This is a genomic window from Kitasatospora sp. NPDC059408 (assembly GCF_042751525.1).
In the GTDB taxonomy this organism is placed as follows: Bacteria; Actinomycetota; Actinomycetes; order Streptomycetales; family Streptomycetaceae; genus Kitasatospora.
On the sequence record NZ_JBHYWI010000052.1, the window covers coordinates 1 to 55348 of the forward strand.

General features: G+C 73.6%; 57 protein-coding genes, 1 tRNA gene and 1 riboswitch (1 of these 59 cut by a window edge). Of the genes, 18 read left to right on the forward strand and 40 right to left on the reverse strand.

Annotation, left to right across the window (positions count from 1 at the left end; genetic code table 11):
* Positions 1-48: 48 nt before the first annotated feature.
* From ACFXDE_RS29120 to ACFXDE_RS29180, 13 genes are all read right to left on the reverse strand, one after another.
* Positions 49-1332: an MFS transporter gene (locus ACFXDE_RS29120; protein ID WP_380497659.1), complete on the reverse strand. Its 1284-nt coding sequence runs from the start codon at positions 1330-1332 to the stop codon at positions 49-51.
* A gap of 34 nt (positions 1333-1366) precedes the next feature.
* A complete protein-coding gene (locus tag ACFXDE_RS29125) occupies positions 1367-2416 on the reverse strand; it encodes a polysaccharide deacetylase family protein (protein WP_380497660.1) in 1050 nt (349 codons plus the stop codon).
* A complete protein-coding gene (locus ACFXDE_RS29130) occupies positions 2413-3786 on the reverse strand; it encodes a condensation domain-containing protein (protein ID WP_380497661.1) in 1374 nt (457 codons plus the stop codon). Before ACFXDE_RS29130 ends, ACFXDE_RS29125 begins: the two co-directional genes overlap by 4 nt.
* Before the next feature lie 96 nt (positions 3787-3882).
* On the reverse strand, positions 3883-4692 hold the full coding sequence (locus ACFXDE_RS29135; protein ID WP_380497662.1) for a hypothetical protein: 810 nt from the start codon (positions 4690-4692) through the stop codon (positions 3883-3885).
* Positions 4689-4955, reverse strand: coding sequence for an acyl carrier protein (locus ACFXDE_RS29140; protein WP_359970354.1), 267 nt, complete (start codon positions 4953-4955; stop codon positions 4689-4691). The genes ACFXDE_RS29135 and ACFXDE_RS29140 overlap by 4 nt, the downstream gene beginning before the upstream one ends.
* Positions 4952-5929, reverse strand: coding sequence for a 3-oxoacyl-[acyl-carrier-protein] synthase III C-terminal domain-containing protein (locus tag ACFXDE_RS29145; RefSeq protein WP_380442742.1), 978 nt, complete (start codon positions 5927-5929; stop codon positions 4952-4954). The genes ACFXDE_RS29140 and ACFXDE_RS29145 overlap by 4 nt, the downstream gene beginning before the upstream one ends.
* Entirely contained in the window at positions 5929-6753 is an 825-nt protein-coding gene (locus ACFXDE_RS29150; protein ID WP_380497663.1) for a class I SAM-dependent methyltransferase, read from the reverse strand. The genes ACFXDE_RS29145 and ACFXDE_RS29150 overlap by 1 nt, the downstream gene beginning before the upstream one ends.
* 19 nt (positions 6754-6772) lie before the next feature.
* Entirely contained in the window at positions 6773-7024 is a 252-nt protein-coding gene (locus ACFXDE_RS29155) for an acyl carrier protein (RefSeq protein ID WP_380442747.1), read from the reverse strand.
* 40 nt (positions 7025-7064) lie between these two features.
* Complete coding sequence (locus ACFXDE_RS29160; RefSeq protein ID WP_380442749.1) at positions 7065-7436, reverse strand: holo-ACP synthase; 372 nt, start codon at positions 7434-7436, stop codon at positions 7065-7067.
* Positions 7433-7579 (reverse strand): hypothetical protein, encoded by a 147-nt coding sequence (locus ACFXDE_RS29165; RefSeq protein WP_380442751.1) that lies wholly within the window; start codon positions 7577-7579, stop codon positions 7433-7435. Before ACFXDE_RS29165 ends, ACFXDE_RS29160 begins: the two co-directional genes overlap by 4 nt.
* Before the next feature lie 166 nt (positions 7580-7745).
* Positions 7746-8378 (reverse strand): pyridoxamine 5'-phosphate oxidase family protein, encoded by a 633-nt coding sequence (locus ACFXDE_RS29170; RefSeq protein ID WP_380497664.1) that lies wholly within the window; start codon positions 8376-8378, stop codon positions 7746-7748.
* Between the two features lie 339 nt (positions 8379-8717).
* Positions 8718-9836, reverse strand: coding sequence for a nucleotide disphospho-sugar-binding domain-containing protein (locus tag ACFXDE_RS29175; protein ID WP_380497666.1), 1119 nt, complete (start codon positions 9834-9836; stop codon positions 8718-8720).
* A 275-nt stretch (positions 9837-10111) separates the two neighbouring features.
* Entirely contained in the window at positions 10112-10753 is a 642-nt protein-coding gene (locus tag ACFXDE_RS29180; protein WP_380497715.1) for an alpha/beta fold hydrolase, read from the reverse strand.
* Here ACFXDE_RS29180 and ACFXDE_RS29185 point away from each other — a divergent pair.
* Positions 10720-11292, forward strand: coding sequence for a hypothetical protein (locus ACFXDE_RS29185; RefSeq protein WP_380497668.1), 573 nt, complete (start codon positions 10720-10722; stop codon positions 11290-11292). The two genes, ACFXDE_RS29180 and ACFXDE_RS29185, sit on opposite strands and share 34 nt — an antisense overlap.
* Before the next feature lie 459 nt (positions 11293-11751).
* On the opposite strand, the gene ACFXDE_RS29190 is transcribed toward ACFXDE_RS29185, so the two are convergent.
* Positions 11752-12384, reverse strand: a complete 633-nt coding sequence (locus tag ACFXDE_RS29190) for a response regulator (RefSeq protein ID WP_380497669.1) — start codon at positions 12382-12384, stop codon at positions 11752-11754.
* Positions 12381-13694, reverse strand: a complete 1314-nt coding sequence (locus ACFXDE_RS29195) for a sensor histidine kinase (protein ID WP_380497670.1) — start codon at positions 13692-13694, stop codon at positions 12381-12383. The genes ACFXDE_RS29190 and ACFXDE_RS29195 overlap by 4 nt, the downstream gene beginning before the upstream one ends.
* 296 nt (positions 13695-13990) lie before the next feature.
* On the opposite strand from ACFXDE_RS29195, the gene ACFXDE_RS29200 reads away from it, so the two are divergent.
* From ACFXDE_RS29200 to ACFXDE_RS29235, 8 genes are all read left to right on the forward strand, one after another.
* Positions 13991-14551, forward strand: coding sequence for a heme-binding protein (locus ACFXDE_RS29200; protein ID WP_380442763.1), 561 nt, complete (start codon positions 13991-13993; stop codon positions 14549-14551).
* A gap of 185 nt (positions 14552-14736) precedes the next feature.
* The gene (locus ACFXDE_RS29205; protein ID WP_329927198.1) at positions 14737-15153 is read left to right on the forward strand and encodes a hypothetical protein; all 417 of its coding nucleotides are present in this window, start codon (positions 14737-14739) and stop codon (positions 15151-15153) included.
* Between the two features lie 76 nt (positions 15154-15229).
* On the forward strand, positions 15230-16147 hold the full coding sequence (locus ACFXDE_RS29210; RefSeq protein WP_380497671.1) for an NAD(P)-dependent oxidoreductase: 918 nt from the start codon (positions 15230-15232) through the stop codon (positions 16145-16147).
* Between the two features lie 40 nt (positions 16148-16187).
* Positions 16188-16769 carry a GNAT family N-acetyltransferase gene (locus ACFXDE_RS29215; RefSeq protein ID WP_380497673.1) on the forward strand — a complete coding sequence of 194 codons (582 nt, stop codon included), beginning with the start codon at positions 16188-16190 and terminating at the stop codon, positions 16767-16769.
* Positions 16770-16868: 99 nt separating this feature from the next.
* A complete protein-coding gene (locus ACFXDE_RS29220; protein WP_380497674.1) occupies positions 16869-17447 on the forward strand; it encodes a flavodoxin family protein in 579 nt (192 codons plus the stop codon).
* A 320-nt stretch (positions 17448-17767) separates the two neighbouring features.
* Positions 17768-18928: an LPXTG cell wall anchor domain-containing protein gene (locus ACFXDE_RS29225; protein WP_380497675.1), complete on the forward strand. Its 1161-nt coding sequence runs from the start codon at positions 17768-17770 to the stop codon at positions 18926-18928.
* Positions 18929-19114: 186 nt separating this feature from the next.
* Positions 19115-20365 carry a hypothetical protein gene (locus ACFXDE_RS29230; RefSeq protein WP_380497676.1) on the forward strand — a complete coding sequence of 417 codons (1251 nt, stop codon included), beginning with the start codon at positions 19115-19117 and terminating at the stop codon, positions 20363-20365.
* 105 nt (positions 20366-20470) lie between these two features.
* Positions 20471-21241, forward strand: coding sequence for a MerR family transcriptional regulator (locus ACFXDE_RS29235; protein WP_380497677.1), 771 nt, complete (start codon positions 20471-20473; stop codon positions 21239-21241).
* A 34-nt stretch (positions 21242-21275) separates the two neighbouring features.
* On the opposite strand, the gene ACFXDE_RS29240 is transcribed toward ACFXDE_RS29235, so the two are convergent.
* Entirely contained in the window at positions 21276-22355 is a 1080-nt protein-coding gene (locus ACFXDE_RS29240; protein ID WP_380497678.1) for a helix-turn-helix domain-containing protein, read from the reverse strand.
* Positions 22356-22590: 235 nt separating this feature from the next.
* Here ACFXDE_RS29240 and ACFXDE_RS29245 point away from each other — a divergent pair, with 235 nt between their 5' ends.
* Positions 22591-23268: an RNA polymerase sigma factor gene (locus ACFXDE_RS29245; protein WP_380442778.1), complete on the forward strand. Its 678-nt coding sequence runs from the start codon at positions 22591-22593 to the stop codon at positions 23266-23268.
* Complete coding sequence (locus ACFXDE_RS29250) at positions 23265-24683, forward strand: hypothetical protein (protein ID WP_380497679.1); 1419 nt, start codon at positions 23265-23267, stop codon at positions 24681-24683. Before ACFXDE_RS29245 ends, ACFXDE_RS29250 begins: the two co-directional genes overlap by 4 nt.
* Before the next feature lie 61 nt (positions 24684-24744).
* Here ACFXDE_RS29250 and ACFXDE_RS29255 read toward each other — a convergent pair whose 3' ends face one another.
* Together ACFXDE_RS29255 and ACFXDE_RS29260 are read right to left on the reverse strand one after the other, a co-directional pair.
* Positions 24745-26244, reverse strand: coding sequence for an aminopeptidase P family protein (locus ACFXDE_RS29255; protein WP_380497680.1), 1500 nt, complete (start codon positions 26242-26244; stop codon positions 24745-24747).
* 124 nt (positions 26245-26368) lie between these two features.
* The gene (locus tag ACFXDE_RS29260) at positions 26369-27826 is read right to left on the reverse strand and encodes a PP2C family protein-serine/threonine phosphatase (protein WP_380497681.1); all 1458 of its coding nucleotides are present in this window, start codon (positions 27824-27826) and stop codon (positions 26369-26371) included.
* 630 nt (positions 27827-28456) lie between these two features.
* Between ACFXDE_RS29260 and ACFXDE_RS29265 the strand changes: the two genes are divergently transcribed.
* Entirely contained in the window at positions 28457-29092 is a 636-nt protein-coding gene (locus ACFXDE_RS29265; RefSeq protein WP_380442786.1) for a bifunctional DNA primase/polymerase, read from the forward strand.
* 226 nt (positions 29093-29318) lie between these two features.
* Here the strand turns inward: ACFXDE_RS29265 and ACFXDE_RS29270 are convergent, their stop codons facing one another.
* The 4 genes from ACFXDE_RS29270 to ACFXDE_RS29285 form a co-directional block, all read right to left on the reverse strand.
* The gene (locus ACFXDE_RS29270; protein ID WP_380497683.1) at positions 29319-30302 is read right to left on the reverse strand and encodes a DUF5926 family protein; all 984 of its coding nucleotides are present in this window, start codon (positions 30300-30302) and stop codon (positions 29319-29321) included.
* Between the two features lie 126 nt (positions 30303-30428).
* Complete coding sequence (locus ACFXDE_RS29275; protein WP_380442790.1) at positions 30429-30845, reverse strand: ATP-binding protein; 417 nt, start codon at positions 30843-30845, stop codon at positions 30429-30431.
* Positions 30846-31292: 447 nt separating this feature from the next.
* Positions 31293-32117 carry a glycerophosphodiester phosphodiesterase family protein gene (locus ACFXDE_RS29280; protein ID WP_380497685.1) on the reverse strand — a complete coding sequence of 275 codons (825 nt, stop codon included), beginning with the start codon at positions 32115-32117 and terminating at the stop codon, positions 31293-31295.
* Between the two features lie 79 nt (positions 32118-32196).
* Entirely contained in the window at positions 32197-33648 is a 1452-nt protein-coding gene (locus ACFXDE_RS29285; RefSeq protein WP_380497686.1) for a purine-cytosine permease family protein, read from the reverse strand.
* Positions 33641-33788, reverse strand: a riboswitch (TPP riboswitch). (Overlaps the previous gene by 8 nt.)
* 233 nt (positions 33789-34021) lie before the next feature.
* Between ACFXDE_RS29285 and ACFXDE_RS29290 the strand changes: the two genes are divergently transcribed.
* Both ACFXDE_RS29290 and ACFXDE_RS29295 read left to right on the forward strand, forming a co-directional pair.
* On the forward strand, positions 34022-35920 hold the full coding sequence (locus ACFXDE_RS29290) for a S1C family serine protease (RefSeq protein ID WP_380497687.1): 1899 nt from the start codon (positions 34022-34024) through the stop codon (positions 35918-35920).
* Between the two features lie 61 nt (positions 35921-35981).
* A tRNA-Ser gene (locus ACFXDE_RS29295) sits at positions 35982-36069 on the forward strand.
* A 974-nt stretch (positions 36070-37043) separates the two neighbouring features.
* Here ACFXDE_RS29295 and ACFXDE_RS29300 read toward each other — a convergent pair.
* From ACFXDE_RS29300 to ACFXDE_RS29385, 18 genes are all read right to left on the reverse strand, one after another.
* A complete protein-coding gene (locus ACFXDE_RS29300) occupies positions 37044-38450 on the reverse strand; it encodes a tyrosine-type recombinase/integrase (protein WP_380497688.1) in 1407 nt (468 codons plus the stop codon).
* A gap of 59 nt (positions 38451-38509) precedes the next feature.
* The gene (locus ACFXDE_RS29305) at positions 38510-38701 is read right to left on the reverse strand and encodes a helix-turn-helix domain-containing protein (RefSeq protein ID WP_359963873.1); all 192 of its coding nucleotides are present in this window, start codon (positions 38699-38701) and stop codon (positions 38510-38512) included.
* Positions 38702-38847: 146 nt separating this feature from the next.
* Positions 38848-40122 carry a DUF3631 domain-containing protein gene (locus ACFXDE_RS29310; protein WP_380497690.1) on the reverse strand — a complete coding sequence of 425 codons (1275 nt, stop codon included), beginning with the start codon at positions 40120-40122 and terminating at the stop codon, positions 38848-38850.
* Between the two features lie 180 nt (positions 40123-40302).
* The gene (locus tag ACFXDE_RS29315) at positions 40303-41439 is read right to left on the reverse strand and encodes a bifunctional DNA primase/polymerase (protein ID WP_380497691.1); all 1137 of its coding nucleotides are present in this window, start codon (positions 41437-41439) and stop codon (positions 40303-40305) included.
* A 7-nt stretch (positions 41440-41446) separates the two neighbouring features.
* Positions 41447-42442 (reverse strand): DNA cytosine methyltransferase, encoded by a 996-nt coding sequence (locus ACFXDE_RS29320; protein WP_380497692.1) that lies wholly within the window; start codon positions 42440-42442, stop codon positions 41447-41449.
* Between the two features lie 165 nt (positions 42443-42607).
* A complete protein-coding gene (locus ACFXDE_RS29325; RefSeq protein ID WP_380497693.1) occupies positions 42608-42883 on the reverse strand; it encodes a hypothetical protein in 276 nt (91 codons plus the stop codon).
* A gap of 11 nt (positions 42884-42894) precedes the next feature.
* Entirely contained in the window at positions 42895-43083 is a 189-nt protein-coding gene (locus tag ACFXDE_RS29330) for a hypothetical protein (RefSeq protein ID WP_380497694.1), read from the reverse strand.
* 10 nt (positions 43084-43093) lie between these two features.
* Positions 43094-43537 carry a hypothetical protein gene (locus ACFXDE_RS29335; protein WP_380497695.1) on the reverse strand — a complete coding sequence of 148 codons (444 nt, stop codon included), beginning with the start codon at positions 43535-43537 and terminating at the stop codon, positions 43094-43096.
* A 39-nt stretch (positions 43538-43576) separates the two neighbouring features.
* Positions 43577-43765, reverse strand: a complete 189-nt coding sequence (locus tag ACFXDE_RS29340; protein WP_380497696.1) for a hypothetical protein — start codon at positions 43763-43765, stop codon at positions 43577-43579.
* A gap of 233 nt (positions 43766-43998) precedes the next feature.
* Positions 43999-46092, reverse strand: a complete 2094-nt coding sequence (locus ACFXDE_RS29345) for a hypothetical protein (RefSeq protein WP_380497697.1) — start codon at positions 46090-46092, stop codon at positions 43999-44001.
* Positions 46093-46189: 97 nt separating this feature from the next.
* Positions 46190-47926, reverse strand: a complete 1737-nt coding sequence (locus ACFXDE_RS29350) for a hypothetical protein (RefSeq protein WP_380497698.1) — start codon at positions 47924-47926, stop codon at positions 46190-46192.
* 89 nt (positions 47927-48015) lie between these two features.
* Entirely contained in the window at positions 48016-48264 is a 249-nt protein-coding gene (locus ACFXDE_RS29355) for a hypothetical protein (protein WP_380497699.1), read from the reverse strand.
* A 14-nt stretch (positions 48265-48278) separates the two neighbouring features.
* A complete protein-coding gene (locus ACFXDE_RS29360) occupies positions 48279-48665 on the reverse strand; it encodes an ATPase (protein ID WP_380497700.1) in 387 nt (128 codons plus the stop codon).
* 51 nt (positions 48666-48716) lie between these two features.
* Positions 48717-49091: an RRQRL motif-containing zinc-binding protein gene (locus ACFXDE_RS29365; protein ID WP_380497701.1), complete on the reverse strand. Its 375-nt coding sequence runs from the start codon at positions 49089-49091 to the stop codon at positions 48717-48719.
* Positions 49088-49432, reverse strand: a complete 345-nt coding sequence (locus tag ACFXDE_RS29370) for a hypothetical protein (RefSeq protein ID WP_380497702.1) — start codon at positions 49430-49432, stop codon at positions 49088-49090. The genes ACFXDE_RS29365 and ACFXDE_RS29370 overlap by 4 nt, the downstream gene beginning before the upstream one ends.
* On the reverse strand, positions 49429-50940 hold the full coding sequence (locus ACFXDE_RS29375; RefSeq protein WP_380497703.1) for a DUF2637 domain-containing protein: 1512 nt from the start codon (positions 50938-50940) through the stop codon (positions 49429-49431). The genes ACFXDE_RS29370 and ACFXDE_RS29375 overlap by 4 nt, the downstream gene beginning before the upstream one ends.
* Before the next feature lie 95 nt (positions 50941-51035).
* Positions 51036-51437, reverse strand: coding sequence for a WhiB family transcriptional regulator (locus tag ACFXDE_RS29380; RefSeq protein WP_380497704.1), 402 nt, complete (start codon positions 51435-51437; stop codon positions 51036-51038).
* Complete coding sequence (locus ACFXDE_RS29385; protein ID WP_380497705.1) at positions 51437-51685, reverse strand: hypothetical protein; 249 nt, start codon at positions 51683-51685, stop codon at positions 51437-51439. Before ACFXDE_RS29385 ends, ACFXDE_RS29380 begins: the two co-directional genes overlap by 1 nt.
* 593 nt (positions 51686-52278) lie before the next feature.
* Here ACFXDE_RS29385 and ACFXDE_RS29390 point away from each other — a divergent pair.
* From ACFXDE_RS29390 to ACFXDE_RS29405, 4 genes are all read left to right on the forward strand, one after another.
* A complete protein-coding gene (locus ACFXDE_RS29390) occupies positions 52279-53067 on the forward strand; it encodes a GntR family transcriptional regulator (protein ID WP_380497707.1) in 789 nt (262 codons plus the stop codon).
* A 2-nt stretch (positions 53068-53069) separates the two neighbouring features.
* Complete coding sequence (locus ACFXDE_RS29395; protein WP_380497708.1) at positions 53070-53822, forward strand: glycosyltransferase; 753 nt, start codon at positions 53070-53072, stop codon at positions 53820-53822.
* A 277-nt stretch (positions 53823-54099) separates the two neighbouring features.
* Entirely contained in the window at positions 54100-54927 is an 828-nt protein-coding gene (locus ACFXDE_RS29400) for a MerR family transcriptional regulator (protein ID WP_380442798.1), read from the forward strand.
* A 322-nt stretch (positions 54928-55249) separates the two neighbouring features.
* A protein-coding gene (locus ACFXDE_RS29405; RefSeq protein WP_380497709.1) for an FAD-binding oxidoreductase crosses the window boundary here: on the forward strand, positions 55250-55348 show its 5' portion. The gene runs 1266 nt beyond the window's last position; 99 of the gene's 1365 nt are visible here — the first part of the coding sequence; the start codon lies at positions 55250-55252; its stop codon lies off the right edge, out of view.

Sequence of the window (55348 nt, forward strand, 5' to 3'; positions counted from 1 at the left end):
GGTCGGCGACCTGGGACTTTGCCGCCGGCGGGGGTTGTTCCGGCGGAGTCAGGCCTGGGTGGGGACTCGGCGCAGGTTGCGGATGGGGCGGGTGAGGAAGAGGGCGGCGGCGGTGCAGAGGGCCACCACGACGCCGACCTGGAGGACCCGGTCGGTGCCGAAGGCGCCGACGGCGGGGCCGGCGAGGGCGCTGCCGATGGGGTACATGCCGACGGAGCCGGCGACCTCGTAGGCGTGGACGCGGTTGAGGACCTCGCCGGGGACCTGGGTCTGGACGCTGGTGGCCCACATGACGCCCCACACGCCGATGCCGACGCCGACCGCGAACTGGGCGGCGGCGAGCAGCCAGACGGGCCAGTCCAGGACGATGCCGAGCGGGTAGAGCGGGTAGGCGAGCATTGCCACCGCGCCGGCGGCCAGGGGGCGTTCGGGCTTGTAGCGGATCGCGAGCAGGCCGCCCGCCACGGTGCCCGCACCGAGGGCGCAGTTGATCAGGCCGAAGGCGGTGGCGCCGTGCTCGGGGACGATGACGCCGGCGGCGACGGACAGCTGCGGACCCCAGGAGAGCACCGCGAAGACCATCCAGATGACGATGACGCCCCACAGCCAGCTGCGGGAGCGGAACTCCCGCCAGCCGACGGCCAGGTTGTGCCACAGGCTCTCGCCGGCCGGCGGGGCGGGCACCACGCCGAGGCGCAGGGTGAGCAGACAGACCGCGCTGGTCCCGTAGGCGAGGGCGGAGATCACCATCACCCAGCCGGTGGCGCCGAGGCCGACCATGGCGCCGGCCAGGGCCGGGCCGCCGAGGCCGGTGAGCGCCTCGGAGGTGCGCAGGACGCCGTTGGCGCCCTGGACGTCGCGGGAGACGAGGGGGACGGTCGAGGAAGCGCCGGGCTGGAACATGGCGTTGGCCGTGCCGGCCACCACGAGCAGGGTGTACAGCTGCCACAGGTGGTCGATGCCGTGGATGAACAGGAAGGCGAGCAGCACGTGGGCGACGAGGTTCGTCAGGTCGGCGGCGATCATCATGCGGCGGGCGGTGAACCGGTCGGCGAGGACGCCGCCGAACAGCACCAGGCCGGCGAACGGGCCCACCAGGAAGGCCATCGAGTAGCCGGCGGCGTTCAGGCCGTAGCCGCCGCTGAGCAGGCCGGCCGAGACGGCGACCGGGAGCATCGCCCAGCTGAGCAGGCCCGCGCTGCGGGCGGTGAAGTAGTACCGGAAGTTACGGGACCAGATCGCCGGTTCGGTGCTCGCCGGCGCCTCGGCGGGCCGGTCCTCCACCCGCGCGGACGCGGCCGCGGGGGCGTGTTCGGTCAAGCGTTCTTCCATGACTGTTCAGTCCTCCGCTGGTGGATCGTGGTGTTCAGGGTCGGGTGACGGGCGGCGGGTCGAGCTCCCCGACGGTGACCGGTTCCAGGCCGCGGTCGAGCAGGCCCTCGACGATCGACGGGAGGGCCTGGACGGTCTGGCCGCGGTCGCCGGCGCCCTCGTGCATCAGCACCACCGATCCGGGGCCGGCGGACTCCAGGACGGTCGCCGCGATGCGCTCCGGCCCCGGCCGCGTCCAGTCGCGGGAGTCCACGTCGAACATGGTCAGGGTGGCCGGGTGGTCCTCCAGGACGGCCGGCACCTCGGGGCTCAGCGCGCCGTACGGCGGGCGGAACCGGGTCGGGGCCGTGCCGGTGGCCCGGGCCACCGCCTCCGCCGTGCGGTCGAGCTGCTCGCGCAACTGGTCCGCCGTCAGATCGGCCAGGAAGGGGTGGGACCAGGAGTGGTTGCCGACCTCGTGGCCGGCGTCGGCGATCCGGCGCACCTCGTCGGGCAGCGCCGCGGCGTGGTGGCCGACGCAGAAGAACGTCGCCCGCACCCCGTAGCGGTCCAGGATCTCCAGCACCCGCCGGGTGTGCACCGGGTCGGGGCCGTCGTCGAAGGTGAGCGCGACCCGCGGGACGTCCCGCGGGCCGTGCTCGAACCAGCGGCCGGCGGCCACCAGGGCGGCCCGGGTGGGCTCGCTGCGCCGGACGACCTCGTGGAACTCGTCGGCCCGGCCGGTCAGGCTGCCGCCCTCGGCGGTCACCCGTGCCAGCGTGCCGGGCGCGGTCCTGGCCTGCTCCGCCAGGCGTGCGGCCGGGACGGAGCCGAACCGCGGCCGGGGCGGCAGCACCCAGGGGTCCGCGCGGTACACCTCCAGGCCGGCCGCCGTCATCGGGCCGTCGAGCAGTCCGTTGGTGCTGTCGAGCACCACGGCCACCGGTTCGTCGTCCGAGCTCAAATCCCGTATCAGGGAGATGAGTTCGGTGACGGCCGCAGCTCCCCAGCGGCTCGGCCCGGTCGCCCGGCGGCCGGCGCCGTCGAGCACCTCGACCTCGTAGCCCGCGCCCGTCCAGGCGATTCCCGCGTAGCGCGCGCTCACTCGTCCCCCAGCGCGAGCGCCTCGGCGACGATCAACTGCTCGACGCCCCGGAGGAACTGCTCCATCCCGGCGCGGCCGAGCACCGCCGGGTCGGCCGTCATCGCGAGGTCCAGGGCGCCCGGGGCGGTCAGCACGTCCACCGCCATCGAGACGTTCACCCGGGCCGGGAAGTCCGTCGGCCAGCTCAGCTCGGTGCGGCCGGCCAGCTCGCCCAGCGCGTCCTCCGGCCGCTCGACGGTGTCGAACGGCCCGCTGCCCGGGTCCCGGGTGTCGTTCCACCAGTACGAGTGGTCGGCCGCCTCCCCCCGTTCGACCAGTCGTGCCACCTCCCGCTCCAGCGCCCACTTGTCGTACGCGGCGTGCCGGAACGCGCTGAACGAGACGGACCGCGTCCGCCGTACCGCGTCCACGAAGTCCCGGCCCGCGTCCGGGAGCCGGAACAGCGCCTCCTGCGCCACCGTGCTGACCGCCGCGGTGGCGGCCGGCTGGAAGCGGTTGCCCACGACCACCTGGAACAGCACGTCGTCGCTGCCGGACATCCGGGCCAGCTGGTGCGAGGCCGCGCCCAGCAGCACCGCGGCGTCGCTCACCTCCAGGTGCTCGGCCACCCGCTCGACGGCCACGGCCAGCGCGGGCGAGCGCAGCAGCGCGTTGGGGAACAGCCGGTCCGGATCGGCGGCGAGCTCCGGCGCGGCGGGCTCCCGGAAGATCCGCCGGGGGCCGGCGGCCAGTTGCTCGCACCAGTAGCGGCGGGCGGCCTCGTCCCGGCGGCGGCCGAGCGGCGAGGCCTGGACCGCCGCGGCGTCCAGCGGCTGGAGGGCGGGGCGGGACCGGCGCAGCGACTCGGCCGACTCGCCCGCCTCGATCGACCGGAGGTCGCGCAGCAGCCGGACGAGGCCCCAGTAGTCCATGCCGGCGTGCGAACCGGTCAGGACCAGCCGGTGGACCAGCCCCTCGCACTCGACGAGGCCGACCCTCAGCGGCCATTCCCGGGTGTGGTCGAAGGGGCGTCCGGCCAGCTCCTCGAGCAGCGCGGCACCGGCCTCCGGCGCCTCGGCCGCGGCGCACCGCCGGACCTCGACGGGGAGTTCGCCGCTGCCGTCCACGACCTGCTCCAGCCCGTCCTCACCGGCCGGCAGCAGCCTGGTGTGCAGGCTGTCGTGGAGGTGGAGCAGCTCCGTCAGGTCCGCGAGGACGCGGGTGGCGGGGCGGGGCGGGGTGACGGGGAGCTCGGTGGGCAGGTTGTACCGGGGGGCGTCCTCGCCGAGCCGGGTGACGACCCCCCAGATCGCCCGCTGCCCCCAGGTGGCCGGGCCCGTCCCGGCTCGTGCGGAATCCAGCCTGATGCTCTGCTCGTTGACCGTGGTCATCCTGTTCCTGCCGTCCCTTCGGTTGCCTCGTCCGTTGTCTGCCGGAGCCGGGCCCTCCACGGGTGGCGGCGCCGGGCGGGTGCGGGTGGACCCGGGTCACTCCTCGCCGTCGGCGAACACGGCCAGGTGGGTGCGGCCGGTGCGGGGGTCGGTGTCGCAGAGGACGACGCGGTGGTGGGCGTGCTGCCAGTCCTGCCAGTGGCGGGCGAGTTCGAGCCAGACGCCGGTGCAGTAGCTGCCGGGTTCGGCGCGGTGGACGGCGGGGTGGTCGGGGATGTCGTCGGTGACGTGGGGGCCGAGGACGAGGAGGGTGCCGTCCGCGTCCGGACCGCCGAGTCGGGCGGCCAGGGCCGGGCCGGCGTGGTCGGCGGCGTGGGCGCCGGCGAACCGCGGGCCGGGGCCGGCGTCCGCGCGGAGGACCAGGAGCGCGGCGGAGTCGACCAGCGGCGTCAGGGGGTGGGGCGTGGGCAGGGTGGTCTGTTCGAGGACGGCGACGGCGACCTCGGTGGCCCGGCCGGCCTCCTGGTAGGCGGCGGCGATGCGCAGGGCCGTGAAGGGCGCGGCGAGGCCCTGTTCGGTGAGGGCGAAGTTGGTGGCCCGGCCGCCGAGCCGGGCGGTGAGGTAGGGGGCGGTGGCGGTGAAGGGGGCGAGGTCGGGCAGGGCGTGGGTGACGATCGCGAGGTCGGGCCGGGCGGCCGCGACGGCCTCGTCGGCGGCCAGGAGGAGGTCGACGAGGTCCCGGTGGTGGAGGTGGGCGCCGCCGCGGTGGAGGTCCTGGTCGGGTTTCTGCCCGAAGGGGGCGAGGAGGTCGGTGAAGTAGGCGAGCAGGGCGGGGTCGTCCTCGCCCGGGCCGGGACCGGCCGGGGCGCGTACGGCGGTGGCTGCGCGCAGGGCCAGCGCGGTCATGAGGTCCCCTCTTCCCGCCGCAGCGCGGCCTCGACGTAGTCGGCGAACGAGCGCATGGTGCGCAGGTGGTCGATGTCGAGGTCGTCCGGGTCCACCGCGATCCCGGTGGCCTCCTCGACGGTCATCAGCAGCCCGAGGACGGACGAGGAGTCGAGCCGCAGGTCGTCGAAGAGCGCGGTGTCCTCGGTCAGCCCGGTGATCGGTCGCTCCAGGACCTCGCTCAGCGCCTTCTCGATGGTGATCAGCACGTCCTGACGGTTCACCGGCTGCCTCCCGGGGTGCGGTGGGTGATGACCATGGCGCCGAAGGTGGCGCCGAGGCCGACGGAGACCAGGAGGTAGTGCGCGCCGTCGGTGAGCCGGCCGGTGTCGCGCAGGGTGGTGTAGTTGAGGAAGACGTCGGCGGCGAAGGTGTGGCTGTAGACGGGGACGTTGTCGAGGAAGACCTTGTCCTGGTCGATGCCGAGTTCCTTGACGGTCTGGCGCCAGGCGAGCTTGTTGACGTTGTGGGGGATGACGAGGTCGACGTCGTCGAAGGTCAACCCGGCTTCCGCCAGCGCCTGGTGGATGACCTCGGCGATCCTGGCGGCGTACTGCTCGCCGTACTCGGTGCTCTGCTCGGGGGTGAGCTCAAGCCAGCGGGCGTACTCGCCGAGGGTGCGGGTGGTGAAGGAGCGGACGATGTCGCCGTCGCCGTCCAGGGTGAGCAGGCAGGAGGCCGCGGCGTCGGCCATGATCGCCGTGTTGGGGACCAGTTGCACGATGGGGGAGTAGGCCTGTTCACCGGTGACCATGAGGGCGTGGGCGCCTTCGCGGCCTTCGGCGCGCAGCAGGTTGCCGAGGATCTCGATCGCGCCGAGGCTGCTGACGCAGGCCTGGTGGCTCAGTCCGAAGGCCTCGGCGCCGGTGAGTCCGAGGTCGTCGCGCACGACCTGGGCCATGTCGGTGTCGGCCGGGGCGACGGCCTGGGTGACGTGGGCGTAGGCGAGGTAGTCGACGTGTCCGTCGTCGGGCAGGGCGGCCAGTGCCGCGCGCGCCGCCGGCCGCAACAGGTCCAGCAGCGGCAGCTGCGGGTCGTACCGCAGCCGGTCGAGACCGTAGAACTTGCGGAACACCCCCAGATCACCGCGGCGCAGACCGAGGTGCTCCCCGAGCTCCTCGATCCGCACGCTGCGCTCGGGCGCGTACGACTCGATCCGTTCCAGCGTGATCCGGCGCTCCGCCGTCCGCTCGCTCATCACGCGGCCGCGATCTCGGCGCGGACGAGCCAGAGCCGGTTGGCGCCGCGGCGGTCGCGCGGCTGGACGTCGTAGGGCCAGCGGCCCTCGCCGGCGCCGGGCTGGCCGGGCTCGCTGACGTCGACGGCCTTCCAGCCGTTGGCGCTCAGGAACTCCTCGGGCTCGTCGGTCCCGAAGACCCACGGGGTGCCGTCGGCGGCCAGGGCGTCGAGGAAGGTCTTGGCGAACGGGCTGCGCAGCTGGGCCCGGCCGAGCATGTCGAACGCGAGGCGGCTGCCGGGGGCGGAGGCCGAGGCGAGCAGGGTGAGCAGGCCGGAGACCTGGTCCTCGGTGAGGAAGAAGGTCAGCCCCTCGGCGATCCACAGGGTGGGGCGGGTGCGGTCGAAGCCGGCGGCTTCGAGGGTGGGCAGCCAGTCCTGGGTGAGGTCGGCGGAGACCTCGCGGCGGTCGGTGCGGGGTTCGGCGCCGAGGGCGTCGAGGCGGCGGCGCTTCTCGGTGATGAGGGGACCGTGGTCGACCTCGTAGAGCTCGGTGCCGTCGGGCCAGCCGAGACGGAAGGCGCGGGTGTCCATGCCGGCGGCGATGAGGACGACCTGCCGGATGCCGCCCTCGGCGAGGATGTCGCGGATGGCGTCGTCCAGGTAGCGGGTCCTGATCGAGATGAACGGCAGGACACCGCCTCCGACATAACGCTCGATCAGTTCGAAGCCCTTGGGGGCGGCGAGGTCGCGGGCGAGGGGGTCGGTGAAGAGGGCGTCCTCGCGTTCGGACTCCTGGGCGCGGGCGGCGGCCATCCACTGGGCGGTGTAGGAAACGGCGTGCATGGGTGGTCCCTCCTCGGGCTCAGGCGAAGAACGCCTTCTGGATGGTGGCGAGGGACTGGAAGTCCTCGATGTCGATGGTGTCGAAGTCGATCTCGATGCCGGCCGCGTCCTCGATGGTGTAGACGAGCTCGACGAAGGCGAGCGAGTCGACCAGGCGGCTCTCGATGATGTTGACGTCGGGGGCGAGTTCGGTGCGGCCGGGGTGGCGGCCGAGGATCCAGTCGCGGACCTTGTCGATGCCGGTGGCGGTGCCGGTGCCGGTGGCGCTCATGGCGGTTCCCTTCGAAGGGCGCGGACGGTGGTGGGCCCGCTCAGGGAGCGGTGGTGGCCGCGACGGCGATGGCGAAGCCGCCGTCGTGGCTGATGCTGATGTCGATCGGGCCGAGCCCGGCGTCGGCGGCGAGTTCGGCGGCCGAGCCGGCCAGCCGGACCTCGGGGCGGCCGCCGGGGCCGCGCAGGATCTCGATGCCCTGCCAGGGCACGGGCCGGCCGACGGTGCCGAACAGCTTGAAGACGGCCTCCTTGGCGGCCAGCCGTCCGGCGATCCCGGAGGGGTCGGGCGCGCCGTCCGGGGTCCGGGAGGCGGTCAGCTCGTCGGTGGAGAGGAACCGCCTGAGCACCGGCAGGAGTTCGTGGATCCGGGTGAGCGGCACGAGGTCGACGCCGATGCGGGGCCGGTTCACGACGGATCGGCGGCGCCGGCGGTGGCCCTGGCGGCGTCGCGGACGGGTCCGGGGGTGGCGAGGGCGGGTTGCCCGTCGTGGCCGGTGAGGCGGTCCGTGATTTCCTGGAGCCGGCCGTTCCGGTCGATCACATCGCTGACCATGGGCGATGTCTCCGTTCGCCTCGGTGTTCTTGGACGATTCGAGGCTAGGGATTGGTGCAGACCTTTCTCAACGCCCGGAACCGGCTGCCGAATTAGGTCAGCGGACAGCCGGGTGCGTCACCGGAACACCGGGCACCCGGGGCCGCTCCCTGGGGCCGCTCCCGTCCTACTGCGGCTTCCCCGCGGCGAGCTCGGCGCGCAGGGCGGCGTTCTCCTGCTCCAACTGCGCGAGGCGCTCGTGGATCGGCGCCAGGGCGTCGGAGACCTCGCGCTGACTGAACCGGGGCGTGATGTGGTTGGGGCAGTTCCAGGCGAACGCCTCGACCCGGATGGTGACGACGTGTTCGACCGCGCCCTCGGTGCGCGGCTCGCTCAGGCGCTCGACGAGCCCGGGGTCGTCGCCGATCGGCACGGCGGCGGCGCGGCCGAACAGCTTGAGGCGTGCCCGGCGCGCGTGGTCGATGAAGAAGAGCGCGACCCGGTCGTCGCCCCGCAGGTTGCCGGTGGTGATGTACTGCCGGTTGCCCCGGACGCCGAGGTAGCCGAGCGTGTGCTCGTCCAGCACGTGCACGAACCCGGTCGGGCCGCCCCGGAACTGGATGTACGGCCAGCCGGTCTGGCCCACGCTGGCGAACAGGAAGCCGTCGAGGCTGCGGATGAACGAGGCCTCGGAGCCGGTGAGCGGCTCGGCCTCCTCGGCCGGGCGCCGCAGCCGGCGGTCGGCGGCGGTGGCGCTGCCCATCTCCTCCTGGACCTGGCGCACCGCCTCGGTGTACGCGAGCTGGTCGAACCGGCTCATGCGACGCTCCTCTGGTGGGTCGGCACGGGGAACGGCCTTGCGGTTCGACCACCGTACGGACCTCGCCTGGGCGCACTCCTCCAGCCCGGCCAGAGGAGCGGGAGCCCCCGGGCGTCCGGCCGCCGCCGACCGCACCGCTGCCCACCTGCGCTTGCGCCGGGCACCGCCCACGGGACCGTCGCGACCGGCAGAACCGGTAACACTGCCGGAGCAGTTGTCCGGAGCGCACGGCGTGCCGGCAGGAGCGGCGTCCGTCGGGCGGGGCGGCGGCGCGTGCCCGCGCCGCAACGCGGAAAGCCGCAGGCCGGGTGGCCTGCGGCTGCCGGGTGCCGGGGCGGTTCAGCGGGCGGCGGCCAGGGCCTCCAGGGTGGGGACCATGGCGGCGGGGGTGGGGAGGGCGTCGTTCTCGGCGCGGACGCGGGCGGCGGCGGCGCGGAGGTCGGTGTCGGTCAGGAGGCGGTTCAGGACGTCGGTGTCGACGGTCTCCGAGGTGGAGCGCAGGGCGATGCCGGCGGCGACGAGCGCGTCGGCGACCATGAAGTTGTCGGCGCCCTGGGGGAGCAGCAGCTGCGGGACACCGGCCGAGAGGGTGGTGCCCGTGGTGCCCGCGCCGCCGTGCTGGATCACGCCGTCGCAGTGGCGGACCAGGTCGGCGAGCGGCACCCAGGGCAGGGCGCGGACGTTGCCGGGCAGGGTGCCGAGCGGGGCGATGTCGGCGCCGTCGACGGCGAGCAGGAAGTCGGCGTCGACCGCGGAGGCCGCCTCGATCAGGCGGGAGACGGCGCTGACGCCGTCCATCTGGGTGACCACGGTGCCCAGGGTGATCAGGACCCGCGGACGCTCGGCCGGGGCCAGGAACTCGCCCGGGACGAGGCCGCCGCCGTTGTACGGCACGTAGCGCATCCGCAGGCCGTCCGGGTCGCCGCCGAGCGGGCCGATGCTGAGCGAGGTGGGCGTGGCGGGACCGGCCACGCCGTGCTTCTCGTAGAGGTCGGTGAAGTGGCCGGCGAGGCGCTCGACCATGTCGCGGCCGGTCGGGATGCCGTAGTTGTGCAGGACCGACGGGATCCCGAGCTTGGCCGCCACCAGCGGGGCCGCGGGCTGGAACGCGGCGTGCACGAGCAGGTCGGCGCCCCAGTCGGAGGCGACGTCGAGGAGGCCGTCGACGGTGGGACGGGCGACGTAGGCGAAGGCGCGGGCGGCCATGTCCAGGATCCCGTCCTGGTCGAGGCCGTGGCCGCTGTAGCTGAGCTGGCCGTCGTTGGCCTCCGAGAACAGGTCGCGCATGTCGCGGCCGTCGCCGATCTCGGCGAGCGGGAAGCCGGCGCTGCGGATCTGGTCCAGCGGCCGGGAGACGGCGAACAGGATGTCGTGCCCGGCGGCGCGCAGGGCCTGGGCGGTGGGCACCATCGGGAAGAGGTGGCCGGCCGCGGCCGGGCCGGTGAGGAGTATGCGCATCGTCGTCTCCTTGCATGACGTGTCGCGCTCTCGTGCGGAGCGGCGACGGACAAGCCCATCTCCTCTCGCGAGCTGATGTCGAGTCAATTCGGATTTCGGTGCCGTGTGCGGGAATCGGACGTTCTGCCGTGGCTCTTGCCAGGCGGGCCGCGGTGTGCTCTCTCCGGCGCGGGGCGGGCCGGTCGCCGGTCGGGCCCGCTCGGTCCCGGTCGGTCGCCGGTCGGTCGCCGGTCGGGCGTGCCGGTTCCGCGGGGGCAGCCGGTCGGGATTCCCGCTCAGCCGTCGAGGAAGTCGCGGACGGTCCTGGTGTACGCCTCGGTCTCCTCGGCCAGGACGATGTGCCCGGTGTCGAACTCGGCGTACGCGCTGCCGGGGAGGGCGGCGTGCAGCCGGCGGGTGTTCTCCACCGGCACGGTGGCGTCCTGGGTGCAGCCGATGACCAGAGCCGGTGCCTGGACCCGGGGGAGCAGCGGGCCGAGGTCCAGCGCGAGGTCGAGGGCGATGTGCCGCAACGTGCCCGAAGTCGGCTGCATGTAGGCGGTGTTGGCCTCGACGGCAGCTCGGCCGATCCGGTTGGGGAAGCCCCGGCTGAAGGCGGTGAGGGTGGCGTAGCGGCCGAAGGCGACGGGGTCGCCGGCGAGCGACAGCCAGGTGGCGAAGGACAGGCGCAGGTACTCGTCCTGCTCGCTGCTGATCCACCCGGCGGTGGCGACCAGCCGGCGGACCTGATCCGGGCGCAGTGCGGCGGCCGCGGTGGCGACGACGGCGCCGAGCGAGAAGCCGCCGACGTCGGCGGTGCCGGAACCGATCGCGTACGCGCGCCGTCGAAGGAGAGACGGAATCCCTGCCCGGGTTGAACACCGGGAGGAGTACGGAGAACCCAGTGCTGCCAGGTCGTGCCGACCTGAACCTCGGATGCCCGGTGGGCCGCCCCTGCTTCGGGCCGGAGGAGCCGGCCGCCTGGCCGCTGGGGGAGGCGACGGTCGATCAACTCGTCGCCGCCGCGAGATGCGAGACGCTGCTCCAGGACACGCTCGACGCGATCCGGCCGATGCCCGTCTGGCAGAGCGCGCCGCCCCGGTCCGGCGTCCGGCTGCCGCCGCCCTGGTCCGGCGACGGTCCGCACTGGTACGTCACGCGCGGACGGGACGTCCTCACCATCGTGTCGGAGGCGCGGCGCGCGGTGCTGGCCGGCGTGGTCGAGGGCCACTGGCGGCGGCGCGGCTGGACGATCACCGCGCTCGGTGTCGGCCGGGAGCTGCCGCGGGTGGCCGCGACGACCCGGGATGGCTATCAACTGGTGCTGGAGTTCGGCGACTTGGGTGAGGCAGGGCTGATCGCGAGCTCACCGGGGGCGGACCGTCCGGAGCACCCGTCGCGCACGCAGGCCGCGGGTGGGTGCGGCCGCGCGCCGCTGCCGTACGTCTGCTGTTCCCACTGGAGCGCGATGGCGTGACGCGGGGTCCCGCGTCGGGCGGGGCCTCGGTGCGCAGATCGGTGCGCAGATCAGTGGGCAGAGGAGGCGCGGAGCGAGCCCCCCCGGACACGCTCCGCGCCACCCTCGTCGCGCGGCTTCGGCACTGCCGCTCCCCCCGACCCCCCGGCCGCTCGCCGGCCCCCCTGGCGGTGCCCTCCGGCGAGGGCGGTCCGCACGGACCCCGGCGAGCCCCTTCCCCCAGGGACGTCGTTGGACCCAAGCTAACAAACCGCGTGGTTGGTTTGTCAATAGCGGGATCCACGAAACATCCACAATCGTGACAGGGTCGTGGACGCCGCGCCACCAGGTATTTGTGGGCGCATCAGGGCGCGCGACGGTCCGTCGGGGGCGCGTGCGGGGTGCGGGGGAGAGCGTGCGCCGGTCTGGAATCCGACATTCCGAGCACTTCGACAGTACGGAGCGGCACCGGACGAGCGCTCAGCGCAGCAGCCTGCGCTCCTTGGCGACGGCCACCGCGCCGGACCGGGTGTCGACGCCGAGCTTGTCGTAGATGCGGCCCAGGTGGGTCTTCACGGTGGCCTCGCTGATGAACAGCGCGCGGGCGATCTCCCGGTTGCCGAGCCCCTGCGCCAGCTGCTCCAGGATGTCCTGCTCGCGCTCGGTCAGCTGCGGCGCGGGCGCCCGCATCTGCGCCATCACCCGGGTCGCCACCGGCGGCGACAGCACCGTCCTCCCCCGCGCGGCGGCGTGGACGGCGGCGAACAGCTCCTCCGGCCGTTCGGCCTTCAGCAGGTAGCCGGTGGCCCCGGCGGCGATCGCGCGGCTGATGTCGGCGTCCGTGTCGTACGTGGTCAGCACCAGCACGTGCGGACCGCCGGGCGCGGCGGTGATCCGGCGGGTGGCCTCCACGCCGTCGATGCCGTCCCCGAGCTGGAGGTCCATCAGCACGACCTGCGGCGCCAGCCGGGCGGCCAGCGCGACCGCCTCCTCCCCGGTGCTCGCCTCGCCGACCACCTCGAAGTCGCCCGCGCTCGCGAGCAGCGCGAGCAGGCCGGCCCGGACCACCGCGTGGTCGTCGCAGACCAGCAGCCGGACGGGAGTCGTGGTCATGGCTGCTGCTCCAGGGGGATCGAGGCGGAGACGACGGTGCCCTCGCCGGGGGCGCTCTCGACCGTCAGCGTGCCACCGAGCTGCCGCAGCCGCGCGCGCATCGCCGGCAGCCCGTACCCGCGGCCGGCCCCGCCCGCAGGTCCTTCGCCGGCGCCGTCGGGGCCCCGGCCGCGGTCGAGGCCCCGGCCGTCGTCGGCGACGTCCAGCACGGCCTGGTCGCCGAGGAAGGACAGCGTGATCGCCGCCGTCGAAGCCCCGGCGTGCTCCCGGACGTTGGCCAGCGCGCCCTGGGCGATCCGCAGCAGCGCGGACTGGACGGCGGCCGGCAGCGGGACGGGCGCGCCGTCCAGGTGGAAGCGGACCGGCAGGCCGCTCTCGGCGGACTCGCGCGCGGCCAGCGCGCGCAGCGCCTCGTCCAGCGGGCGGCCGTCGGCGAGTTCGGCGGGTGCGAGGTCGTGGACGAAGCGGCGGGCCTCGGCGAGGTTCCGGGCGGCGACGTCGGCGGCGGTGCGCACGTGGGCGCGGGCGGTCGTCGGGTCGGTGTCCCAGGTGCGGTCGGCGGCCTGGAGCAGCATCTGCTGGCTGGACAGGCCCTGGGCGAGGGTGTCGTGGATCTCCATCGCCAGCCGCTCGCGCTCCGCCAGCGTGCCCTCCCGCCGTTCGGTGGCGGCGAGTTCGCGCCGGGTGCGGACCAGGTCGGCGATCAGCGCGTGCTGCCGGGCGGCCTGCCGCGCCATGAAGAGGAAGACGCCGGTGGCGAGCGCCGCCACGGCGGGCGGCAGCAGGACGAGCGTCGCGTCGGCGCCGCCGGGCAGCCGGATCTCGGCGATCACGACCAGCAGGGTGAGCGCCGCCACCAGCGGGATCGCCGCCCGCGCGGGGAGCGTGCGCAGGGCGGTGTAGACCAGCGGGACGGCGCACCACGCGAAGCTCGGCGCGAGCAGCACCAGCACCACCCAGAGGGCGACCACCGTCGCGAACGGCCGGAGCCGGCGCCGGCCCGGTGCGGGCGGGCGGCGGTGCGCGAGCCAGGAGCCGGCCGGCTGGGCGGCGGCCAGGGCGGCGCTCAGGCCGACGACCCACGGGATCCGCGGGCTGCCGGCGTGGTGGGTGAGGTAGCGGCTGAGCGAGGCGACGAGCAGCAGGAGGAAGGCGGAGTCGAGCAGCAGCGCGAGCCGGCCCGCGTCCGGGTCGCCGGCGGTGCTCCCGAGCGCGTCCGCACCCGCGAGCGCGTCGGCGCCCTCGGCGCCCTCGGCGCCCTCGGCGCCTTCGGCGACGACGGCGTCGTCTGCGGCGCGGGGGTGCGGCACGGGAGGCTCCTGGTCGGTGGTCACGGGGGCGCGCTGACCTGCGCCGATCCCTCGATGGTGACCCGTCCGGCCCGGTCCCGCATCAGCCGATCGGTTGACCCCGGTGTCGGCCGACCCGCCCGCGCGCCCGCGCCGGACCGCCGATGTGGCCGGCCCCGCTCCGGCCGGAGGATCGAAGCACGGCCGCCGGACGGGTCCCCCCGCCGCCCGGCGGCCCCCACCCGAACCCGCGGCTCCCCCCGAACCCGCGGATCCCCGACAGCCCGATCCCGTAGTCCCCGAGGAGCTGGACCCCGATGAAGAAGATCTCCGTGCGCACCCGAGTCCTCACCGGTACCCTCGCCGCCGCCGCGCTCGCCGCCACCGTCGGCGCCGTCTCGGCCAGCGCCGACACGAGCGAGACCCCGGCCGCCGCGCCGGCCGCGGTGAAGGTCGACACCCAGAACAGGAACCTGGCCCAGAGCACGGGTCTGACCGTCGACGCCGCCACCCGCGCCGCGCAGGCCGCCCTGGACGCGGCGGCCAAGGCCGGCCAGCACGTCTCGGTCGCGGTCGTCGACCGGGACGGCGTCACCCGGGTCCTGCTCAAGGGCGACGCGGCCGGCCCGCAGTCGCCGGAGTCGGCCGTGCGCAAGGCCTACACCGCGGTCTCCTGGAACGCGCCGACCTCGGAGCTGGCCAAGCGGCTGGCGCAGGCCCCGAACCTCAAGGACATCCCGGGCACGCTGTTCCTGGCCGGCGGCGCCCCGGTGCAGGCCAAGGGCGCCCCGGTCGCGGCGATCGGCGTCGCGGGCGCGCCCAGCGGCGACCTGGACGAGCAGTTCGCGCAGGCGGGGGTCGCCGCACTCGCGAAGTGACGCGGCCCTGGGCACCGCGGACGGGGAAGCACCCCTGACGCACCGCCCGCCCGCCCGGCGCACCCGGGCGGGCGGGTTTCCGTTTCCCCTCGTTCGGGTGAAGATCGGGAGGGTCCTTGCAGTACAGGGCGCGGACCGGTCAAAAGCCGGTGCCACTGTCGGTGGGGCGTGGCAGGCTTCCCGGTATGACGGCGTGGACCCTCAACGACATCGAACGTGCGATCCGCTCCTCCTGGGGTGTCGACACCTGTGCGCCCGAGGACCTGGCCCACTGGCGTCCCGACAATCCCGCCCGCGGCCAGTGCGGCGTCACCGCGATGGTGCTGCACGACCTGATCGGCGGCGAGCTGATGATGGGCGAGGTGTACGCCGGCGGGGTCCGGACGGACCTCCACTGGTGGAACCGCTTCGCCCCCGGCGTCGAGATCGACCTCACCCGCGAGCAGTTCGGGCCGGACGAACTGGTCGGCCCCGGCCGCCCGGTCTCCCGCCCGGCCCGGCACGGCCGGCTCCAGGCCCAGTACGAGCTGCTGCGCCACCGGGTGCTCACCCAGCTGGAGCGCGGCCGGGCGGTGCGGCTGCCGGAGCGCGCCTGCGCCTGAGCTCGGCTGACGTACAGTCGGCCGGGGTGCGGCGGCGCGGGCGCGCGGCCGGGGCGACGGCGATTGGGAGTGCGCGATGACCGGGACGACGGTCGGCTTCGTGGGGCTGGGTGCGATGGGCCGGGGCATGGCGGGCAGCCTGCTGCGGGCCGGCCACGCCGTCCGGGTCTGGAACCGTTCCCCCGAGCCGGTGGCCGCCATGGTCGCCGAGGGCGCGGAGGCGGCGGAGACGCTCGCCGAGGTGTTCGCGGCCGACACGGTGGTCTCCATGCTCGCCAACGACCAGGCGGTCGAGCGGCTGCTGCTCGACCCCGCCCTGCTGTCGGGCGCGCGGGCGACCCTGCACGTCAACATGGCGACCGTCTCGCTCACCCTCGCCGAGCGGGCCGAGGCCGCGCACGCCGGGCACGGCATCGGCTACGTCGCCGCGCCCGTCCTCGGCCGGCCCCCGGTCGCCGCCGCAGGACAGCTGAACATCCTCGCCGCGGGCGATCCCGCGCTGCTGGCGCGCGCCGAGCCGCTGTTCGCCGCGATGGGGCAGCGGACCTGGCACTTCGGGGACCGTCCGGGCCAGGCCAACACCACCAAGATCAGTGTCAACTTCCTGCTGGCCTGCGCGATCGAGTCGATGGCCGAGGCGTGCGCCCTGGCCGAGGCCCACGGCGTCCGGCCGACCGACCTCGTCGAACTCATCACCGACACCCTCTTCCCCGGGCCGGTCTACGGCGGGTACGGCGCGATGGTGGCCGAGCGGCGCTACGAGCCGGCCGGGTTCCGGCTGCCGCTGGGCCTCAAGGACGTCGGCCTCGCGCTCGACGCCGGGGCCGCCGCGACCGTGCCCCTCCCGTTCGGCAGCGTCCTGCGGGACGCCTTCCTCGACGCGCTCGCGCACGGGGACGGCGACAAGGACTGGGCCGCCGTCGCGGCCGTCGCCCGCCGCCGCGCCGGCCTGCCCGACCGAGGTCCCGTCGCCACCTGCGCCGCCGGCCGATAAGCACGTGCGGGGCCGTGCCGCGCCCGCCTACGATCCGCGCGTGACGTCCACCCGCAGCGCCGACGACCGCTCCGCAGCCCCCTGGCTGGTCCGCACCGAACGGCTGGAACTGCGCGCCGTCGGCCCGGCCGACCTCGCGCCGCTGCACGCCATCAACCACGACCCCCGCACCTGGCGGCACGCCCCCGAGGGCCGGCACCTCGACGAGGGCACCACCCGCGCCTGGATCGGACGGGCCGTCGACGTCTGGGAGTCCGACGGCATGGGCTACTGGACGGCCCGTCCGGGCGCCGGCGGCCCGGTGGTCGGCGTCGGCGGCGCCTCGCTCCAGACCTCCACCGGCTTCTGGAACCTCTACTACCGCCTCGACCCGGTGTACTGGGGCCGCGGCTACGCCACCGAGCTGACCCGCGCCGCCGTCGACGCCGCCCACCGGCACGCGCCGGACCGGCCGGTGGTGGCCTGGGTGCACGACCACAACGCCTCCTCCCGCGCGGTCGTCGAGCGGATCGGCCTCGCCGATCTCGGCCCGCGGTGGCACCCCGTCCTGCGCGAACCGGTCCGGCTGTGGGCCGACCGGCCCGTCCCGCCGGCGGAACCGGAGCGGACGCCCCCGGAATAACCGGCCCGGCCCGCGCGCTGGCGCCTGCGAACGCACCACTTCCGCACCACTTCGACGGACCGCGCCGACCGGGCGGTACCGAGGCAACGGGGGCCACCGATGGACGACCAGCACGCGGGCGCCGAGCCGCCGCGCAGATTCCTCTTCCTCGTCGCCAGTTCGCGCGCCGACGGGAACTCCGAGCAGCTCGCCCGCCTGGCCGCCGGGGCGAGCCTGCCGCCCGGCGCCGAACAGCGCTGGCTGCGCCTGGACGACCACCCGCTCCCGCCGTTCGAGGACCTCCGGCACGCCGGGGACGGCTCCTTCCCCGAGCCGAACGGACACGAACGGACGCTGCTGGACGCCACGTTGGAGGCCACCGACCTGGTCTTCGTCGCGCCGCTGTACTGGTACTCGCTGCCCACCAGCGCGAAGCTCTACCTCGACCACTGGTCGTCCTGGCTCCGGCTGCCCGACAAGGTGTTCCGCACGAGTCTGGCGGGCGGCACCATCTGGTCGGTCACCGCCCTGGCCACCGAGGACGACAAGGCCGACCCGCTGATCGGCGCGCTGCGGCTGACCGCCGACTACATGGGCATGCGCTGGGGCGGCGCGCTGCTCGGCAACGGCACCCGGCCGGGGGACGTGCTGCGCGACGAGCGGGCGCTGGTCGCCGCGAAGTCCTTCTTCTCGCAGTGAGCTCCGCACCCGGTCGGGCCTGAGCGCCCGACCGATGGATTCACGCCACGGAGGGCCGTGCGGTACCGTCCTCCAGGCGTGTACCCGTCACGCCGGGTGTGCTTTTGGTAAAAGACAAAAGCCTTGTCCGGTGACGGAGTTGGACGATTCGGGCAAGCTCCGTGTGTCGTACGGGACGGAGCGTGACACCTGCCTTCCGAAGTGGCTGGATCGTTCGGTAGTCTCCGTCGGACTTTCAAGCTTCGCGGGGGGATCGCGGCGCGCTCCGCCGCGCCCCACCGCGCCTCCGGGCGTGCCCGGACTCTCCCGTGAGGTCTCCCTTGTCGATACGTCGCACTCTTGCCCTCGCCGGCGCCGCCGCGCTCGCGTCCTCGATGGTGCTGGCCGGTGCCCAGGGCGCCATGGCCGTCGGTGCCACCGACGCCCCGTCCGCCGCCGCGTCGGCCGAGAAGACGGCGGCGCAGCTCCTCGGTCTCTCGCTCCAGGGCGTGCCGGACACCTTCATCGCCGGCGGCGACGCCCGCGAGTTCAGCTACAAGATCGACAACTCGTCCAAGCACGACGACGTCTTCTACCCGTTCCTGAAGTTCAAGAACAAGGCCGGCTCGCTCAAGGCCAAGGACTTCAAGGTCGAGTACCAGCTGCCCGGCGAGGGCTGGCAGACCGGCGCGGTCGCGCCCGGCGGCGGCGACGGCGACGACTCCGCCGCCCTGATCCTGCTCGGCCAGGTCGACGGCGACGGGAACCCCTCCGACGACGCCCTGCTGGTCGTGAACCACGGCAAGAACCTGACGATCAAGGTCCGGGTCTCCTTCACCGGGGACGCCCCGCTCGGCAAGGCCGGCGTCGTCCCGGTGGTGTTCGCCGCCGCGCTCGACGACGACAGCCACCTGCCGACCGACAACGGCGGGTTCAGCTGCGAGGGCATCCGCGGCGCCGGCTTCACCATCAAGAAGGCGGCCCCGACCCCCACCGGCAAGCCGACCCCGACGACCACCACGTCGCCGACGGGCACCCACACGCCGACCCACACGCCCACCCCGACCGGCTCGCCCACGACCAGCCACACGCCGACGGCCACCGCCACGCCGAGCACCACGGCCACCGCGACGCCGACCGGCACGCCCACCACGCAGCCGACCACCCCGGCTCCGACCACCCCGGCTCCGGCCACCGGTTCGCCGTCCGCGTCGCCGTCCGCCTCCGCCTCGACCGCCGCCCCGGCCCCGTCCGGCAGCAGCACCGGTGCCCCGGAGCCGATCGACTTCCCGGTGAGCGTCCCGAAGATCACCCCGCCGAAGATCGTCCCGGCCGCCGTCACCAAGGCCAAGGCCGCCGCCGACAACGCGGACAAGGCCCTCGCAACCACCGGTGGCGGTGACGACACCACCGCCATCGCCGGCGCCGGCGGCGCCGTCCTGGTGGCCGGCATCGGCACCCTCGTGGTGCTGCGCCGCCGCAAGTCGGCCCAGCAGGGCTGACCGCGCAGCCGCTCCCGGCGCCGGATCCAGGCGCCGGGCGGCGGCTGACCTCGGGGGATCACCGCCTGAGTGCCACCGCGCCGCCCGTCCGTCCGTCCGACGGACACCCGGGCGGCGCGGAAGGTACTCCTCCGTCACATAGGATGTCCGGCCGGAGGGGGGCGGAACCGGCGGGGAGAGGGACAGGTGCGGGGAGCACGCACGGCACGGACCACTACCGACTACGAGTCCGGCACGGGACGCATCGCGGGCCTGCTGGTACGCAGACACCACGTCCTGCTGGTCGCCTGGACGGTGCTCTGGTTCTTTCTGGTCGAGCCCAAGGGCGGCTTCTCCTGGCACTACCTGCGCCAGGGCGAGCAACTGCTCTTCAGCGGTCAGCCCGACGGCGGGCTGTCGCTCTACGCCCACCACCCCGAGCTGCAGATCGGCCCGGTCAGCCTGGCCGCGGCCAGGCTCACGGCGCCGTTCTCGCCGTACACGGGCCAGGTGATCGCCGAGGCGGTGAGCTCCGCGCTCGGCCTGGTGATGCTGGTCCTGGTGGGCCGCACCGCCGCCCTGTACTACCTGGGCACCGGCACCAACCACCGCCGGCTCCAGCAGCGCGTGCTGATCGCCGGGCTGGCGTTCATCCCGATGTGGGTCGAGGTGTCGGTCCGCTTCGCACACCTCGACGACGTGCTGGCGCTGTTCTTCACCGCCCTCGCCGCGCACGCGCTCGCCCGCGGCAAGCCCGTCCAGGTCGCGATCTTCCTGGCGCTCGCGGTGGACTCCAAGCCCTGGGCGATCGCCTTCGCCCCGCTGGTCCTCGCCCTGCCCAGGCCCGCCTGGCTGCGCACCGCGCTGTGGTTCTGCGCGCTGGTCGCGGTCGCCTGGCTGCCGTTCTACCTCGGCAACCTGGACACCATGGCGGCCGCCAAGTTCACCATCCCCAACCAGCCGGCCTCCTCGCTGCGCTGGTTCGGCGTGACCGACCCGACCACCCCCTGGTGGGACCGCCCGACCCAGTTCGCGCTCGGCCTCGGGCTCGGCGGCATCGCGGTCTGGCGCGGCCGCTGGCCGGCCGTCGTGCTGCTCGGCGCGAACGCCCGCGTCCTGCTCGACCCCAGCGTGTACACGTACTACACGGCCTCGATCCTGCTCGGCACCCTGCTGTGGGACGCGGTCGGGCAGAAGCGCCTGGTGCCCTGGTGGAGCTGGATCGCGTTGGCCTCGCTGTACGGCGGCACGCTGCTCCTGCCGTCCGATCCGGCGCGCGGGTTCGTCCGGCTCGCCTTCGTCGTGGTCTCGACGGCGTACGTGCTGCTCTGGCCCACCCAGCAGACGCGCCGCCCGCGGCCGTCGGCGGACGACCAGGGCCAGGGCCACGGCCACGGCTCCGGACGCGGCCGGCTCGGCCGTCGGCGCGAGCGCGTCCTGGTCGGCGCCGGGCACTGACGTCCCCGCCGGGCACCCGCGCGGAACCCGACGGCCCTTCCGGCTTGACCCTCACGCGACGTGAGAGACGAGTGTCGAGTCAGCACGAAGGGAGGAACACCCCGCATGAACAGTGACGGCTACTCGGTCGGCGCCGTGGCGAGGATCGCCAAGGTGACCGTCCGGACCCTGCACCACTACGACGAGATCGGACTGCTGTCCCCCGCGGGCCGCACCCGGGCCGGCTACCGCCGGTACGTGGACGCCGACCTCGACCGGCTGCAGCAGATCCTGTTCTACCGCGAACTCGGGTTCCCCCTGGAAGAGATCGCGGCGATCCTGGACGACGACTCGGTCAGCCCGAGTGAGCACCTCCGGCGGCAGCACAGCCTGCTGACCGACCGGATCAAGCACCTCCAGGAACTCGCCACGGCCGTCGAACACGCCATGGAGGCACGGAGAATGGGCGTTCAGCTGACCCCCGAGGAGAAGTTCGAGATCTTCGGCGAGGACTACAAGGAGGAGTGGGAGCAGGAGGCCGAGCAGCGCTGGGGCGACACCGAGGCCTGGGCCGAGTCGCAGCGCCGCACCGGCGCCTACGGCAAGGCCGACTGGGAGCGCATCCAGGCCGAGATGACCGCCCTCAACGGCCGCCTGGCCGCGGCGGTGGCGGCCGGCGAGCCCGCCGACGGCACCCTCGCCATGGACCTCGCCGAGGAGCACCGGCAGCACATCTGCCAGAACTTCTACGACTGCACCTTCACCATCCACCGCGGCCTGGCCGGCCTGTACGTCGGGGACCCGCGGTGGACCGACACCTACGAGAAGATCGCGCCCGGCCTCGCGCAGTGGCTGCACGACGCGATCCTGGCCAACGCGGCCCGGCACGAGGGCTGAGCCGGGAGGCCGAGCCGAGGGCTGAGCCGGAGGCTCAGGCCACCCCGCGGCCGAACCCCCGCCGGTAGGCCGTCGGCGAGGTGCGCATCACCCGGCCGAAGTGGTGGCGGAACGTCGCCGCGCTCTCGAAGCCGACCGCGGCGGCGATCTCCTCGACCGTCCCCTCAGGGGACTCCAGGAGCGGCAGGCTGGCCGCGATGCGCTGGGTGACGACCCAGCGCATCGGGCTGGTCCCGTTGCGGGCGGTGAAGTGCCGCAGGTACGAGCGGTCGGACATCCGGGCGGCCCCGGCCAGCGCCGAGACGGTCAGCGGCGACGCCAGGTGGTCCATCGCGTACTGCATGCTGCGCGCGATCCCGTCGTCCTCCTCGTCGACCGGCAGGATCGCCGCCTCGATGAACTGGGCCTGCCCGCCGTCCCGGTGCGGGGGCACGACGAACCGGCGGGCCACGGTGTTGGCCACCTTCGCGCCGTGGTCCCGGCGCACCAGGTGCAGGCACAGGTCGATCCCGGCGGCGCTGCCCGCGCTCGTCAGGACGTCCCCGTTGTCGACGTACAGCACGTCCGGGTCGACCTCCACCGACGGGTACCGCTGCTGGAGCAGCTCGGCGTAGCGCCAGTGCGTGGTCGCCTTGCGGCCGTCGAGCAGGCCGGCGGCGGCCAGGGCGAAGGCGCCCGAGCAGATCGAGACGATCCGGGCGCCGCGCTCGTGCGCCGTGCGCAGCGCCGCGACCAGGCCCGGCGACACCACCCCGCCGAAGGCGTTCGGCACCCCGGGGACGATCACGGTGTCCGCGGCCGCCAGCTCGTCGAGCCCGTGCCGGGCGACCATCGCGAACCCGCCGACCGCGTCGAGCGCCGTCCCGGGCCGGTCCGCACACACCTTCAGGCCGTACCAGGGCGCCGCCAGCAGGCCGCTCAGCTCCGGCCGGGCGAGCCCGAACACCTCGACCGCCACACCGAGTTCGAACGGCGCCATGCCGTCGAACGCGTACACCGCGACGTCGTGCACCGGCTCCGGCCGGCGCCCGATGGCGACCGCGACCGGCCCGGGCGCGGTCCTCCCGGCGGCCTGCGACGTGCTGCCCTGCGGCGGGTTGTCGTGCTGGGTCATGCGAACCCCCTGCTCAAGGGTGGTGGAACGTCGGTGAGTTTAGTCCGTCGGGCCGCGCCGGGATTTTTCGGAACTCACCTGCAACCTCCACCGCCCCCGCACGTCCATTGGTACGGGGGCGGAGAACACCAGGCCGGTGGCGGCTGGGAGGATCTTGCCGATCTCGATCAAGATCAGGTGAGCAGACGGTTCCGGTACGCCCGGAAACCGTCCCGGGGGAAAGCGGAAGACGCAGATGTCCATGGCCATCGGGCCGATCATCGCGCCGGCGTGGAAGCGTGGTTTCTCCGTCCGCGGAGTGGCCGCCCTGCTGTTCGGTGCCCAGGAGGCCGGCGAGCCCGTCGCCGTCCCCACCACCGAGCACCAGGCGGTGCAGCGGCGCTCCGGTTTCCGGCTGCTGCGCGGGGGACGCGGCCGTACCGAGGACCGGCCGACCCTGACCGACCTCTACCACGCCCACCGGCTCGGGCTGGTCCGGATGGCCGTCCTGCTGGTCGACCACCAGGACCTCGCCGAGGACGTGGTCCAGGAGGCCTTCACCCAGCTCTACCAGCGCCACGGCGAGGAACTGGACGACCTCGACAACGCGCTCGGCTACCTGCGCACGGCGGTCGTCAACGGCGCCCGCTCGATGCTGCGCCGCCGCAAGACGGCCCGTGAGTACGTGCCGCCGCACGAGACCGACGCCCCGTCGGCCGAGGAGCACGCGGTGCTCAACGACGAGCACCGGCGCGTGCTGGTCGCCCTGCAGGAACTGACCCCCCGCCAGCGCGAGGTGCTGGTGCTGCGCTACTGGTCGGACATGTCGGAGGCGCAGATAGCCGACACCCTGGGCCTGTCCCGGGGCGCCGTGAAGTCCACCGCCAGCCGGGCCCTGGACGCTCTCGAAAAGCACCTGGAGAAGGTTCGATGACCGACAAGTTCCCCCGCCGGATCGGCGGCGACGGCGACGGGCCGGCCGAGACCCCGACGGAACGGCTGCTGCGCGAGGCGATGTCCGCCCGCACGTCCCTGATCACCGCGCACGACCTGCGCCCCGCGGCCCCGCCCAATCGCCGGATCCGCAGACTACGGCCGGTCTACGCCGTCGCCGTCCCGCTCGGCCTGGCCGCCGCGATGGCGGTCGGCGTGGTCACGCTGCACGGGAACCCCGTGGCCGACCACGACCACGCGCCGCCGGCCGCCACGGTGTCGGCCTCCCCCAGCCCGACCCCCGCGGCGACGCCCACCGAGACCCCCAGCCCCACGGCCACCCCGTCCGAGACGGCCACCCCGACCGACACCGGGACCCCGGACGCCCCGGAGACCGCCGCGGCCCTCGCCGACGACACCCCGTCGTCGTCCCCCACTCCGACGAACAAGGCCACCGGCGCCACCACCGGCCCGGCGACGCCGTACACGTTCCGCGGTGTGAAGCTGAAGGTCCCGGCGGGCTGGCGGATCGCTTCCGACGACCCGGCCAGCTACCACCTCTGCCTGCTGAGCCCGGGGGCTCCGCAGGACGCCACCAGCCGGGATTGCCAGCCCTACGGAGTGGACGTGACGGTCTTCGACACGGACTCGATGAGCTGGCCGTCGACCTCCGACCTCGACCGCGCCGGCGGCTGGGCCCACCAGCCGTTCTGCCCGGTCTGGGGCAACCCGCACGTGCCCGCCGCGGGCGAGCAGGTCACCAGCCACGCCCCGACCAGGACGACGCCCACGGTGTCCGGCCGTCCGGCCCGGAAGTCGCAGTGGCAGGACTCGTGCGGAACCTCGTCCTTCACCGCCCAGCTGTGGGCCCTGCCCAAGGACCAGGTGTTCGTCTCCGCGATCGGGCTCAAGGACGACTACCAGCAGGGGCTGATGACGATCGTCAACAGCCTGGACGTCAGCGGCCACGTCGCGCCCTACTCGGAGAGCGTCGGCGTTTCGGTGAGCGGTCTCAAGCCCGGCCAGCAGGTGCCGAACGACGGGACTCCCGTCGAGTTCTCGGTCACCTACAAGAACACCGGCAGCGCCAAGGTCTCCGGTGCGAAGGCCGTGGTCTTCTACGACTCCTACGCCGCACCTGTCGGGCAGCCGTTGCAGGGCACGTTGGAACGCCAGGAAGGGGCGGACTGGAAGCCGATGGACGTGCGGATGCTCGACTCCTACTCCTCGCTCCAGACGGGGCTGCCCGTGGACCTGGATCCCGGGCAGAGCACCACGGTCAACTACCGCCTGAAGCTGGCCGCCCAGGACACCCCCGGCTCCTTCTCGCTGACCGCGCGACTCGCCACGCCCGTGGCTGAGAGCTACACCGTCTCCGGCGGCACCACCCTCCAGTTGCAGGTGATCGCCAAGTAGCGCGCGCGAGGGCCCGGCCTCCCCGAACGACAGGGGGAGGCCGGGCCCTCGTGCGTGCGGGTCAGGCGAGCGATGCCATCCAGGCCTCGACGTCCTCGGCGCGGCGGGGGAGGCCGGCGGAGAGGTTCTCGTTGCCGTCGGCGGTGACGAGGATGTCGTCCTCGATGCGGACGCCGATGCCGCGGTACTCCTCGGGGACGGTCAGGTCGTCCTGCTGGAAGTACAGGCCGGGCTCGACGGTGAGGACCATGCCGGGCACCAGCAGGGCGTCGACGTGCTCCTCGCGGCGCGAGTGGGCGCAGTCGTGGACGTCCAGGCCGAGCATGTGGCCGGTGCCGTGCAGGGTCCAGCGGCGCTGGAGGCCCAGCTCCAGGACCTTCTCGACGTCGTACACGGAGCCGTCGAGCAGGCCCCACGCGAGCAGGCGCTCGGCGAGGACGCGCTGCGAGGCGGCGTGGAAGTCGCGGAAGCGGGCGCCGGGCCGCACCGCGGCGATGCCGGCCTCCTGGGCGTCGTGGACGGCCTCGTAGATCTTGCGCTGGAGGTCGTTGAAACGGCCGCCGATGGGCAGCGTGCGGGTGACGTCGGCGGTGTAGAGGGTGTGCGTCTCCACGCCGGCGTCGAGCAGCAGCAGCTCGCCGGGGCGGACGTCGCCGTCGTTGCGGACCCAGTGCAGGGTGGTGGCGTGCGGGCCGGCGGCGGCGATGGTGCCGTAGCCGACGTCGTTGCCCTCGACGCGGGCGCGGCGCCAGAAGGTGCCCTCGATCCAGCGCTCGGAGGTGGCGACGGCCTGGCCGAGCTCGCGGACGACGTCGGTGAAGCCCTTGACGGTGGCGTCGCAGGCGGCGCGCAGCTCGCCGATCTCCCAGGCGTCCTTGACCAGCCGCAGGCCGCTCAGGAACTCCTTGAGCTCGGCGTCCTTGTCGGCGTCGAGGAACTCGCCCAGGGCGCCCTCCAGGCCCTCGTCGTAGCCGCGGACGAGCCGGGTGGGGGCGGCGGAGTCCTTGGCGCGCGCGGCGAGCTCGTCGGTGGCCTTGCGGACGTCGCGGGCGGGCAGGCCGAGCAGCTGCTCCTGCTCGGTGAGGCTGTGCCGGCGGCCGACCCACAGCTCGCCGTAGCCGTCGAGCCAGAACTCGCCGTTGTCGCGGTCGGAGCGGGGCAGCAGGTAGAGGCCGAACTCGTGGCCGGCGTCGCCGGTCGGCTCGGCGACGAGGATGGCGTCCTCGGTCTGGTCGCCGGTGAGGTGGACGTACTCGCTGGCGGCGCGGAAGTTGTAGTCGGTGTCGTTGGCGCGGACCTTCAGGTTGCCGGCCGGGATCACCAGTCGCTCGCCGGGGTACGCGGCCGAGAGCCGGGCGCGCCGCTCGGCGGCGTACGGGGCCTGGGCGACGGGCGTCAGGCCGTGCAGCTCGGTGTCGGCCCAGCCGGACTTCATCGAGGCGGCCAGCTCGTCCGAGACCTCGGAGTACAGGCCGTTCTTGCGGCCCTTGAACTGCTTCGGCTCCTCGCCGCCGGTGGCCTCGGGGTTCTCGGCCACCGCCGGGGTGCGGTCCTCGGTCACGTACAACGCCTCCTTGGGGGTGGTGCGGCCCGCCCGTGGGGGATGTCGGATCGCGACACACGTGGGCGGCCGTGCGTCCCATGGTACGGACGCCCGGTCGCCCACTCGTTCGGGGCCGGAAGGTCTACTCGAAGCGGGCGCCCAGCAGCATCAGGTCGTCGGTGGCGGCGTCGGTCCCCTCGCGGCCGGGGCAGGCGGCGAGCAGGTGGGCGCAGAGCCGGTCGGGGTCGATCCGCACGTCGCGCGGGGCGTCGGCGGCGGCCCGGCGCAGGTTGGCCTGCCCGGCGTGCAGGGTGGGGCCGCAGCGGCGGGCCAGGCCCTCGGTGTACAGCAGCAGGGTGTCCCCGCGCTCGGCGGTGAGCTCGACGCCGGGGGCCTCCCAGCAGGCGAGCATGCCGAGCGGCGCGGAGAGCGAGGTCTCGACGAACTCGGCGCCGTGCCGGTTGACCAGGATAGGCGGGCAGTGCCCGGCGCCGGCCAGGGTGATCCGGCGCTCGTCGGGTTCGATCCAGGCGTAGACGGCGGTGGCGGTGCGGGTGGGCTCGGTGGTCTTCAGGAGCAGTTCGAGGTCGCCGAGGACGGAGACCGGGTCCTCGCCCTCCAGCACCGCGTACGCCCGCAGCGCGGCCCGTACGCGGCCCATCGCGGCGGCGGCGCCGGGCGCGGAGCCGGGGCCCGCGCCGGGGCCGTCGCCGGAGACGGAGCCGACGGTGAGGCCGACGGTGCCGTCGGGCAGCGGGATGGCGTCGTACCAGTCGCTGCCGTTGGAGCGGTCGAGGCCGGCGGGGACGAGCCGGGCGGCCAGCCGCAGCCCGGCGGGCTGGGGGAGCCGGTCGGGCAGCAGGCCGCGGAGCAGCGCCTCGGTGGTGCGGCTGACCTTGTCGGCCGCCAGCTGCCCGGCGATCAGCGGGGCGGCGAACCGGCAGTAGCGGTGGGCGAGTTCGCGCTGGCGTTCGGTGGGTTCGGCGGGCCGGTCGTAGAACCAGACGGCGGCGGCGAGCGGGCCGTCCTCCTCGGTGGCGAACGGCAGTCCGTAGCAGCCGCCGAGGCCGAGGTGGGCGGCGAGTTCGCGCAGCCGGGCGCCGGTGGCCGGGTCCTCGGCGAGGTCGGGGGAGTGCAGCCGCTCGGGCCGGTCCCGGTCGCGCAGCAGGCGGGCGAGCAGGCTCTGCTCGAAGGGGACGGTCTCCAGGGCGCCGAGGCTGGCGCGGTCGAGGCCGAGGCCGAGCGGCTGGCCGGGGCCGCCGCCGGGCTGCCGGGTGACCAGGACGCCGCGGCCGGCGCCGAGCAGGTCGGCGCCGGAGGCGAGGACGGCGGCCAGGGTGGCGTCGAGGCCGCGGGCGCGGGCGAGCCGTTCGGTGTGCTCGTACAGGCTGGTGAAATCGGACAGGCGTCCGGCCAAACGGTCCTGCACCCCGGTGGACGGTGCCGTGAGGGCCTCCGCCGCACCGTCCTGGGCCTCGGCGGGACCGGGCAGGCCCGGCTGGTCGACGAGCGGGTCGAGGACGGAGAGCCCGCCGGTGAAGCCCGGCTCGGCCGGCGCTGCGGGTGAACTGGGCGTCGACGACGGGTGGGTCTCGGTCATGCCGGCACTCCTGACGCGGTGCTACGTGTCATGCGGAACCCCCAGGGACGGCCGATGTGGGGGCGAGCGCGGCCGAAGGGCGCGTTTCGCCTCGAATCGCTACTACTCGTCATTGATCGACAGCAATGGCACCACTTCTACACAGGCCATTTGGGGCATGTCCAGATCCGGGACGAGCCGGTGGCCGGTTCCCCCTCCACTGCGACCCGGACGGAGGGCGCGTCCGGTTCGTACGCGCGCCGTTCCGGCCGGGAGGAATGGAGCGGCCCGGGAGCGGGCAGAACCGTGGGGACGGACCCGGCGGCCGTCCGGATCGTATGCTTTCGCCGCCCGGATGCCGCGCTGGCCGGATGTCACTCACTCGTACGGTGGAACCAAGCGCGCCCGGGCGGCGTCCATCCGGGCGCATACGCGATTCTCGTTCCGAGGGCTGTTCCCGTGCGCGGCCCCTCTCATGTCGTGCTCCACGCCGTGCTCCACGTCCGCGCCGCGCCGTCCGCCGTACCGCCCGCCCGCCGCGTGCCCCCGGTCCGCGCCGCCGCGGCCCGTGCGGCGAGTCCGGCGGACGCGGCCCCGGGACGGACGGCGGCCCCGGAGCGAACCGAGCGGTCAGGGAAAGGAACGAGCGCCATGCGTGAGGATCCGAGGGGCCGGTCCGCGGCCCGGTCCGCCCGGCTGACCGCGGCCCTGGAGTCGGCCGTCGACCACCGCTGGCCGGTGGTGCCGGGCGCGGTGCTGTCCGGCGGGCGCTGTTCGTGCGGCGACCCGGACTGCCCGGTGCCGGGCGCGCACCCGCACGACCCGCCGCTGCTGGCGGCCACCACGGACGCCCGGATGGTGCGCTGGTGGTGGGAGCGGCAGAGCCCGGACGCGCCGGTGCTGGCGGCGACCGGTCGGGCGGTGTCGGCGGTGAGCCTGCCGGCCCTGGCCGGGGCCCGCGCGCTCGCGTACCTGGGGGCGCTGCGGCTGCCGCTGGGGCCGGTGCTGGCGATGCCGGGCCGCTACGCGCTGCTGGTGGCGCCGTACTCGCTGGACTCGCTCGGCGAGATGCTCGCCCAACTCCCTTGGGTGCCGGGCTCGTTGCACTACCACGGGCCGGGCGGCTTCCTGCCGCTGCCGCCCGGTGCGGGAGCGGGCCCGGTGCGCTGGGTGCTGGCGCCGCGGCGGGCGGCCGACGGCGGGGTGTGGCTGCCGCAGGTCGGGCCGCTGCTGGGCGAGTTGGTGGAGGCGACGGTCCGGCTGGACAGCGGGCGCTCGGCCTACTGAGCGACCGTCCGGTGGCGGCCCGTCGGCCGGTCATCGGCCGGGTCCGGCGCCGTCCGCCCGGAAAAACAAAAGATCCGGCCGCTGGCGACGGGGGATGCACCAGCGACCGGACTCTTTAGACAGTAACAAGGATCTGCGTCCGCGCCAATTTCCAAGACGCCCTCCACGCCCGGAAATTGCGGTTCAGGGCGACAATGTGACGCGTATCACCTCGTTCCTGCGCGCTTTAGTTCAGGGTGACCTGACGGTTCACCAGGTTCGCGCGGGCGCGTCGCTCGTCGGCCGTGAGCGGCGCCGGGTCCGCGAGGACGGCGGCGAGCCGCTCGGCGAACCCGGCGGCGGGCTTCTCGCAGTCGGCCGCCGTCATGGCGAGCGGCAGGTCCCACACGGGGACGGTCAGGCCGTGCGCGCGGAACGAGCCGACCAGGCGGGTGTCGGTGCCGAGCGAGGCCTCGCCGGCCGCGTTCAGCCGGGCCAGCGCGTCCAGGAGCTGCTCCTCGGGGACGGTCATCACCCAGCGCAGGTGGTTCTTGTCCGGGGTGCCGCACCAGTACGCGGCGTCGACACTGGTGAGCTTCTCGGTCGGGATGGCGGAGGCGTTGGCGCGCTCCAGCGAGGCGGCGACCTCACCGGTGGCGGTCTCGGCGTCCTCCAGCCAGAACTCGAAGCCGGTGTGCACGGCGGGCGTGAAGTCCGCCGTGACGTCCAGCAGGTCCTGCAGGCGGCGCCCGCCCGGGACGGTCCGGCGGGCCGGCACGGGGCTGCCCGGCTCGGCGGCCAGGGCCAGCTCCAGCGCGTCCGCGAGGTCGCGGCTCAGGTCGCCCGAGGAGGACTGGGTCTGCAGGCCGAGCAGGATCGAGCCGTCCTGGCGGCGCAGGGCCGGCCAGGCGAGCGGCAGGACGGTGGCCAGGGTGACCGACGGCACCTCGCCGACGGCGGTCCCGGCGACTCCGGCGGCCAGCGTCAGCGGCACGGTGGCGGCGGGCACCAGCTCGCGCAGCGCGACCCAGTCGGCCTCGCCCGGCAGGCCCTCGAACGGGCGGTGCACCAGCTCCTGCACCGCGTGCGAGGCCTCCCGGCCGTGGCAGGCCTTGTACCGGCGGCCCGAGCCGCACGGGCAGTCGTCGCGGGCCCCGACCACGGGGACCTCACCCGTGACGGCGGTGGTGGACTGGCGCTGCGGCGCCTTCTTGGCGGCCTTCTTGCCCATGGTGCGGCTCTCCCGGGGACGGTGGTCCTTTGCTCCGGGAAGCCTACTGACGTTCTCCCGGCGCGCGGGCACGCGCCGGGGCGGGAGCGCTGCGGCGGGGGCGCCCGGGGCCTGCGGGCGGGGCGCTCAGGCGCTGCGGGCGTCACCGCCGGTGCGCCTGGCGTGCCGCGCGCGGGCGGGCAGCGCGGCCCAGACCGTCACCTCGCCGGGTGCGTCGCGCACGCCCCAGTCGCTCGCGAGCTGGTCGACGATGCCCAGGCCGCGGCCGCCGCGCGAGGTCAGCGAGGGGCTGCCGGGCTCGGGCCGCGTCGGTGCGCCGCCGTCGGTGACCTCCACCGTCAGCACGCCGTCCGCGTGCATCTGCCAGCGGACGAGCACGCCGCCGTCGTCGCCGGGCTGTTCCGCGTCCCGGCCGGCCGGCGCACCGGCGTGCGGCCCGGACGGGACGCCGACCAGTACCTGGTCGACGACCTCGGCCAGGGTGCCGCGCCCGAGCGCGGGCAGCGGGCCGAGCGGCCGGGCGTACCGGCACGCATTGCTCAACAGCTCGGAAAGGATCAGTACGGCATCATCGATGACCGGTTCCGGTATCTGCCGATCACCCAGATCTCGACGCAGTCGGCGCCGTGCGACCCCGACACTCGCTGGGCCGTGCGGCACTGCCATGGTCGATGAAGTCGGCACTTCGCGCGCCACCATCAACGCCACCCCCGGACCTCCTTCAGCGTATGCCGAGGGATGGATGCCCCTTGGTAATGCGTCGGAAACGACCGCGCGACGATCCCGCGAGCCCATTTCGAGCAGCGCGACCGAGGGTGGGCGGGAGGTCATTCCCCGCTCACCCTCCGTCGCGCCGGCGCACGATTTCCGGCAAGAAACGTGCGCGGAAGGTTTGAATGCCGACCGGATCGGTCGGGTTCGGCGATCAGGTTCCGACAGAGCGGTCGGCACCCACCGGGATCCGTGGGACCCGTGGGCGCTCCGGGGCCCTCAGCGGCCGAGCTGCGCCAGCACCTGCGCGGGCTTGTTGGTGATGATCGCCGACACCCCGAGCTCCAGGCACAGGTCCACGTCGGCCGGCTCGTCGACCGTCCACACGTGCACCTCGTGGCCCAGCTCGCGCAGCCGCGGCACCAGGTCGGGCTTGGCCCGCACCAGGTCGATGCCGGGCCCGGCGATCCGCGCCCCGCCGGGCAGCGGCCGGCCCTCCCGCAGCCGGCCGAGCAGCGGCAGCATCCGCTCGATCAGGAACACCCGCGGGTAGTCCGGCGCGGCGGCGGCCACCCGGTCCAGCGCGATCGACGAGAAGCTCATGATCCGGGCGGACGGGCGGTCGCCCTCGCGGGTGCCGGAGATCTTGAACCGTTCGAGCATCCGGAGCAGCTCGGCCTCGACCCGGCCGCGGAAGCGCACCGGGTGCTTGGTCTCGATCGCCAGGTCCACCGGCCGTCCGCAGTCCACGACCAGCTCCAGCAGCCGCTCCAGGGTCAGCACGCCGCGCAGCTCGGGGTCGGTGCTGGGCCGGCCGGTCTTCCAGGCGCCGAAGTCGTAGTCCTGCAGCTCGGCGAGCGTCATCGCCGAGACGGTGCCGCGGCCGTTGGAGACCCGGCCGATGCGGCGGTCGTGCACGCAGACCAGCTCGCCGTCGGCAGTCACCCGGACGTCGCACTCGACGGCGTCCGCGCCCTCCTCGAGGGCCCGCCGGTAGGCGGCCAGGGTGTGCTCGGGCAGGGCGTCCGAGGAGCCGCGGTGGGCGACTACCTGGACGGACGGCGCGGTGCGCGGGGCCGTCGAAGACAGATCTGGGCTGGTCACGCCGTCAACGATAGGCGGAGCAGGTGACGCGGAGGCGAAGACGGTCCCAACCCGAGGGGCCGTCCTCGCCTCCCGTCCCTCAGTGCTGCGGGGTGCGCCGGCTCAGCGGGGTGAGCGCCCAGGTGACCAGCGCGGGCACCGCGAAGGCGAACAGCGAGGCCGACGTCCACTCCTGCGGGGTGAAGTGCAGCGCCCCCTGGGCCGAGGTCCAGAAGTCGGTCCACCAGCCGGCCACCGGGGTCGGCGCGATGAACTGGTAGACCGCGAAGCCGAGCACCCACGGCAGCAGCATCAGCCAGCGCGAGGGCGCCTCGGCGGTGAGGTTCCAGCCGTTGCGGCCGGCGCCGAAGAAGTAGTCCACCGCCAGCACGGCCAGCAGCGGCACGAAGACCGAGCCGATCAGGCCGAGGAAGTTGGTGTACGTGTCGGTGAACTTGTCGATCCGCAGCGCCAGCACGGTGGTCAGCAGGCCGATCGCGCCGGACAGCACCCGGCGGTCCGCCCGCGGCAGCAGGTTCTGCACCGACATCGCGGTCGAGTACACGTTGGCGAAGGACTGGTCCGTCTCGCGCAGCACCAGCACCAGCAGGAACAGCCAGCCCGCCCAGACGCCGAGGAAGGAGTCGAAGATCTTGTTCGGGTCGCCGTCGGACTGCAGCAGCGCCATCAGGCCCAGCGCGTAGCACCACACCTGGGCGACGGTGTAGCCGGAGAAGCTGCCCCAGAACGCCGAGCGCGGCGTGCGCGAGTGCCGCGTGTAGTCGGCGGCGAGCGGGACGAAGGAGATCGACACCGCGATCATCGCGTCGGTGGCGCCCAGGAAGCCGTGCCAGTTGCCCTTGCCCGGGTCGGGCACGCCGTGCCGGCCCAGCTGGACGGTCAGGTAGACCATCGCGACGGCGACGGCGCCCGCCACGAAGCGCCGCAGCACCCGGATCGAGCCGAGCGGCCAGATCGTCAGCACGGTGGTCAGCCCGCCCGCGAGCAGGACGAACAGCCACCGGTAGCCGTCCGTGTGGGCGACCGTCTGCGCGCCCGCCGCGATCGTCAGGAGCTCGAACACGCCCCAGCCGATGCACTGGACGATGTTCAGCACCGTCGGGACGTACGAGAGCCGGGTGCCGAACAGCCCGCGCAGGTTCGCCATCGCCGGTGCGCCGGTGCGGGCGCCGATCAGCGCGGCCACGCCGAGCATCGCGGTGCCCACCGCGGTGCCGGCCACGATCGCGGTGCCCGCGGCGGCCAGCGACAGCTCGCTGCCCGGGGCGCCGAGCACGGTGGCGGCGGTGGAGAAGCCGATCAGGCTGACGCCGAGGTTCATCCACAGCGCGAAGTGGTCGCGGAAACGCAGCGTGCGCGGCGGCTCGGCGTCGAGGACGAGTGGCGCCTCGGCCTTCTCCGGCCGGTCCAGCAGCGCGGTCGCGGCGGCGGTCCCGCCGGTTCCGGGCCCGTCGTGACCGGTCGTGGACGATTCGGAGAAACCCTTGGACTCGGGCGCGCCCGAAGAAGAGGATGGCGAAGCAGGCGGCATGGCCGATACTCCCTACGCCGGCATTACCCGGACAGGTTCCGGCGGTCAACGCCCCCTCGACGGTCCGCCCGGGATCCCGTGGCGTACGGTCGACCAGCGCACTCTCAGCCTGGAAGGTCCAAGCTCCCGCGTGTCAGTTTGGAGCGACAGGCTAACCGGCACCGGGGCGAACGCCCAAGGCCAGGGGGCGTGCGGTCCGCATCGCGGGACGTTCGGCGGGGGTGGGGGAGCCGCCGCCGGGAACGTGTCGTCGAGCGGAGGCGTCGGTCCCGCCTAAGGATTCTTATGAGTTCTTCAGAGGGGTCCTTACGGCAATCGAATCGGCAGTGCGAAAAACTATGGTCCTTGGTTCTGTCAGCTATGGAGGTCGTCCGTGAGCACCGAGCGCGAGGTTGGGCCCACCGGGCCGCAGGGGGAGCAGCCCTCGGGCACCGAGGCCGCGGCAGCGGCCGCGGCTCCGGACGGGCACAAGCCCACCATGGCCTTCGGCAGGATCCCCGAGCCCGAGGCCCCGGCGGACGCCGCGCCGGCCGACGGCGGGCACAAGCCGACCATGGCCTTCGGCCGGGTGCCCGAGCCCGAGGCCCCGGCGGACGCCGCGCCGGCCGAGGGCGGGCACAAGCCCACCATGGCCTTCACCAAGGTCCCCGCCCCGGAGGCGGCGCCCGTCGCCCCCGCTGCGCCCGCGGCGGCCCCCGCCGCGCCCGCCGAGGCGCCGGTCGCGCCGGTCGCACCGGTCGCACCGGTCGCACCGGTCGCCGAGAGCGGCTACATCGACGCCCCGCCGCCGGTCCTGCCGCCCGCCCCGGCCGCGGCACCGGCTGCGCCCGTCGCCCCGGCCGCGCCCGCCGCGCCCGTCGGCGAGGCCACCCCGGTCCTGCCGCCGGTCGCCAACCCGTACGCGACGCCGACCCACGGCGTCCCCGCCGCCAGCGCCCACGACCCGTACGCCGCCCCCGGCGCCCAGCACCCGTTCGGCGCCGGCCGCCCGCTCGGCGGCTGGGGCGCGGGGCACGACACCACCGCCGCGCACGGCATTCCCGGCTACCCGGGCGCCCCCGGTGCGCCCGGCGGTCCCGCGGGCCCGCTCGGTTACCCGGCGGACTACCCCGGCGGCCCGGCCGGCCCCGGCGGTCCCCGCAAGAAGCGCGGCGGCCTGGTCGCCCTGATCGCCGCCGTCGCCCTCGTGGCGGGCATCGCCGGCGGTGCCGTCGGCGTGGCGGTCTCGGGCAACGGCAACTCCGTCGCCTCCGCGGACGACCACCGCAGCACCACCATCCAGGCCAGCAACACCCAGAAGAACGAGCCCGCCCCCGGCTCGATCGCCGCCATCGCGCAGAAGGCGCTGCCGAGCGTCGTCACCATCAAGGCGCAGAACAGCAGCGAGTCGGGCACCGGCACCGGCTTCGTCTTCGACACCGAGGGCCACATCCTCACCAACAACCACGTGGTGGCGCCCGCCGTCACCGGCGGCGGCGGCAAACTGACCGTCAAGTTCGCCGACGGCTCCTCCTACAGCGCCTCCGTGCTCGGCCGCGCCGAGGGCTACGACGTGGCCGTCGTCAAGATCGACAACCCGCCGAAGGAGAAGCTGAGCCCGCTCACGCTGGCCGATTCCGACAAGGTCAACGTCGGCGACGCCACCATCGCGATCGGCGCGCCGTACGGCCTGGAGTCGACCGTCACCAGCGGCATCATCAGCGCCAAGGACCGCCCGGTCGCCTCCGGCGACGAGACCGGCGCCCAGGCCTCCTACATGAACGCCCTGCAGACCGACGCCTCGATCAACCCCGGCAACTCCGGCGGCCCGCTGCTCGACTCCAGCGGCGCCGTGGTCGGCATCAACTCGGCGATCCAGTCCAACGCCTCCGCCAACGGGCGGGCCGGCAGCATCGGGCTCGGCTTCGCCATCCCGATCAACCAGGCCAAGTGGGTCGCCGACACCCTGATCAAGACCGGCAAGCCGGTCTACGCCCAGCTCCAGGTGCTGCGCAACGACGACTACAAGGGCGACGGGGCGCAGATCCAGACCCGCGACATCCAGGGCCAGCCCGCCGTCACCCCCGGCGGCGCCGCCGACAAGGCCGGCCTCAAGCCCGGCGACGTCATCACCAAGCTCAACGGTGCCCCGATCGAGAACGGCCCGGCCCTGGTCAGCCGGATCTGGACGCACAAGCCCGGCGAGACCGTCGACGTCGAGTACCAGCGCAACGGCCAGACCATGACCACCAAGGTCACCCTCGGCTCGCGGGAGGGCGACACCCCGAGCTGACCCGGCGCCCGGAAACCGTGTGCACCGAACCCCGCCGGACCCGTTAGGCTGACCTCCGCCTGGAGAGCTGCCCGAGCGGCCTAAGGGAACAGTCTTGAAAACTGTCGTGGCGTGACCCGTCACCGTGGGTTCGAATCCCACGCTCTCCGCTGGTAGAGAACACACAGCTCAGGGCGGGTATCGGCAAGCTGCCGATACCCGCCCTTTTCGATTCCGTCCCGGGCTGTCCCACCCGTGTGCCGGGTCCGGTCAGGGTGCGTGGGCCAGTTGTGGGCCACGGCGACGCCACGTGGGAGGCAAAATCACGGGCCTTGGGGCGGTATGACGCTGCTCAGCGTTCCATAGGTGCGACCAGGTACCGCACGATGAACATCAGCGAGATCGGCAGGAGGCCGACGACGATGGCCTGCGGCACCGACATTCCTGTGCACCAGCCCGCGACGGCCGTGAGCGCGGATAGGGCAAGGGAGGCAGCAAACCAGTACGGCACCCTCAACGACTGACGGCGGCGGTTCGCCGACGGCCGGCGTCTCGGCTGACTGGGACTCAGTGGGTGATCGTGTGTCACGATGGCGATGTCCTTCGGGTGAGATTGGGATCCAACTCGGCAGGGCAGCACACCGAGAGGCCGCCGTGCATGGCGGCCTCTCGGCTTTTCCGTGCCTGAACGATAGGCCAACTTGGGCACGTTGAAAAACTGATCAACACCGAGGGCTTTGCGAATTTTCAGTGTTGTCGCGCAGTGTAGTCGTTGGAGTGATGTTGTCAGTTGTCAGTGTTTTAAGGGTGGAGTGCACCTTCCCAGGCTGCTGTGCTGACGTACTGCGTCTCGGCAGGTCAGGGGCCTCGCGTCCCAAGAGCGTCTCTTCTTTCGGCTCTTATAGGTCTGCAACCTGGGAGGGTGCGCCAAGTGTCGCCCAATTTGCCCCAGGGGGGCGCGACCTTAGGGCCCGAGAAAGGGGTCTATTAACCTAGGTTTTCAGGGCCTTATAGCGCTGATATTGGGTCACTCTTTCGTGGTTTTCTGGACTGCCTCAGTGCTCTTTCTTCGGGGTTGTGAGCGCCTTGGGATGAACTCGTCGTCACTCTCCGCAGTTGCATGTCAGCAGATCGGGGGGAGACGCTAGTCCTGGCTCAGGGCACCCAACCCCTGCTCTCCGCCGTACTCCTGGTCTAGGAATCGCTCGATCATGGCGTTGGACCGGTCCTTTCGGCCGTTGAGCACCTTGGCGTAGAACTTGAACAGCACCGTGATGCTGTGGCCGGCGCGGTCGGCGACCTCGGCCGGGTCGACACCGGCCGCCAGCCACCCGGACACGCAGGTGGCCCGCAAGTCGTACGGGACGTCGGCGAACGGCGTCTTCATCTGTTCGGGGGTGAGGGCCAACTCTCGGGCCTTCTTCCAGACCTCCGAGGTCTCCTTCGTGCTGAGCAGCCCGCCCCCGGCTGCTTGGAACAGACGCCCGTCGAGGCCCAGCCCGAACTCGGCCACGTGCTCGCGCAGCATCCGGACGAACACCGGGGGGATCGGGATGTCCCGGGTTGCCGAGCTGGCGCGGTGCTTCAGGCCGCGCTCCTCGTGAGACTGCCCGTCGTCGGTCCACCGCGACCCGACCCGGGGCGAGCTGCCGGGCGCCACGATGAGACCCCACCCCGTCTCCGGAAGTGTGCAGTCGGTCAGCCGGAGGTGGGCGGCCTCGGATGGGCGGGTGGCGGCCCAGTTGATGCAGCCGTAGTACGTGGCCAGGTGGCGCCCGCGTGGGCCGAGCGTCCGTACCGCCTCGATCAGCTCCCGCGCCTGGCGCGGCGCCGGAACGAACCGGAAGTCGATCTCGTCGTCCGTCTCTGGCGGATCCCACTTCACAGATTTCAGCGGGTTCGCCGTGAGGAGCTTCCGCTCGATCGCGTACCCGATCGCACCGCTCAGGGTGGAGTACTTCCGCTTGATGGTGTTGTCCGCTGCGCGGCCCCCGTCCAGCTTCAGGGTGATGGCCACGAGCGCTTCCCGGATGGTGTCCGAGTCATCCAGGCGGGCGACGGGCACCGATTTACGGGAGAGCCAGTTGAGCGCTTCCGTGAACTCCTCGGGGATCTCGCCCTGGTGCCCGGAGAAGTTGAACGCCCAGCACGAGAGGGCCCGCCGCAGCACGGGAGCCGATGGGGCCCCGCGGTGGTCCGTGACGAGTGCCGGGGTGATCGTGGCCAACCCGTCAGCCCGTGCAGCGCGTTCCTTCGCGGACGAGTCCGGCCATGTGACCTCGGCGTACTTCTTCGCGTGGTCGAACCACGACACCTGGGTCTGCTTCTTTGCCAGTTCGCGCAGCTCCGATGCGGGGAGGCCCGTCTCAACGTCGAACTCCTCGCCGTTCTTCATCGCGGTACGGAGTTCGGCCAGCCTGCCAGTGGCGAGGGTCTTGGTGACGTAGCTCTTTGAGTGGGGCTTCGACCCGACCTTCCAGCGAAGCTCAAACGGCTCTCGGCGGTTGGGGCGTTGGCGGATGGTGTACAGCTTCACGTCGTACGTCAGCACGTGCTCTCCAGGTGAGGGGCCCCGGCATAGCCGAGGCCCCTGATCGTGAGGTTGGACAGTCAGGCGGCGGAGGACTGCTCCAGGGCGGCCCACCAGGCATCGAGGTCGGAACGGCGAACGCGGATCTGGCCGTTGGGGAGCTTCAGGAGCATCGGGCCCTTGCCGCGGGCGACCATGCGGTAGAAGGCAGAGCGGGACATGTCGAGCTCGGCGAGGACGGCGGGGAGCTTCAGGTGTTCCGGCTTGGGCATCGGCTTCTCCGATTGATCCGAATCGGGCGGAGCGGTCTTCGAGTTCCTTGTGTCCGCAGGTGCCGCTACCGCCGCTACCCCGCTACCGCGCTGGTCAGATGGGGTGTGGTGGTAGCGGATGTGGTAGCGGTAGCGGATAGGACGCGCTAGCCGACGGTGGTGAGGTCGGTGGCGGTTTCGGTGGCGGGGGCCGGGTCGGTAGCCGCTACCGCTACCTCTCCCGCTACCGGGAAGAGGGTCCTGACCTGCGCGGTAGCGGCGGTAGCGGCGGTAGCGGCGGTAGCGGATTCCTGGGGAACGGGCGGGCAGTAACGCAGCCACGCGTCGGTGAGATCCTCGGCGTAGTAGCCCTTGAGGACGACCCGGGGACCGGTCTTGATGTTCCGGGGGCGGATCGGCTTGCCGGCGGCGGTGACGTATCCGCCGAGCATCTGGGACAGGGCGCGGGTGGTGAACGCCCGGCCGTCGAGGTCGGCCCACGGCGCGTCGTCCAGCCCGTTGAGCTGCTCCACGAGAGTGCTGCTGAGCATGCGCTCGGCGCCGTCGAAGATGGTCCGCAGGTCGGTCAGCAGCCGGATTCCGAGGGATCCGCTGTCGTCGGCCCTGGCGGTCTTGACCAGGTGGACGCAGGCGGCGCGGGCCCGCTTGGGCCAGTGACCGCCGGCGGCGTCGGCGACGGCGAGCAGGGGTTCCCAGACGTCGGCGGGGCGGTCGGTGACGCCCTCGGGCATCTCGGGCCACGCGCCCTCGACCTTCTCGCGGATCGTGTCGGCCCAGGCGGCGAGCCGGTCGCGCAGGACGTGTCCCTCGGGCTCGTGGATCCTCTGGCGGAAGGACTCGGCCTCCTCGTTGGGGGCGCGGCGGCGCATGCGGATGACGACGGACCGGCCCATGATCGTGTCGGGCAGGTCGCCGAGGCCGGCGAGGGCGAGGGCCGCGTAGACGGGGAACTTGACCACCTTGTGGTTGTCGCCCTCGCGGACGCTGCGGGTGACGCCGCCGGTGCGGCGGTAGCCGGAGTTGATGAGGCCTCGCAGGTCCTCGTTCCCGGCGGCCTTGGGGCCGAAGACGGTGTCGACCTCGTCCCACAGGATCGTGGGCAGGCCGTCGTCGCTGCCGGAGATGGAGCGGAACAGGGCGCTGGCGCTGATGTCGTTGGTGACCAGCGGGTTGGGCGTGAGGGTCTGGACGATCTCCAGGGCGCGGGTCTTGCCGCTCTCGGGCTCCGGGGAGAGGAACGCGAGGCGGGGGGTCGTCTCGAAGCAGTCCATGAGGTGGGTGTGGGCGTCCCACAGCGTGACGGCAACGTAGGCGTGTTCGCTGGGGAAGATGTTGAAGCGGCGGTGGTGCCGCTCGATCTCGTCGAGCAGGGCGGCGCCGTCCTCGATCGTGGTGGTGACGGGCGGGGTGGGATCGGTCATGCTGGGGTCTCCGGTCTGTAGGGCTGGATGGGAGCGGGCCGCGGTCTTTGGTGAGAGGGCGGCCCGCTTCGGCATGCTCGTTTAGGTCCGGCGGGCAGGGCGTAGCGGTTGGGCAGGCGTGAGGGACGGGCGGGGGCTGGAGAAGCGCTTCTCCGGCCCCGCGCGGCACTTGGTGGGCGGTCAGGCGGCGGGTCGGAGGGTGCCGGCGCCTCGGGCGAGGCCGCGGCGGATGGTGTGCTCGCACTCGGTTCGGCTCAGGCCGGTGGCCATCCCGGCGTCGAGCAAGGTGTCGAAGGCGAGGGCTTCATCGAGGACGCCGGTGGGCAGGTGGCGGCCGAGGGCGGCGGCGGAGGCGAACAGCCGCTTGGCCCGGCCCGGGTACTGCTGGGCGCGCACGGTGTCGGCCTCGCGGTCGAGGGCCGCTTGGACGTAGGCGTCCTGCTTGTGGATCCGCTCGCGCAGCGCGGTCGTGTCCACGATCGGCGTGGCCGGGGCGGGCGGTGGGGTGAGCAGGGCGAGCAGTTCGGGCGGGCAGGGGGCGATCGTGGTGGGGTCGGTGCCGGGCGCGAAGCCGTAGCGGCCGGCGGTGCCGAGGGAGCCGGGGCCGACGAGGTAGCCGGCCGGGCCGCGCACGTCGATCCCCGGAGCGACCATGTGGGCGGAGTTGGGGAAGACGGCGTCGGACGGGGCGGCCACCCACAGGTGCAGGCCCCCGGTGGGGGTGGCGACGGTGGCCGTGGTCGGGACGGTGAAGCCGTGTTCGGCGGCGAGGCGGTCGAGGTCGGCGACGCCGTCGAGGCCGTTCTTCCGGTCGAGGTCGAGGCCGATGAGGTGGTGCGGTGCCCGGCCGCAGGCGATGCCGTAGCCGGTGGCCCACCCGGCGGCGCCGAACATGGCGTCGATCCTGTTGTGGTCGGTGGTGGCGTCGTGGACGCCGTGGCCGAACTGGCCGCAGGCGGCGCGGCACTGGTCGCGCCCGGGGCCGGGCGGGTGCGGGGAGGGGATCGCAGGCTTCTTGGAGCGGGCGAGGGGGAAGACGTGCAGGCCGCGTTCGGCGGCGAAGTGCGCGGCGGAGTAGGCGCGGTCCCAGTCAGTCAAGGACTCCTCCTGAGCGGGTGGTTGGGCCAGCAGCCCGTCCGCCGCGGTGGCGGCCGGTGCGGGCGGGTCGCTGGCGGGGTTGTGCTGCTGCTCGGCGCAGACCTTGTGCGAGGGCCGGCGCTGGGCGTCGCGCAGCGGTGTGGGGCGGCCGCACCAGCGGCATGGGCGGTCACCGGTGCGGTCGAAGTGGCGGGCGTCGTGCCAGTCCAGGGCGAACACGGCACGTCTAGCCGCCGAGGGCGGCGGCGAGCAGGGCGGCGCCGAGGCGGGGCGGGACGGCGTTGCCGATCTGCTGGCCGATGTCCCGCCCGGACCACGGGTGGTCGACGGGGAAGGACTGCAACGCACCCGCTTCGGCCCACGTGAAGCGGGATTCGGTGCCGTCGTCGGCGAGTACGCGAACGCGGGAGACCTTGCCGGTGACGGTGGCGGACGGTTCGCCGCTGGTGCGCCGCCCCCTCGCCTTGGGGTCACCGCCGGTGCCGTAGTTGGAGAGGGCAGTGAAGCCGCCGCGTTCGGGCAGGACGTCGCCCATCGTGGTCCACGGCAGCAGGCCCGGGTCACCTGCGGTGCGGGGCACGCCCTTGGTGTAGGGCCGGTGGGTGGGGCCGGGCAGGGCGGCGGTGCCGGTGCGGCGGGCGATGAGGACGGCCCGCCGGCGGACCTGCGGGACGCCGTACTGCTCGGCTGACACCTTGCCCGCGACGGCGCTGTAGCCCTCGGCCCGCAGGATCGCTGCGTAGGTCTGCCAGACCGGCAGGACCGCGGGGACCTGTTCCAGGACGATCGCCTCGAACGGTCGCCCGGCGTCGAGCGCGTCGAGAGCCCATCGGAGCGGTTCCAGGACGAGGCGGATGAGGTCGTCCACCTCAGTGTGGCCGTGGCGGGCGACGTGCCGTCGTTCGGCGAGTCGGTGGGCGAGGGCGACGATGTCGCCCAGGGCCCGGCGTCCGGTTCCGGTGCCAGCCGCGGAGAAGGGCTGGCAGGGCGGCCCGCCGAGCAGCAGATCGGCGCCCGGGAAGTCGCCGGGGCCGTGGTGGCGGACGTCGTCCTCGATCGTGGACAGCCCGGCGGCGCGGCGGGTGGCGCACGCGTCCGGGCTCGTCTCGATCCCGGTCACGTGGACGCCCAATTCACGGGCGGGAAGGTCGAGTCCACCGACGCCGGCGAACAGGTCGACGGCCAGGCGGGCGGTTGGTGTCGTGTGGTTGAGAGAGGGCATGCTGATCCCGTCTCGTTGCAGGGACGCACGGCCCCGCAGCCACCGGCTCTCTGCCAAGAAAACCCGGTTGCTGTGGGGCTTCGTGCTGCGTGGGCGCGGCCTGTCCGGCCCCCGCACCGCCCGTCGGCCGCCGCTGGGCGGGTGACGGGCGGCACTCGGGTCCGGCTAGAACGGCGGCTCGGTGGAGTAGACGGGCTCGGTCCAGCCGAGCCAGCGGCGGGCGGCCCAGCGCGGGACGGGCAGCACTCGGAGGGCGAGGGCCGGGTTCCAGCAGGTGCAGTGGAAGTGCTCGGTGCCGGCGTATTCGCCGGTGTTGTAGTCGCCGTAGTCCTCCGTCCAGCCGCCGCGGCCCTGGCAGTCGGGGCACTTGGGAGCGGGGGCGTCGGTCAGCCAGACGGCCGGGCGCGGCCAGTCGACGTACTGAAGACGCAGGTGGGCCATGGTCTCTCCAATCACGGGGTGGCGGGCCGCGGCTCGACCTTGGCCGGCGGCGCCAGGTTGGTGATGGCGTCGGCGATGGCGAGCAGGGCGAGCAGGTGGGCGTGGTCGGCGGGCGGCAGGTCGCCGTACTTCGCGTAGACCTGGGCGAGGTCGTAGTTCGTGGCGTTGAGCAGGCTGGCGGGGTCGTACGGGTTGGTCACGGCGGTCCGTTCAGCGGTTGTGGTTGGAGACGGTGACGTTGACGTTCACGGCGCCCTGCCCGCCTCCGCCGCTGGTGACGCCGCGGAGTTTGGCGACGCAGTAGGTTCCGGCGCCGATGGCGACGAGGCCGCCGAGGCTTCCGGCGGCGGCGGACAGGGCTTGGGCGGCGTAGCCGATACCGAGGCCTGCGGCGCCGAGGCCGATTCCTCCGGCGGCGAGGCGGGCGGGCCACAGGTCGCGTGCCGGAGCCGGCGGCGCGACCGGGGCGGGGGCCGGTATGACGACGGTGGGCTGTTGCGGCATCGGCGGGTGGGCGTAGAGGAGCGGGGCCGGGTGCGGGGTGGGGGGCTGGTAGAGGGCGGGCGGTGCGGTGAGGGGGGCGGTGGCGTAGAGGGGTTGGCCCTCGGCCGTGTAGAGCACCGGGGCGGGCTGCGGGTACGGGGTGTGGTCCACGGTGCTGCTCCTGTCGGGGCGGTGGGCGAGGGGCGGGGGTCAGTGGCCGGAGACGATCCTGGTGACGGCGGCGAGGGCGGTGTTGACCGGTTCGGCGATGCCGGTGGAGGCGAGGGTGAAGCCGCTCAGCCAGAGCACGAGGGCGGTGGGCAGGGAGACGCGTCGGCCGCGGATGAGGACGGCGGAGAGGATCGCGAACAGGGCGGTGATGCTGAGCGAGACGATCACGGCAGGGCCTCTTCCGGTGGGCGGGTGTCGGGTGTGGAGCGGCCCGCCCGGACGGGTCCCGGGCGGGCCGTGGTGCCTGTCATCCGGGGTGTCATCCGGCCTGTCTGTCACCTGTCGCCTGTCACCTGTCTGTCACCTGTAATCCGCAGGTCACAGAGGGGGTGACAGCCGTCGGCGGGCCCGAGAGGCACCCCTTGCGGGATGGGCGACAGGTGACAGACAGGCGGCCAGGGTCAGGCGTCGGGGGCGTGGTCGCGGTGAACGTAGCGGGTCTTGCTGCCTTCGCCGATCCGGACCGCGTCGCCGCTCTCGACCCAGGCCTTGAGCCAGCCCTGGAGGACCGGGCGGCGGGTGCCGTAGGTGTCCTTCAGAGCCCGCTCCATGGCGCTCGCGCCGGTGCCCTCCGGGCCGGCCTCGCGCAGCAGCCCGAGCGCGGCGTCTTTCGCGCCCGGGGGCTCGGGCGCGTTGTCCTTGCGGCCGGTGGACCAGGTCGACGGGTCGGCCCAGTCGGTACCGGCCGGGGTGACGACGGGCTCGACCGCGGAGGGCAAGCGCCAGATCGACTCCAGATCGTCGAGCGGCGCCTCGGCGGGCTTGTCCCATCCGGCGGTGGCCTTCCACCCGCCCGCCGGCGCGGCGGTCGTACCGCCGATGGCCGGGGCCGCGGGGGCGACGGGTCCGGCGGGGGTTGTGACGGGCTCGGCGTTTGCCCACAGGTGGCCGCAGCGCTCCAGGAGCCAGCGGTCGGTGTAGTCGGTGCCGGCCGCTTCGAGCGAGGGGGCGTCGAGGGCGGGGCGGCGGCGGGCGGTGAGGGCGGTGATCTCCTCGATCACATCGGGCTTGATGCGGGACTGCCGGGCCTTGGCGGGCTGCTTGCCCTCCGTGCCGACCAGCACCGACCCCTTCCCCGAGAAGCTGTCCTCGGCCCGCAGGGCCCGCCACCCGAACAGGTGGCCAAGCTCCGAGTCCTCCAGGGCGCCGGTGGCGAGCCGGTTGGAGGCCATCTTGCGCACCAACGGGTCGGGCATGACGTCCTGGGTGACGCGCAGGACCGAGATGACGGCGCGGATCGCCATGGCGCGGGCGATGCGCACGACTTCGGAGACGCCAGCGAGCACGGCGCGGGCCTCGCGGGTGGCGGCGACCTCGGCGCCCTCGTCCATGATGATGACGATCTCGGGGACCGTCGGGCCGACAGGCAGCTTGTCGTCGTTGGCGTCGCGCATCGCGTCCTGGTAGGCCACCTTGCGGGCCTTGGCGATGCGGACGGCGGCGGCGAGCATGCGCTTGGCCTCCTCCACGGTGGAGGCGACCCAGTCGACACCGGGCACGGGGATGTCTGCGTCGGCCCAGCGCGAGCCCTCGCGGCCGAGCTGGGCGTCACGCCAGGCGTTGAGCCAGGGCAGGCCGATGGAGCCGCCGTTGAGGTCGATCACCCACACCAGCGTGTCGTTCGTCTGGTCGAGCCGGGCGATCAGGGTGTGGAGCCAGTTGGTCTTGCCGCTGCCGGTGGGGCCGGTGACGATCGTGGAGGCCTGGCGCAGGTCCATCTCGGCCCGCGCGCCGTCGGAGAGCAGGGCGACCGGGATGGGGTTGTTGACGGTGGTGGTCGACTCGATCTCCTCGACGGAGAAGAGGAGTTCATCAGCGAGGACCTTCGTGGTGACCTGGATGAGCACGCGCCGGCGGGAGATCCCGGGCATGACCTGCAGGCCGCAGCCGTCGGGCAGATCCAGGTCCGAACCAAGGCCCTCGGCACGGTCGGTGATGGCGCGTCGGGTGGTGCCGCCCTCGGGGAGTTCGATCTCCAGGGTGTAGCCGGCGCCGGACGGCCAGTGCTCGACACCGAGCACGGTCACCTCGACCGAGCAGACGCGGCGGATGCGGTCGGTCCACTCGGCGGCGAGCTGGCGGCGGGCGCCGATGAGCAGCAGGTGCGCGCGCTTGGCCTGCTCGACTTCCTCGTGGGCGGCGAACGCGGCGCCGAGGGTGCCGGCGGCGATCCCGGCGACGGCCAGCGTGCCGATCTCGGGCCACTGCCAGGGGCCGCCGTGGGCGAGGGCCCAGGACGACCAGCCGCCGGCGGCCATCCAGCAGGCGCCGCGGAAGGTGATTGTCGCGACGGTCAGGCGCCGACGCAGGCCCGCGGCGAGGGTGCCGAGGGCCCCGGCGGCTCCTGCCGCGAGGGCCCAGGTGGCGGGCATGTCGGCGGAGTGGCCCAGCGCGGTGACGGTGAGGGCCCCGGCCGTGCCGTTCAGGGTGCCGGACAGCAGGCCGTGACCGGCCGTCCAGTCGATCAGAGGCGGGTTCTTGGTGGTCTTGGTCATGGCGGTGGCGTCTCCAGCCGGATGCGGGCCGGGCCGTCCACAGGGTGTGGACGGCCCGGAAGGGGGTGTGGGTGCTGGGGGTTGAGGCGCTGAGCGGTCAGACGTTCCACTTCCGCTCGGCCTCCAGGCCGTTGCGCGGGTTCTCGTGGCGCTCCAGGTCCTCGGCGTGGGCCTGGCGGAACGTGGGCCCGACCTCTTCGAGGGCGTGGACGACGCGGCCCATGGCCTGGTAGCCCTGGCTGATCTCCTCGACGACCGACGGGTCGAGCGGCAGACGCTCGGCGGCGAGCTCCGCCAGGACCCGGAGGACTTCCTGGATGGTGGCGTAGGCGACGGGCAGGTCGTCGGCGAACGCCCCGAACTCGATCATCGTCTCGGGGTCGAAGGTGGTCGCGGCCTGGAGCAGGACGTCCGCGGCGGAGGTGAGGTTGAACGTGGAGGCGGTGCCGTCCAGGGGCGTCGTCACGGTGGCGTTCTCCTTGGTGGTGGGCTTGCCGAGGGTGATCGGGTCGGGGGCCGCGTGGCCGAGGCAGGGGACGTAGGGGACGGGGAGGCCGCGCCTGTCGATGGTCCACGCGCCGACACCTTCGAATCCGGCCGTGGCCGGGGCCGGGGCGGGACGGCCGGGCACGTTGACGGTCTCGGCCGGAACGGGCACGGCTGCCGGCCCGGCGGCGGTGGCGTCCGCGTCGGCGGGGTTGGGGGTGCCGAGGATCGCGGCGTCCCGGGCCTCGCGGACGGCGCGGGCGCGGGCCGTGAGGCGCTGCCAGGTGCGGCGCATGTGGCCAGCCACCCGGCCGCGGTGGCGCCAGTTGCCCACGACGGCCGAGGCGAGACCCACGAGGCCGGTCGCGGCGGCCACCCCGGCCATGCGGGCCCGGTGGCGCCTGGCGGAGCGGCGAAGTGCCGTCGCCTGCACCGGCGACACCCCCGAACCCGTCCGGGCGGCGGGCCCGTTCGGGCGGGCGCCGGCGCCGGTGGCGGGGTCGATCCCGGCGGCCCGTTCGGCCTTGGCCTGGCCCTTGGCGACTCGGCGGGCGGTGCGCTCGGCGACCCGGGCGAGCCGCTGCTGGTCCCGCGCGGCCCGCCGGCCGTCCTGTGCTCCGCCCGTCCAGGCGTCGCCGCCCGGCAGACGGGAGGCGGCCCGGGCCAGGGTGTGTGCGGCTGCGGAGGAGCGGTGCCGCAGCCCGCCCCCGCCGCGGCTGGCCGGGCGCCCGTCCCTGCTCTGGCCCGGGATCGTGTCGGCGGCCCGCGCGGCGGCGGACCCGCCGCCTCGGGTGGTGCGGGGGATGGTTCCGGCCGTTCGCGCCATGGCGCTCGGTCCCTTCGGGTCTGCGGTGCGCGGAGCGTGGACGGCGGCGGGCCCGGGGCGGTAACCCGGCGACGGGGAAGTCGAGTTGGCGCCCGTGGTGCGGTGGCCGGCGGGCTGCCGGTGCTGCCCGGGCGAGTAGGCGCCGCCCGCGTGCCGGGCGGGGCCACGGTGCGGGGCCGGGGCGAGTCCGCCCGCGGCCGAGCGGGCCGCGGCGGTCTGGCGGCGGGGTGCCGGGCGCGGGGTGGTGGTGCGGCGGTTGCGGGCCCGGCGGACGAGACCGCCGACCACGGCGACACCACCGGCCGCGCCAGCGACGGCGAGCGGGGCGGGGCCGCCGAGCGAGAGGGCGCCGGCGCCGAGGCCGCCGAGGGCGTTGGCGACGGCCACTGCCAGCGGCACCCCGGGCACCGCGCCCGGCGGCGCTGCGGGCGCGGGCTTGGAGCTGTCGGCGGGGGCGGGGGGTGGCTGGTTCGCGGGGGCGGGGACGACCTCGACCAGCGTCGGGGCAGGAGGTTCGGTCATGATGGGCGCTCCGGTTCTCTGCGGAGGGCGGAAGGCCCGGAACCGCTCTTGCTGGCGAGCTTCCGGCGGTTCCGGGCCGTGATGGCTGGTCAGAGCCGGTTCGGCTCCAGGGAGAAGAACAGGACGTTGGCACCGGCCATGTGCGGGTGCTGCTCGGCGACCCAGGCCCGGATCTCCTGGTAGGCGTCCTGGCGGGTGGTGCCGGGCTGGGCGGCGTAGACGCCGTCGACAGTGACCGTCGCCAGGCCGCCCGCGGCGGGGCGCTGGAGCGTGATCACCCAGGCGTGAGTGGCCTCCACCGGCACGGGGTGGAGAACGGTGGCCGTAGCGGTCGTCATGTGTGGGCGCTCCTTCAGCGGTTGACGACCGGCTTAGCCAGGTCGCGGTGGGTGAGGTGGACGGGCACGCCGGTCTTGCCGACGCGCTTGGCGAGGACGCGGGCCACCGTGGCCGCCCTGTGGCGACCGCCGGCGCACCCGACGGCGATGGTGAGCGGCCCGTCCTGGGGTCCGAAGTCGTACGCGTCGACGACCGCGGCGGCGCCGGCGATGAGCTCCTGAATGCCGGGGGTGGCCAGGACGGCGGCGCGGACCGGCAGGTCCTCGGCGGTCATGTAGCGCAGGGCGGGGTTGACGTCGGGGTCGTTGAAGTGGAGGCGCAGGTCCAGCGTCAGGTGCGCGGGCGGCGGGGCGTCGTGCAGGTAGCCGAAGCTGACGATGCTGATGTCGGTCACGGACATGACAGGGGTCTCCTTGCTCAGGTGGCGGCGGAGCATGTCAGGGAGGGGGTTTCAGGCGGCGATCGGCAGGCCGTCGGCGCAGGGCAGGCAGGTGCCGAGGTGCGCGGGGAGCACGTAGCCAGCGTCCGTGCCGCAGGTGGGGCAGGTGCGGCGGGCGGCGTTGGCCTTGGCGAGGGCGGCGGCCTTCGCGGGGGTCATCGGCCGCACGGGCTTGGCCCGGTCGAGCCGGTAGAGGTAGGCGGGGCGGGTCCCGCCGAAGCGGGAGCGCCACATGACCTGCGCGGCGACGTCCTGCCCACCGGGCCGCAGGCCCCGGGCGCGGAGCTGACGGCGGGTGAAGAGGCCACGCGGAGCCATCCGCCACGGGTAGGTCGGGGTGCCGCCGTGGCGCGAGCCGTCCGGGTCCCAGTGACGCGGGCGGCTCACTGGTCGTCGCCCGGGTCGAGCGTGAAGAAGCCGGACAGGCTGACCGGGATACCGGCGTGCATGCCGGTGACGGTCAGCCAACTGGTCTCGCCGCGCTGCTTGAGCTCGACGCCGGCGGGGTCGAGGCCGAGCGCCTGGCGCCACTGCTCGAAGTAGTCGACGCCGTCGTGCAGGGAGATACTCAGCCCCCACACGAAGGTGTAGGTGCCGGGCACGATCTGGAGTTCCAGCTGCACGGCCGGGGCGCGCAGGTGCGCGTGGGCGGTGAGCAGGGACATCAGGGTTCCGGCCGCCTTGATCTGATCGGCGGCGGTGTCGGGGGCCTCGGTGACGGTGTTCACGAGAGCGTCCTTCCGGGGTTGTAGCCGGTGGCGAGCAGGTCGGCGGCCTCGGCGCGGCGGCCGGAGGCGGTGGCGATGGACACGCCGAGGGCCTCCGAGATGGCCTTGAGGCTCACGGCCTCCGGGTCGCCGTTGGCGTCGGCGGCGAGGATCATCCGGGCGACGCGGCGGGTGGCGCGGGCGGCGGGGGTCAGGCCGGCCTCGTCGTCCGCTTCAACCGCGCGCAGCTCCGCTTCAGCCACGTGCCGGCGGGCTTCAGCGGCACGCAGCCGGGCGGCCTCGGTGGCCTCTTCGGTGTCGACCTGGGCGCGCTTGGCGGCGGCCGTGTCGCGCTCGGCTTCGGCCGCGCGGCGGCCCGCTTCAGCGGCAGCCTCCTGCGCTTCGGCCGCGGCCTTGGCTGCTTCAGCCGCACTCAGACGCGCGGCCTGGGCGGCCTGCTCGTCCTCGGCGCGGGCCCGCTCGACAGCGGCGGCCTCGCGGTCCGTTTCAGCCGCACGGCGCCGCGTTTCAGCGGCAGCCTGCTCTGTTTCAGCGGCGGCCCGGTCGGTTTCAGCGGCACGCTGGCGGGCCTCGGCGGCGTCCTGTTCGGCGGCGGCGGCCCTCAGCTCCTCCTCGGCCTGGTCGAGCCGCTCGGCAGCCTCGGCCTCGCGGCCGGCGGCCACGGTCCGGGCGTGGGCGTGGGCCTTGGCGGTGGCGGTCTCGGCGCCGACTTCGTACCCGGCGGCCTCCACCCGGCCGGCCGTGCGCAGGCTGGAGATCTGGACCTCGGCGGCGCGGGCCTCGGCCCGGACGGTGGCCTCGGCCTCGAACGCGGCCTCGCGCTCGGCCCGCAGCCGGGCCCGCTCGTCGGCCTCCATCGGCAGGGCCAGGGACTCGTCCACGCTCAGCCCGAACCGCTCCATGGTGAGAGGAAGTAGCAGGTCAGAGGGGATCTTCTCCGGGTTCTTGCCGTGGTCGCGCTCCAGCATCACCCGGTAGACCAGGCGCTCGCGCTCCAGCTCGACCGCGCGGTCGTAGGAGGCGATGCCGTTCAGGCGCATCCGCCGGTACATCCTGAAGGACGGCCACGGGGCGAGGATCCAGCGGTGCAGCGGCACCCCGTCGCGCTGGTGGCCGGCCTCGATCCGGGTGATCCGGATGACCAGGCGCCGCCCGGCCTCCACCACCGCCACGAACATGACCGGGATGACCGCGTGCATCGCGGTGCCGGTCGGATCGGCCAGCAGCGGCCCGGCCGAGGCGGCGTTGAAATAGATCGTCGCGACGGTGAAACCGTGGGCCAGCAGCCGCAGCATCGGCCACGGGGTGCCCTTGCGGATCAGGTGCAGGTCCATCGCCAGCAGGGCCACGATCCCGGCGTCCACACCGACCGGGAACGCGTAGCTGAAAGGCCCGAAGCCATGCCTGAAACCAAGGTCCCGCAGCGCCGCGTAGGAGCCGCTGAAGCCGATGCCGGCGAGCGCCGCACCGCCGACGGCGGCCAGGATCGTCAGCCCGAGCATCAGCATGCCCGGGGCCGTCGTCTTCGTGGTTGAAGCGGCGGGCCGCGTCGTTGAAGTGGGCGTGGCCGGGGTTGAAACGGCCGTCGGGGCGATCATCGTCGTCACGCGGCACCCCCGGCGGCGCGCCGCTCGCGGGCGGCGATCTTCAGGCGGCGCTCGTGCAGCGAGGCGCGCTCGCGGGCGTTCAGCCCGCCGAGGATCCCGTGCTTCTCGTGGCGCTTGAGCGCGAGCTCCAGGCACATCGTGCGGACCGGGCAGCCGGCGCAGATCATCCGCGCTCGGCGCTCGGCCCACTCGGCCTTCGCGGCGATGTCCTCCGTGACCTCGACGTCCTCGTCCTGCTCCGGGTAGAACAAGTCGGTGTCCAGGCCGGCGCAGGCGGCGCCGCGCAGGTCCCCGCCGTCGTCCGGGCGCACCTCGGTGAGCACGGTGGCGGCCGGACGGGCAGTCAGGTGCGGGGTGCGGGTCGCCGCACCGCTGAGCAGGCTGTGGAGCTGTGCCATCACGCCGCCGCCTTCCAGGTCAGCACCCGGCGGCGCTCGGCCGTACGCATCAACCCGGACGCGAACCGGGCAGCCGGCCTGTCCAGGTCCCGCAGGATCTCCCGGGCGACATCGAGCCGGGCCCGGCGGTCCTCGGCGGACTCACCCTCGACCCCGGCGAACAGCTCGGCGTCGATGCCGAAGCCGAAGGCGAGTTCCCTGAACTCGTCCGGCGTCAGCGCGTCCTGGCCTGCGACAATCAGTTTCATGGGTCGTGTTCCTTCACTCGGACGGCCCTGAGCGGCCCCGGTGCACCACCACCGGGGCCGCAGCCGTGTAGGGATCGGACACCGACGAGCGTCCGCGGAAGCCCGACGTACCGCCGCCGAAACGGCAGGACGCCGGGCACCGTGAGCGCTGGTCGAAGCCTCACCGGCCGTTGGCGCGGCGAGGCGACCTATGTCTCGCGCGGTCGATCGTTTTCACGGGACACCTCCTCTGGTCGAGCGGGTAAAGGACACGCACTGCAAGGGGGGCCACGCCCCCACCCTCCGGCCGTTGCTCGCGGTCGCCGGGCCACCTCGCCAGTCAGGGCCGGACCTTGCCGAACCCCTGTCCCCTGGCCTTTGCGGAGATTGCAGCGTCCTCCGCCTCAGCTCACGTGCACCCGGCCAGAGGGCTGTTACGCCGCCCAGGCAGGGCATTTGTGCAGGTCAAGCAAGCCCTAAAGACATCTTGAGGTCTTGTCCTCAAGTCCTCTTTAGGAGCTGCGAATGACTATGACGGGTTCTCAGGAAGTCGTCAACTCCTCTTGAGGACTTATCCTTGGCGAGTCACGCACTGAGGGACGGCGGAGGCCACCATGGCGAAGAAGTACGAGCGCATCGCAGACGCGCTGCGGGAAGAGATCCGCGCAGGTCAGCGCAAGCCTGGTGACAGGCTTCCGGCCGAGACGGCCCTAGCGGAGCAGTACGGAACGAGCGTGCCGACCCTGCGGCAGGCAGTCGGCGTTTTGGAGGCCGAAGGCCTAGTCGAGAAGCGGCATGGTCGGGGGACGTTCGTTCGGAAGGAGCCGACCAAGGTCGTCCGGGACGGAGCTCGTCACCAGTGGGAGAAAGACCGCGCCCGCCAGCCTGAATCCGTGCGTATCACGACCGGCGCGACCGAGCGCGACACCGGTTTGACCATTGGTGATTTGGTCTTCGAAGCCAAGTACGCGCAAGTGTCGGCGTCAGGGGAGCTTGCGAAGGAGTTCGGCGTGCCGGAGGGCACGACTCTGCTTCGTCGGACTTACCGAACCCGGAACCGGGAGGAGCTGGCCCCGCTCAACCGTGCGGAGTCCTACCTGGTGCTCGACATGATTGCCGGCAACCCTGACCTGCTGCGTGACGACCAAGAGCCTTGGCCTGGAGGTACTCAAAACCAGCTCTGGACGGTCGGAATCGAGCTGGACCGGATCGTAGAGACGTTCCGGGCTCGGCCGCCCACGCCCGAAGAAGTCGAGGACCTGGACCTGTCGGCGGGCGTGTCGGTGTTCATCTGCCGAAAGATCAGCATCGACATCAACGACCGGGTGGTTGAGGTGTCGGACGTTGTCCTTCCGGGTGACCGGACTGAGCTGGTCTTCACGAGCAAGCTGACAAGGTGGTGAGCATGACCAACATCGTTTCCGTCATCACGGCGGTGCACGGCCCGTCGGCATCATTCCTGGGCGATGCCTACAAGTCGCTCGTCGACCAGCAGCTTCCCGAGGGATGGGGCTGGCAGTGGGTCATCCAGGAGGACGGAGAGACGGGCGATGTGGCGCCGCACGTTCCCGACGACTCCCGGATCAGCTTCGGCCAGGGGCGCCACGGGCGCGCAGGTGTTGCCCGAACTCTGGCCTTGTCGCGAGCCGAGGGCGAGTACGTGAAGGTCCTGGACGCCGACGACATGCTGACTCCGGGCACGCTGGCCCGGGATCTGGTGGCGCTCAAGACCCCTGGCATCTGCTGGAGCACATCGCGGGTGCTCGATCTCCTGCCCGACGGCTCCACAGTCGGTTTCGATCAGGACCCGCCTGAAGGCCCGATCGACCGTGGCGCCGTGCTTGAGCACTGGCGAGCCAACGACTTCCGAGCTCAGGTGCACCCGGCAACGCTCTGCGTCCGGCGAGACTTGCTCCTGGCACTTGGCGGCTGGATGGCGCTTCCTGCGTCCGAGGACACAGGCCTGCTGCTCGCCCTGAACGCGGTGAGCCGTGGATGGTTCAGTGCCGATACGGGCTTGCTGTACCGCAAGTGGCCGGGGCAGAGCACCAGCCAGGCGGCGCACGTGCACGAGGGTGAGCGGTCGGCGCGCATGGCTGTGGTCGAGGCGCGGGCACTGGCGCTCGCCGCGTTCGACGGGTGGCGCGTCGACAGCTAAGCCCGATCTTGGGCCAGATGTGGGCCACGACTCGACGTCGAGACCGCTGATGCGGTGTCTCCCCTGCTCAGAGTCGGTGCAGGAATCTCCACGAAGTTGTTCTTGAAAACTGTCGTGGCGTGACCCGTCACCGTGGGTTCGAATCCCACGCTCTCCGCCGGTAGGGGAAAACACCTGCTCAGGGCGGGTGCCGACATCGAGTCGGCACCCGCCTTCGCGTTTTGCGGGCAGCGGGGCTTGACCCTGACACCGTGGGAGGCCGTGCACTGGGAGCACCATGTTGAACATCGGAGACTTCGCCAGGCACGGCCGGGTGTCGGTGCGGATGCTGCGCCACTACGACGCCATCGGACTGCTGCACCCCGCCCGGGTGGACCCGGTCAGCGGCTACCGCTTCTACCAGGCGGCCCAACTCGCCCGGCTCAACCGGGTGATCGCGCTCAAGGAGCTGGGCTTCACGCTCCAGCAGGTGCGGGCCGTCCTGGACGAGGAGGTGGACGCGGCCGAACTGCGCGGGATGCTGCGGCTGCGGCGCGCCGAACTGGCCGAGGCGATCGCGGCGGACACGCGGCGACTGGCCCGGGTGCGGGCGAGACTCCGGACGATCGAGAGCGAGGGGACCATGTCCACGCACGATGTCGTGGTGAAGCCGGTGCCGTCCGTCCGGGCGGCCGAACTGAGCGCGGTGGCGGCGAGCTACCAGCCGGAGGACATCGGACCGGTGATCGGCCCGCTGTTCGCCGAGCTGTGCCGCCGGCTGGCGGCGGCGGGGGTGGCCGAGACCGGCCCGGCCGTGGCCCGCTACGAGGAGGCCCCGGAGGGCGGCGGGGCGGTGCTGGTCCGCGCCGCGGTCCCGGTCGGGCCGGGGGTGCGGGCGGGGGAGCACGACTTCGACGTGGTCGACCTGCCCGCGCTCGACCACGCGGCGACGGTCGTCCACCGCGGGTCGATGGACGACGCGGTGGGCGCCTTCCAGGAGCTGGCCCACTTCATCGAGGCCAACGGCTACCGCTCCACCGGCTACGCCCGCGAGCTCTACCTGGAGTGCCCGGACGACCCGGCCCACTGGGTGACCGAACTCCAGGAACCCGTCGAGCCGCAGTAACCCGCGACGCAGGCCCCGTCGGCCCCACCCGCCGGGGCCTGCACGGCCCTCCGCCCCCCACCCTGCGCCGCAGGGCCCACCCGCCGGGGCCTGCACGGCCCTCCGCCCCACGTCCTGCCCGCTCCCCGGCGGAGCCGTCCCCCCACCTCCTGCCACGCAGGGCCCACTTGCCGGGGCGCCTGTACGGCCCTCCGCCTCCTTCCCCCTGCCCGCTCCCCGGCGGAGCCGTTCCCCACCTCCTGCCACGCAGGGCCCACTTGCCGGGGCTTCGCCCGGCGGGCAGAGTGCGGGGGACGACTGCGGGCGGTGAGCGGAGGCGGCGATGGGTGATCTGACGGATCGGCTGGCGCAGGGGCTCCCGCCCGGGGCGGTCGTCGTGGACGAGGACGTCCTGGACGCCTACCGCCACGACATGGCGGGG

Coding starts and splice junctions, on each gene's coding strand:
- ACFXDE_RS29395 (WP_380497708.1), top strand. CDS start 53,070: ATGACCAACATCGTTTCCGTCATCACGGCGGTGCACGGCCCGTCGGCA.
- ACFXDE_RS29240 (WP_380497678.1), bottom strand. CDS start 22,355: ATGACCCAGCACGACAACCCGCCGCAGGGCAGCACGTCGCAGGCCGCC.
- ACFXDE_RS29375 (WP_380497703.1), bottom strand. CDS start 50,940: ATGCTGATGCTCGGGCTGACGATCCTGGCCGCCGTCGGCGGTGCGGCG.
- ACFXDE_RS29170 (WP_380497664.1), bottom strand. CDS start 8,378: ATGAGCCGGTTCGACCAGCTCGCGTACACCGAGGCGGTGCGCCAGGTC.
- ACFXDE_RS29120 (WP_380497659.1), bottom strand. CDS start 1,332: ATGGAAGAACGCTTGACCGAACACGCCCCCGCGGCCGCGTCCGCGCGG.
- ACFXDE_RS29380 (WP_380497704.1), bottom strand. CDS start 51,437: ATGGCACAGCTCCACAGCCTGCTCAGCGGTGCGGCGACCCGCACCCCG.
- ACFXDE_RS29385 (WP_380497705.1), bottom strand. CDS start 51,685: ATGAAACTGATTGTCGCAGGCCAGGACGCGCTGACGCCGGACGAGTTC.
- ACFXDE_RS29325 (WP_380497693.1), bottom strand. CDS start 42,883: ATGGCCCACCTGCGTCTTCAGTACGTCGACTGGCCGCGCCCGGCCGTC.
- ACFXDE_RS29245 (WP_380442778.1), top strand. CDS start 22,591: ATGTCCATGGCCATCGGGCCGATCATCGCGCCGGCGTGGAAGCGTGGT.
- ACFXDE_RS29345 (WP_380497697.1), bottom strand. CDS start 46,092: ATGACCAAGACCACCAAGAACCCGCCTCTGATCGACTGGACGGCCGGT.
- ACFXDE_RS29210 (WP_380497671.1), top strand. CDS start 15,230: ATGACCGGGACGACGGTCGGCTTCGTGGGGCTGGGTGCGATGGGCCGG.
- ACFXDE_RS29360 (WP_380497700.1), bottom strand. CDS start 48,665: ATGTCCGTGACCGACATCAGCATCGTCAGCTTCGGCTACCTGCACGAC.
- ACFXDE_RS29390 (WP_380497707.1), top strand. CDS start 52,279: ATGGCGAAGAAGTACGAGCGCATCGCAGACGCGCTGCGGGAAGAGATC.
- ACFXDE_RS29305 (WP_359963873.1), bottom strand. CDS start 38,701: ATGCCCAAGCCGGAACACCTGAAGCTCCCCGCCGTCCTCGCCGAGCTC.
- ACFXDE_RS29155 (WP_380442747.1), bottom strand. CDS start 7,024: ATGAGCGCCACCGGCACCGGCACCGCCACCGGCATCGACAAGGTCCGC.
- ACFXDE_RS29235 (WP_380497677.1), top strand. CDS start 20,471: ATGAACAGTGACGGCTACTCGGTCGGCGCCGTGGCGAGGATCGCCAAG.
- ACFXDE_RS29260 (WP_380497681.1), bottom strand. CDS start 27,826: ATGACCGAGACCCACCCGTCGTCGACGCCCAGTTCACCCGCAGCGCCG.
- ACFXDE_RS29205 (WP_329927198.1), top strand. CDS start 14,737: ATGACGGCGTGGACCCTCAACGACATCGAACGTGCGATCCGCTCCTCC.
- ACFXDE_RS29400 (WP_380442798.1), top strand. CDS start 54,100: ATGTTGAACATCGGAGACTTCGCCAGGCACGGCCGGGTGTCGGTGCGG.
- ACFXDE_RS29190 (WP_380497669.1), bottom strand. CDS start 12,384: ATGACCACGACTCCCGTCCGGCTGCTGGTCTGCGACGACCACGCGGTG.
- ACFXDE_RS29265 (WP_380442786.1), top strand. CDS start 28,457: ATGCGTGAGGATCCGAGGGGCCGGTCCGCGGCCCGGTCCGCCCGGCTG.
- ACFXDE_RS29310 (WP_380497690.1), bottom strand. CDS start 40,122: ATGACCGATCCCACCCCGCCCGTCACCACCACGATCGAGGACGGCGCC.
- ACFXDE_RS29175 (WP_380497666.1), bottom strand. CDS start 9,836: ATGCGCATACTCCTCACCGGCCCGGCCGCGGCCGGCCACCTCTTCCCG.
- ACFXDE_RS29135 (WP_380497662.1), bottom strand. CDS start 4,692: ATGACCGCGCTGGCCCTGCGCGCAGCCACCGCCGTACGCGCCCCGGCC.
- ACFXDE_RS29220 (WP_380497674.1), top strand. CDS start 16,869: ATGGACGACCAGCACGCGGGCGCCGAGCCGCCGCGCAGATTCCTCTTC.
- ACFXDE_RS29285 (WP_380497686.1), bottom strand. CDS start 33,648: ATGCCGCCTGCTTCGCCATCCTCTTCTTCGGGCGCGCCCGAGTCCAAG.
- ACFXDE_RS29350 (WP_380497698.1), bottom strand. CDS start 47,926: ATGACCGAACCTCCTGCCCCGACGCTGGTCGAGGTCGTCCCCGCCCCC.
- ACFXDE_RS29150 (WP_380497663.1), bottom strand. CDS start 6,753: ATGCACGCCGTTTCCTACACCGCCCAGTGGATGGCCGCCGCCCGCGCC.
- ACFXDE_RS29320 (WP_380497692.1), bottom strand. CDS start 42,442: ATGCCCTCTCTCAACCACACGACACCAACCGCCCGCCTGGCCGTCGAC.
- ACFXDE_RS29250 (WP_380497679.1), top strand. CDS start 23,265: ATGACCGACAAGTTCCCCCGCCGGATCGGCGGCGACGGCGACGGGCCG.
- ACFXDE_RS29200 (WP_380442763.1), top strand. CDS start 13,991: ATGAAGAAGATCTCCGTGCGCACCCGAGTCCTCACCGGTACCCTCGCC.
- ACFXDE_RS29165 (WP_380442751.1), bottom strand. CDS start 7,579: ATGGTCAGCGATGTGATCGACCGGAACGGCCGGCTCCAGGAAATCACG.
- ACFXDE_RS29355 (WP_380497699.1), bottom strand. CDS start 48,264: ATGACGACCGCTACGGCCACCGTTCTCCACCCCGTGCCGGTGGAGGCC.
- ACFXDE_RS29270 (WP_380497683.1), bottom strand. CDS start 30,302: ATGGGCAAGAAGGCCGCCAAGAAGGCGCCGCAGCGCCAGTCCACCACC.
- ACFXDE_RS29130 (WP_380497661.1), bottom strand. CDS start 3,786: ATGACCACGGTCAACGAGCAGAGCATCAGGCTGGATTCCGCACGAGCC.
- ACFXDE_RS29145 (WP_380442742.1), bottom strand. CDS start 5,929: ATGAGCGAGCGGACGGCGGAGCGCCGGATCACGCTGGAACGGATCGAG.